This is a genomic window from Actinocatenispora comari (assembly GCF_017312725.1).
Classification (GTDB): Bacteria; Actinomycetota; Actinomycetes; order Mycobacteriales; family Micromonosporaceae; genus Actinocatenispora; species Actinocatenispora comari.
The window spans coordinates 1-55,261 of record NZ_BOPO01000037.1; the positions used below are offsets into that span (position 1 = coordinate 1).

The following is a 55,261-nucleotide window of genomic DNA, read 5'->3' on the forward strand; positions in this document are numbered from 1 at the left end:
GCCGCGCTGTGCCGCCCGGCGCCGCCGCGCTGCGCCCGCCCGGGTGCTCGGTGCTCCCGGCGTGCGGGCCGCGTCGACGCTGTGCACCCGCCCGTACCCGCGCTGTGCACCCGCCCGCGGCCGGCGGCCACCGGCTCGGCCCATAGAATCGGCGGGACTCGACGGACCCGATTCAGGTGGGACAGATCTCGTGTTGACGATGCAGGACGCCCTGTTGGCCTTGCAGCGGTACTGGACCGACCGCGGCTGCATGATCATGCAGCCGTTCAACACCGAGGTCGGTGCCGGGACGATGAACCCGGCGACGATCCTGCGGGTGCTGGGTCCCGAGCCGTGGCACGTCGCGTACGTCGAGCCGTCGGTGCGGCCGGACGACTCGCGCTACGGCGAGAACCCGAACCGGCTGCAGACGCACACCCAGTTCCAGGTGATCCTCAAGCCGGACCCGGGCGACCCGGTCGAGGTCTACCTCGGCTCGCTGGAGGCGCTGGGCATCGACATCCGGGCGCACGACGTCCGGTTCGTCGAGGACAACTGGGCCGCGCCGGCGCTCGGCGCCTGGGGCCTGGGCTGGGAGGTCTGGCTGGACGGGCTGGAGATCACCCAGTTCACCTACTTCCAGCAGGCCGGCGGCAAGCCGGTCGAGCCGGTCTCGGTCGAGATCACCTACGGCATCGAGCGCATCCTGATGGCGCTGCAGAACGTCGGCCACTTCAAGGACATCGCCTACTCCGACGGCATCTCCTACGGCGAGGTCTTCGGCCAGTCCGAGTACGAGATGTCGCGCTACTACCTGGACGACGCCGACGTGGCGACCAACCAGGAGCTGTTCGAGGCGTACGCGACCGAGGCCCGTCGGATGCTCGACGCCCGGCTGCCGGTACCGGCGCACAACTACGTGCTGAAGTGCTCGCACACGTTCAACGTGCTCGACTCGCGCGGCGCGATCTCCACCACCGAGCGGGCCCGCGCGTTCGCCCGGATGCGCGGCCTCGCCCGCGAGGTCTCGGCGCTGTGGGCGGAGCGGCGCGAGGAGCTGGGGTACCCGCTGGGTGTCGCGGCACCGCCCGCGCCGGCGGTGCGCGGCGAGCTGCCGACCGTGTCCGGGCCGGCCACCGTGCTGTTCGAGATCGGCGTCGAGGAGCTGCCGCCGCACGAGGTGACCCAGCAGGTCGCGGCGGTCCGTGCGGCGGTCGCCGACAAGCTCGCGGCGACCCGGCTGGCGCACGGCGAGATCCGGGTCGAGGGCACCCCGCGGCGGCTCGCGGTGCTGATCGACGCGGTCGCCGACACCGAGCCGGACGCGCGGCGCACCCTGCGCGGGCCGAAGGTCGCGGCGGCGTTCGACGCGGACGGCAACCCGACCAAGGCGGCGGCCGGGTTCGCCCGCGGCCGCGGCGTCGAGGTGGCCGCGCTGGAACGCATCGACGTCGACGGCGTCGAGCACGTCGGCGTCACCGTCACCGACACCGGTCGCCCCGCGGCCGAGGTGCTGTCCGACCTGTTCGCCTCGGTGGTCGCGGAGCTGCGCGCGGACAAGAACATGCGCTGGCGCGACGAGGGGCTGTCGTTCACCCGGCCGGTGCGCTGGCTGACCGCGCTGTACGGCGAGACCCCGATCCCGGTGGCCGTCTCGTCGCTGTCCGCCGGCCGCACCACCCGGATCCGCCGCACCGCGCCGACCCCGGTGATCGACGTACCGGCAGCACAGTCCTATGTGGACACGTTGGCCGGGCACGGGATCGTACTGGCCGCGGCCGACCGGTGCGCGCAGATCGTCCGGCGCGCCCAGCAGCTGGCCGCCGAGGTGGGCGGCACGATCGACGTCGAGGTTGAGGCGGCGCTGATCGACGAGGTGACCAACCTGGTCGAGGAGCCGAACCCGCTGCTCGGCAACTTCGACCCGAAATACCTCGACCTGCCCTCGGAGATCCTGACCACGGTGATGCGCAAGCACCAGCGGTACCTGCCGGTGCGCGCCGCCGACGGCACCCTGCTGCCGCACTTCGTCGCGGTCGCGAACGGACCGATCGACGCCGACGCGGTCCGCGCCGGCAACGAGGCGGTGCTGCGCGCCCGGTACGAGGACGCCGCGTTCTTCTGGCGCGCCGATCTCGCCGTCGCGCCCGGCGACATGAAGGGCGGGCTGGACAAGCTCACGTTCGCCGACAAGCTCGGCTCGATGGCCGACCGGGCCGAGCGGATCGCCGCCACCGCCACCGATCTGGCCGACCTGGTGGGTCTGACCGGTGGCACCGCGGCGACCGTGCGGCGGGCCGGCGAGCTGGCCAAGTTCGACCTGGCGTCCAGCATGGTCATCGAGCTGTCCAGCCTGGCCGGCACGATGGCCCGGGAGTACGCCCGGCGCGCCGGCGAGCCGGACACCGTCGCCACCGCCCTGTACGAGATGGAGCTGCCCCGCGGGTCCTCGGCGTTGCCGACCACCGTCGGCGGTGCGGTGCTGGCGCTGGCCGACCGGCTCGACCTGCTGACCGGGCTGTCCGCGGTGGGGGAGAAGGCCACCGGCAGCTCCGACCCGTTCGGGCTGCGCCGCGCCGCGGTCGGCGTCGTGTCGATCCTGCGGGCGTTCCCGCAGCTGTCGGCGATCACGCTGACCGCCGGGCTGCGTGCCGCGGCCGCGCACGCGCCGGTCCAGGTCACCGACGAGGTGCTGGCGGAGCTGCACGACTTCCTGGTCAAGCGGTACGCGCAGCAGCTCGCCGACGCCGGCCACGACCACCGGCACGTCGACGCGGTGCTGCCGCTCGCCGACGCGCCGGCGCAGGCCGATGCGACGCTCGCCGAGGTCGGCAAGCTCGCTGGTGACGAAGGGTTCGAGGCGCTCGCCCAGGCGCTCGGCCGGGTGCGCCGGATCGTTCCGGCCGACACCGCCGCCGGCTACGACGCCGCGGCGCTGGTCGAACCGGCCGAGATCGCGCTGGCCGAGGCGACCGCTGAGGTGACCGAGGCGCTGCCGGCCAACCCCGGGTTGGCCGGCTTCGTGCCGGTGGCGTCCGCGCTGACCGGGCCGATCAACACCTTCTTCGACGACGTACTGGTGATGGCCAAGGAACCGGAGCTGCGCGCCGCCCGGCTCGGCCTGCTCGCCACCATCCGCGACCTGGCCGCTCCGATCCTGGACTGGTCGGCCCTGTAGCCGTGGTCGTGCTCCGGCCGCCCGCCGGTGGCCGGAGCACCACCCGGCGCCGGCGACCGGACGGGTGCTCCGGCCGCGAGAACCGGGTGGCCGGTGCGGGTCAGGCGGGCAGCTCGTAGTCGAACCAGACGCGGTGGGTGCCGTCCGGGTCGACGGTGAGCCCACCGGAACCGGTGATGCCGGCCAGGTCGCCGGTGCCGCTGCCCGGCACGATGACGAAGTAGTCGCCGGCCCGGCCGCCGTCGCCGAGCGTGGTGGCCGAGTGCGCGAAGTTGACGGTGCCCGCGCGATCGCCCAGCCTGCCCTCGAACGACTCCATCGCGAGGTAGGTGCCCACGCCGCTGGCCTGGTCGAACGCGGCGGTGAACAGCGTCGCCGACCGCCCGTCGACCTCGCCGGTGAACTGCTTGGTCATGGTGGAGACGCCGACCGCGAGGCCGGTCTCGATGGCCGGCGTCGGACTCAGCTCGGTCGGGTCGAACGCGGCGACGGTGAAGGTCCCTGCTGCATGCATGCGGCGACCCTAACCGCCGGGTCCGACATCGGCGGCCGGCCACCCGGCGCCGTCGCGCGTCACCGCTCGGACAGCGCCGGTACCCGGGCGAGCACGGCGCCGCGGATGCGCAGCCAGACCCGGGTGATCAGCTCCGCGAGCGGCCGGGAGAACCGGTTCTCCACCAGTACGTGCAGTGCCCAGGCGATGCCGCACACGCCGGCGATGGTGAGCCCGAGCACCAGGTACCGGTTGAGGCCCAGGTCGTGATGCAGGAAGTCGAGCGAGATGAAGCCGACGTTCTCGTGGATGAGGTAGAGCGGGTAGGTCAGCCCGGCGAGCCAGGCGACCTTCGCCGCGCCCGGGACCCGCACACCGGACACGATCGCCGCGAAGATGGCGAAGATCGCGGTGATCACCCCGGCGACCACCCACGGGCTGAACAGCACGCCGTAGCGATCGGTCTCGATGTTGAAGTAGTGGATCGCGTAGCGACCGCACACGCCGTAGGCGACGGCCAGCGGCAGCACGTACTTCCAGCGCCAGCCGTCCCGGGCGACCAGGGCGAAGAACATCCCGGCGACGAAGTACGGCGCCCAGGCAGGCACCAGGATCAGGTTCAGCCAGTCGGGCGCGGGGTGGTGCAGCGCGAACATCGAGAGTGCGAGCCAGCCCAGCCCCAGCGCGATGACCCGGTTGGCGGTGATCCCGATCCGCACGAACGCCAGGATGACCAGGTAGAAGGCGAGCTCGATGGTGAGCGTCCAGTAGACCCCGTCGACGTAGTCCACCCCGTACGCCTCGGAGGCCATGGACAGGTTCTGGATCCACTGCTGGAACGAGACACTGAACCGGCCGGTGGGATCGACCGCCATGATCAGCGCCGTGAACGTGCAGGCGGCCCAGAACGCCGGGTAGAGCCGGCCGATCCGGGACGACAGGTACCGGATCGGGCTGCGGTTCCAGGCGCTGTTGAGGATGACGAAGCCGCTGATGACGAAGAACAGCGGGACGCCGAGGTTGCCGTAGTGGAAGATTCCGCCCGGGTCGTGGAAGCCGGTGTGCGCGAACACCGGCTCGGTGGTGCTGGCCCGGAACAGGAAGTGGAATCCGAGCACGCCCAGCGCGGCGACCAGGCGGAGCAGGTCGACCTCGTGGTAGCGGCGCCGTTGGCCGAAGCCGCCGGTCGCCCGGGCGGCGGCGGCGCCGCTCGCCCGGACCGCGGCCCCGGTGTCAGTGCCGACGGATGCGCTGTCGGTGCCGGTGCGGTCGCTGGTAGTAGTGCTGGAACTCATTGCGTAGTTGGTACCCAATCGACCTGAAAGGAAACTGAACGCGGTCCGGCCATGGTGCCGCCGACCTGCGGCGATGTGCTCGCGCCCCGGGATGACCGTGGGGTTTTTCACAGTGGTTTGTCCCAGAAAGTACCTGCTCACGCGGGCCTTGTCCGGCTCGCGCCGGCCGTTCGTTAGGCTCGCCTGGGGGCAACCGGGAACGCACCGTGTTCGCCCGGGTGCGGCGACCGCCGCGCCGTCACATCCCGTGGGGAGGATCCGTGTCCGAGCGCACGCTCGTACTCATCAAGCCGGACGCCGTCCGGCGCGGCCTGACCGGAGAGATTCTGGGCCGGCTGGAGCGCAAGGGGCTGCGGATCGACGCCGCCGAGCTGCGCACCATGGACCCGACACTGGCCGACGCGCACTACGCCGAGCACGTGGCCAAGCCGTTCTACCCGCCGCTGAAGGAGTTCATGACCTCCGGCCCGCTGCTCGCGCTGGTGGTCTCCGGCGACGAGGCGATCGCCGTGGTACGCGCCCTGTCCGGCGCCACCGACGCGCGCCAGGCGGCACCGGGCACGATCCGCGGCGACCTGGGCCTGTCCAACCGGGAGAACCTGATCCACGCCTCCGACTCGACCGCCTCGGCCGAGCGCGAGATCGCCCTCTGGTTCCCGAAGCTCTGACACCCCGGTTGCGTCCGGGATCGGCTCGGTGCGCCTGACGGCACTCGTCCTTGCGTCCGGGATCGGCCCGGCGGACCTGACAACACCTGTCAGGCCACCGGCCTAGCGTCGGTCGCATGCGATGGCAGGAATTCTCCGAACGGTGCCCGGAGCTCGCCGTGGCCGCGCGGGACCGGTTCGTCGCCGACCAGTTGGTACTGCTCGGCACGATCCGGTCCGACGGGGCGCCACGGATCAGCCCGTGTGAGGTCGACTTCGCCGCCGACGAGCTGATGCTCGGCATGATGTGGCGCTCCCGCAAGGCGCTGGACCTGCGCCGCGACCCGCGACTGGCGGTGCTCAGCCTGCCGGCGGGCAAGGACAACCCCGGTGGCGACGTCAAGCTGGACGGTCGCGCCGTCGAGGTGGCCGACCCGGACCTGCGCGAGCGGTACTGCGCCGCGATCGAGGCGCGGATCTCCTGGCACCCGACCGGCGACTACCACCTGTTCGTGCTGGACGTCGAGCGCGCCGCCACGGTGCGGTTCGATCCCGCCGACGGGATGATGACCGTCCGCCGGTGGCGCCCCGGTACCGGGGTGAGCACCGAACGCCGCCCGGGCTGACGGCCCCGCGCCGGGAGGCCGCCGTACCGCTGTGCTGCCCGGACTGGGCATGGCGGTGCGGCCCGGCTATATTGATGACTGGCTGGTCAGTCATCATGGAGGTGTCGGTGAGCCCGCGACCCATGAACAAGGACGAGAAGCGCGCCGAGATCCTCGACGCGGCGATCCGGGTGTTCGCCCGCGCCGGCTTCCACCCGACCAAGATCGAGGACGTCGCCCGCGAGGCGGGGGTCGCCAAGGGCACCATCTACCTCTACTTCACCAGCCGGGACGACATCCTCGCCGCCGCGTTCGAACGGTTCGCCGACGAGGCGTTGCGCGGCGTCCGCGCCCTGGTCGAGTCGGCCGAACCGGCGCTCGACCGGCTGCGCGCGCTGGTGCGCGCCATGGTGGCCGGGGCCACCGCCGAACCGGAGCTCGCCCGGATCGTGTTCGACTTCTGGGCCGTCCGCGGCCCCGGCGCCGCCACCGTCGACTTCGCCCGGATCTACGCGGAGTACCGCCGGCTCATCGCGCTGCTGCTCGACCGCGCCGCCGCCGAGGGTGCCCTGCCGGCCGACGTGCCCGAGCAGACCCCCGCGGTACTGGTGGGGCTGGTCGAGGGGGTCCTGCTGCAGTGGCTCGTCGACCCGGCCGGGGTGGCGCCCGGGCCGGCCGCCGACGCCGCCACCGACCTGCTGCTCGCCGGCCTCACGGCGCGCTGACCGAAGGAGCCGGAATGAACCACGACCCACGGGTGCTGGTCGCCGGGGCGACCGGGTACATCGGCCGCAACCTCGCGGTCGCGTTGCACGAGGCCGGGTTCCGGGTACGGGCGCTGGCCCGCGATCCGCGCCGCCTCGAACCGATCCGGGACGCCTGCGACGAGGTGTTCGTCGGCGCGGCGACGCGGCCGGAGACCCTGACCGGGCTCTGCGACGGCGTCGACGCGGTCGTGTCCTCGATCGGGCTGCGGACGTTGCGCGCCAGGCCGACGCCCGAGCAGGTCGACCTCGGCGCGAACCTCAACATCCTCGACCGGGCGCGGCAGGCCGGGGTGGGCCGGTTCTTCTTCGTCAGCGTGCTGCACGCCGCGGAACTGGCCCAGCGGGTACCGATCCTGCGGCCGCGGGAGGAGTTCACCCGCCGGCTCGTCGACAGCGGCACCGGCTGGACGGTGTTGCGCCCGACCGGCGCCTTCAACGATATGGGCGAGATCTTCCGGCTCGCCGGCCGCGGTGCCGGCATGGTGTTCGGCGACGGCCGTCACCGGATCAATCCGGTGCACCCGCGCGACCTCGGTGACCTCGTCGCCGCGTCGATCCGGGACGACACCCGGCGCGACACCGAGTTCGGCTTCGGCGGCCCGGACACCTACACGGCCGCCGAGATCGTCGAGCTCGCCCAGCAGGTGCTCGGGCGTCGCCGCCGTGTCCTGCACGTACCGTTTTGGCCGGTGCGGGCGCTGGCCGCGGCGCTGCGGCCGGTCAACCGCAACGCCGCGGGATTCCTCACGTTCTTCGGCGAATCGCTCGGCCGGGACATGGTCGGTGCCCCGATCGGTCACCGCCGCCTCGCCGACTACTTCGCCGCGCTGGCCGCCGGCACCGACACCGAGAGCCGCTGACCGGCACCCGCACCGGCAGCACGTCCCGGCGCGCTAGAGTTGCCGCGGTTTCGGGGTAGGGGAGGCGCGGTGCCCGAGGGACACACGATTCATCGGCTGGCGCGCGAGCATCGGCGGCTGCTGCGCGGGGTGCCGCTTGCGGTGTCCAGCCCGCAGGGCAGGTTCGCGGCCGGGGCGGCCCGGCTCGACGGGGCCACGCTGACCGGCACCGACGCGTACGGGAAGCATCTGTACCACCGGTACCGCACCGACGGCGGCGAGTTGCTGCGGCTGCACGTGCACCTGGGGCTGGCCGGCAAGTTCTTCACCGGCAGCGGGCTCGCGCCGGCGCCGACCGGGGCGGTCCGGCTGCGGGTGCAGGCCAGCGCCGGGTGGCTGGATCTGCGCGGCCCCAACGCCTGCGAGCTGCACACCCCGGCCGACCAGAAGGCGCTGTACGCGCGGCTCGGCGCCGATCCGCTGCGGCCGGACGCCGACCCGGAGACGGCGTACCGGCGGATCTCCCGGTCCCGGGTGCCGGTCGGCCAGCTGCTGATGGACCAGTCGGTCGTCGCCGGGGTCGGCAACATCTACCGGGCGGAGATCCTGTTCCGGCACGCCATCTCGCCGTACCGGCCGGGCCACGACCTGCCCGCCGACGCCTGGGCGCGGCTGTGGCCGGACCTGGTGACGCTGATGCGCGCCGGGGTGCGTACCGGTCGGATCGACACGGTGCGCCCGGAGCACGAACCGCGCGCGATGGGCCGGCCGCCGCGGGTCGACGCGCACGGTGGCGAGGTCTACGTGTACCGCCGGGCCGGGCAACCGTGCCACGTCTGCCGCACCGAGGTGCGGGTCGCCGAGATGGCCGCCCGCAACCTGTTCTGGTGCCCCACCTGCCAGCCCGCCTGACCGTTCGCGGCGCGGCCGAGGCGGGGCGGGCGGTGGCGCAGCGGGTCCGGCGGCGCTGAGGTCGCGTTCGGCCGGTCGTCGCCGCCGGGGGCGGGGGCGCGGGAGCGGGCCACTGCGGCCCGGGGTGGTGGTGAGGTCGGGCACAGCGGGTTCCGCCGCGGCCCGGTCGGCGGCACGATCCTTGTCGTGACAGTGGTTGCCGCCGTGGCCTCGTTCGCGCTCGTGGCCGGTCTGTTGACGATCACGCCGGGACTGGACACCGCGCTGGTGCTTCGGTCGGCCCTCGCCCGGGGCCGCCGGTACGCGGCCGCCACCGCGGTGGGGATCTCCACCGGCGCACTGATCTGGGGTGCCGGCGCCGCCGCCGGGGTGTCCGCCCTGATCGCCGCCTCACACCTGGCCTACCTGGTGCTGCGCATCGCCGGTGCGATCTACCTGGCGCAGTGGGGGATCCGGATGATCTGGTCGTCGTTCCGGCGCCGTGGCACGGTCGTGGCGCCGGCGACGCCGGTGCCGGAGTCGGCCCGGCTGGCCTGGCTGAAGGGGCTCACGACCAACCTGCTGAACCCGAAGATCGGTGCCTTCTACGTCGCGGTACTGCCGCAGTTCCTGCCGCCGAACGTGTCGCACCTGGCGATGGGCGTACTGCTCGCGGTCGTGCACGACGCCGAGGGGCTGCTGTGGTTCGCCGCCCTGATCGCGGCGGCCTCGGCGTTCCGCCGGGTACTCGGCCGGCCGGCCGTGCACCGCTGGACCGACCGGATCACCGGCGGCGTGCTGATCGGCTTCGCCGCGAAGCTCGCCACCTCGCCGCGCTGAGGGCGTCACGGATGCAGCGAGAGGCCCTTGAGCGCCTTGTCCACGTCGGCTCGGGGCCCGTACACGGCGATGCCGACCAGCCCGAGCTTCTCGGTCGGTACCGCCGCGACCGCGGCCCGGTTGTCGGCGTCGTTGTCGGTGCCGAACAGCTCCTCGGTGTACACGCCGACCCGCAGCCCGCGGCCGATCGCGCGGCCGTGCGCGCGGTTCAGCCCGGCGGCGTCGGCGGTGAACACGAGTACCGGCTGGCGGAACATCGGCAGGTAGTCGACCCCGGAGCCGTCCCGGTACGGCAGGCCGACGGTCTCGCCGACCGCGCCGGCGACACCGCTGGCCAAGAACGCGGTCACGTTGAGCCGCTGCCAGCTCGCCAGGTCGTCCCGGACCACGACGCCGATCTTGGTGGAGAATCGCATGCCGCCAGCCTCCCGCCGACCCGGCCGGGCCGTCTTGAACGCTGGTGCGTCGGCGCCGCCGGGCGAGGCAGGATGGTCGGGTGACGCACGACTGGTCCCGGTACTGGCGGTCCGACACCGGGCGCATCGAGGCGATGCACGCGCATTTCGAACGGCACGTGTACCACCGGCACAGCCACGACACCTACTCGTTCGGGGTGACCGAGACCGGCGCGCAGGCGTTCGCCTGTCGCGGCGAGTCGCGGGTGAGCGCCGCCGGCATGGTGATGGCGTTCAATCCGGACGACCCGCACGACGGGCACGCCACCGACGCGCTCGGCTTCACCTACCGGATCGTGCATCTGGTCCCGGAGGAGATCGACGCGTCGCTCGCGGACCTCGCCGGTCGTCCGGTCGGCTCGCCGCTGTTCGTCGACCCGGTGCTGGACGACCCGGTACTGGCGGCCACGCTGCGCCGGCTGCACCAGGCGCTGCTGCCCGACGACGGGGTCCACACCGCCACACCACTGCGGCGCGCCGAGTTCGTCGACACCGCGGTACGCCTGCTCGTGTCGCGCGGCGCGACCGGCCAGCCGGGGCCGGCGACGGTGCCCGCGGCCCGGTCGATCGCCGCGGCGGCCCGCCGGTACCTGGACGACACGTACCTCACCGGGCTGGACACCGCGGAGCTGGCCGCGGCCGCCGGGGCCAGCCGGTTCGCGGTGTACCGGGCGTTTCGCGCCACGTTCGGCCTGTCGCCGAGCGACTACCAGCGCCAGTTGCGGCTGCGGTACGCGCGGCGGCTGCTCGCCGCGGGCACCCCGGTGGCGCTCGCGGCCGGTACCGCCGGGTTCGCCGATCAGGCACACCTGACCCGCTGGTTCCGCCGCTGCTACGCGATCACCCCGGCCGCCTACGTGGCCGCCACCGGCTGACCCACCGCGATCGAGTCAGGTCGCCGCGTCCCGGGTGCGCGCGTAGTGGCGGGCGGCGCGTACCCGGTCGCCGCAGCGGGTGGAGCACCACTGCCGCCGGCCGTGCGTGCGGACCAGGAGCCGGACGCAGCCCGGCGCGCCGCACTCGGCGAGCCGGTCGGCGTCCGGGCCGACCAGCAGTGCCACCGCATCGGCGGCGAACGCGCCGAGCAGGTCGGCGAGCGGCGAGCCGGCCGCGGACTGGTGCCGGCTGCGCGGGCCGTCGGCGTCCCACACCAGCAGGTCGGCGCCGGGCGCGGCGCGTACGGCCTCGTTGACCAGCGTCACCGCGGCGGGAGCCGGCGCGGTGCCGGTGCCGGCCGCGAGCAGCACGTCGCGGACCGCGCCGCGCAGGGCCACCAGCCGGGCCAGCGCAGCCTCGTCCAGGCGTACCGGGTGGCCGCGCCGGCGCAGCCAGCCGGCCGCGGCGTCGGTGTCGGCGAGTTCGTCGCCGGTGCGGTGCCGGGTGTTGGCCAGGGCCACCGCCGGATGGTCGGCTTCGCCGGGTGCGTCCTCGATCACGCTCTCACGTTACTACGTTGACTTATCCGTGAGAAGGGATCTAGCGTCGGCATCACGGAAAAGCGGCCACGAAAACGTGAGGTGGATGATGAGTGCGACCGGCCGGCAGTTGATCGGGGCCACCAGTCACCGTCACGGCCCGGAGTCGCGCAACCGGCTCGCCGAGACCGGAAACGCCGGCGCGGACGGTGCTCGCGCCGCCCTGGAGACGTTTTACTACGCGCTCAACCACCGCGATGCCGACGCGTTGCGGGCCGACTGGTCGGACGACCCGCTCGCCCAGCTGAACAATCCGCTCGGCGGCATCCTGCGCGGCGGCGAGTCGATCGCCGCGCTCTACGACCGGATCTTCACCGGCCCGGTCCGGGTGACGGTCACCTTCCGCGACATCGTCGAGTACCTGGGAGAGGACCACGCCGTGTTCGCCGGCCGCGAGGTGGGCAGCTGGGCCGGGCCGGACGGCGTCGAGGTGCCGCTCACCATCCGTACCACCCGCTACTTCCGTTACCGGGACGGGCAATGGCGGCAGTTCCACCACCACGGCAGCATCGACGACCCGGCCGCCCTCGCCGCCTACCGGCGCGCCGTCGCGGGGTGACGAACCCGGTCAGACCCGGTCCAGCGGGCGGTGCGGGCCGGCGGGCAGCTGGACGGTGACCGCATCGCCCGGGCGTACCTGGCCACCGACCCGGACGATGCTCATCACGCCGGCCCTGCGCACGATGTTGCCGGCCGGGTCGCACCCGACGACCTGCCGCAGCAGCCCGTGCTGGAAGTCGTCGATCTGCCGGCACGGGTTGCGCAGCCCGGTCACCTCCAGGACGGCCGCCGGGCCGAGCCGCAACACCGCCCCGACCGGCAGGCCGAGCAGGTCGACGCCGCGGGTGGTGACGTTCTCGCCGAGCTGGCCCGGCGCCACCGCGAAGCCGGCCGCGCCCAGCTCGGCGAACAGCTCCTCGCCGATCAGATGGACCTGGCGCAGGTTGGGCTGGCTGGGGTCGCGGGCGACCCGGGAGCGGTGCTGGACGGTGACGCCCGCGTGCGCGTCGCCCTCGACACCGAGGCCGGCCAGCAGCGTGATCCGGTCCCGGTTGGGCTTGCTGAACGCGTGGCCGGGGTCGCTGCTGACCGCTGTCACGGTGCCGTTCACGTGTGTCGCTCCCGCCGTCGTGCCGGCCCGGTGGGGTCCGGGCCGCGCGGTGGAATCCCTTGCCGCGGCCGGGGAATCACCTCGCCCGGCCGGGTCTCGAACGATGCCTACAGGTCGCGGAACGTCTCGATCTCGGCGCCGAGCAGGTTGAGCCGGTCGGCGAGCTGCTCGTACCCGCGGTTGATCACGTAGACGTTGCGCAGCACCGAGGTGCCCTTCGCGGCGAGCATCGCGATCAGCACGACGACCGCGGGGCGCAGCGCCGGCGGGCAGATCACCTCGGTGCCGGACCACCGGGTCGGGCCCTCCACGTACACCCGGTGCGGGTCGAGGAGGGTCACCCGGGCGCCGAGCTTGGTCAGCTCGGTGAGGTAGACGGCGCGGTTCTCGTACACCCAGTCGTGGATCAGCGTCTGGCCCTGCGCGGTGGCGGCGATCAGCGCGAAGAACGGCAGGTTGTCGATGTTGAGGCCAGGGAAGGGCATCGGGTGGATCTTGTCCAGCGGCGCGTGCAGTGTGGACGGGCGGATCGTCAGGTCGACCAGCCGGGTGTGCCCGTTCGCGGCGTGATACTCCGCGGACCGGTCGTAGTCCAGGCCCATCTCCTCCAGCAGCGCCAGCTCGATCTCCAGGAACTCCACCGGTACCCGCTTGACGGTGATCTCCGACTCGGTGACCAGCGCGGCGGCGATCAGGCTCATCGCCTCGATCGGGTCCTCGCTCGGCGCGTAGTCGATGTCGCGCTCGATGTTCGGCACCCCGTGCACGGTCAGCGTGGTGGTGCCGATGCCGTCGATCCGCACGCCCAGCGCGGTCAGGTAGAAGCAGACGTCCTGCACCATGTAGTTCGGGCTGGCGTTGCGGATGATCGTCACGCCGTCCCGGCGGGCGGCGGCCATCAGCGCGTTCTCGGTCACCGTGTCGCCGCGCTCGGTCAACACCACCGGTCGGTCCGGCACGGCGTCGCCGTCCACCTCGGCGTGGTAGGAGCCGCCGGTCGCCTTGACCTCCAGGCCGAACGGCCGCAGCGCGGTCATGTGCGGCTCGACCGTGCGGGTGCCCAGGTCGCAGCCGCCCGCGTAGGGCAGCTCGAACCGCTCGTGGTCGTGCATCAGGGGGGCCAGGAACATGATGATGCTGCGGGTGCGGCGGGCCGCCTCGGCGTCCATCGCGGCCAGGTCGAGCTGCGCCGGCCGGACGATCTCCAGATCGTTGGCCTCGTTGAGCCAGCGGGTCTTCACCCCGATCGAGTTGAGCACCTCGAGGATGCGGTTGACCTCCTCGATCCGGGCGACCCGGCGCAGCGTGGTGCGACCCTTGTTCAACAGCGCCGCGCACAGCAGGCCGACCCCGGCGTTCTTGCTGGTCTTGACGTCGATGCTGCCGGACAGCTTGGCGCCGCCGCGCACCCGCAGGTGCATCGGGCCGGAGTGACCGAGCGACACGATCTCCGAGTCCAGCGCGTCGGAGATGCGGGTCAGCATCTCCAGGCTCAGGTTCTGGCCGCCCTGCTCGATGCGGTGCACGGCACTTTGGCTGGTGCCGAGCGCGGTGGCAAGCTGGGTCTGGGTCCAGCCGCGATGCTTGCGCGAGTCACGGATGAGCCGGCCGATGCGCTGCAGGTACTGGTCGTCGGGCATGCCCGGCACCATATCTCATGACTGAGGTACGACGCGCGGCGGATCGCCGAGAAATATCGCTGTGATGGTGGTCAAACCGGCAGATACGATCCGTGTCATGACGTTTACCGGAGTCTTACCGTGAGTTGGCCGCGCGCTCGGCGACTCGATGGACCGGACCTGGTGGCGCGCGTCTCCGCCGCCACCGGCGTACCGCTGGACTTCCGCGGGCGCTGCCCCGGCGGCGAGGTCGGCGCGGCGTACGTGACCTGGCCGGACGGCCGCCCCGGCGTGCTGACCTGGCAGCCCGGGCCGCTGCTCGACCGGCAGCGCCGGATCGCCGCCCTGCTCGCGCTGGCCCGCTCGCGCGGCGTGCCGGTCCCGGCGTACGAGCTGGTGGTGCCGTTGACGGTGGACGGCGAGCCGGCGGTGGCCGTGGTGCAGGAGCGGCTGCCCGGCACCACCCCGGACCGGTACGACGAGACGCTGGTCACCGGGATGCTCGCCGCGCACGAACGGTTCGCCGGCGTGCTCGCCGACCGGGCCGACGTGCCGCCCGCCCCGCTGTACCTGACCGGCGACGGCCCCGGGTTCTGCCTGCACGGCCCGCTGGCCGGCTACGACCGGCGCGCCGCCCGGCTGCTGTCCTGGATCGAGGCGGTCGGTGCGGCCAGCCCGCCGGTGCTGGCCGGCGACGACCTGGTGCACCTGGACTTCCACCCCGGCAACGTGCTGGTCGACGCGTCCGGCACGGTGACCGGCATCATCGACTGGGACGGCGCGGCCCGCGGCGACCGGCGGTTCGACCTGGTCACGCTGCGCTTCGCGATCCCGCCGGACCAGCCGGCGCTCGCCGCCCGACTGGACGCCGAGCTCGCCGAGCGGCTGACCGCCGACGAGCTCCGGCCGTACTGGGCGTCGATGGCGCTGCGGCAGGTCGACTGGACCATCCGGCACCACGACGCGCGCACCGTCGAGCGCTACCTGACCATCGCCGAGACCCGGATGGACTGAACGCCCACTTCGCGTTGCTGGCGCTCGTATCCCCGCGCTCCTGGCGGCCGGGACCGACGCCCGGGCCGTCCAGCGCCGCTGGCCGGACGTGCCCCGAGCCTCGCCTCGTCGACGGCCGGGTGGACGCCCCAGCGCCGGCGGTGTGGCGGTGGGAAAGCGTTCGTCAGCCGGGACCGCGGAGGTTTAGCGTGGCCGACGCCGACCACGACGACGGGACGAGGATGAACGAGCCGAACACCGTCGCCGTCGCCCACCGCGGCGACACCGGCCGGGGCGGGCCGGTGCTGATCGGCGCGCTGGTCGTCGATGCGCTGGGCAACGGGCTGTTCCTGCCGCTGTCGCTGGTCTACTTCACCCGGCTGACCGACATCCCGCTGGCGCTGCTGGGCGTGCTGATCAGCGTCGGCAACGTGCTGACGCTGCCGATCCCGGTGTTCGCCGGCGCGCTGGTGGACCGGTTCGGCGCGGTACCGCTGGTGGTCGGCGCGCAGCTGCTGCAGGCCGGCGGCTTCCTCGCCTACGCGTACGTGCGTACCCCGGTGCCGGTGTTCCTGGCGATGACCGCCGCGGCGATCGGGGTGCGGTTCTTCTGGTCGGCGATCTTCACCGCGATCGCCGACTACGCCGACGGGCGGCCGGGCGGCCGGCTGACCAAGGACGACTGGTTCGCCTGGGCGAACATGACCCGTACCGCCGGCCTCGGCGTCGGCGGTCTGGTCACCGGGTTGGTGGTCGGCGCCGACCGGACCGGCGCGTACCACCTGGTCGCGTACGCGACGGCCGGGTGCTTCTTCGTCGCGGCCGCCGCGATCGGGCTGTGCGTCCGGGCGCCACGGCTGCGGGTGCACAGCGAGACCGGCGGCGGCTACCGTGCGTTGTTGCGCGACCGCCCGTTCCTCGGGCTGACCGGCCTCAACACCATCTGTGCGATGACCTCGATGATGCTCGGGCTGGCGCTGCCCACGTTCGTGGCGAGCGGGCTGCACGGCCCCGGCTGGCTGACCGCGGCGCTGCTGTCCGGCAACACCGTGCTGGTGTCGCTCGCCACCGCGCCGCTGGTACGCCGGGTCGCCGGCGCCCGCCGCACCCGGGTACTGGTCGGCGCGCTGCTGGTGTGGGCGGCCTGGGCGCTGCTGCTCGCCGTGCTGCGCCCCGGCAGCCTGCTGGTACTGGTACCGCTGCTCGCGGTCGGCACGCTGCTGTTCACCGTGGCCGAGTCGCTGCACGCGCCGACCTCGATGGCGCTCGCCGCGGCGGTCGCCCCGGCGGCCACCCGCGGCCGCTACCTGGCCAGCTTCCAGTACTCGTTCACGCTCGCCGGGATCGTGGCGCCGACGTTCTTCGCGACCCTGTTCGGAGTGCACCGGGCGCTGCCCTGGCTCGCCCTCGCAGTACTGGACGTCGCCACCGCGGCCGCCTTCACCCGGCTGGAACGCGCCCTGCCGCGCACCGCCCTCCGCAGCTGACCGGCGGCTGCCGGTCAGCGCCGACGACGCCGACCCGCGGGGCGGGTGGTGGTCAGAAGACCTCGATGGCGGCCGGCTCGCGGTGCCACCCGAACGCGGCGGACAGCGGTGCCAGCGCGCCCTCGTTCAGCTCGGTGACCCGGCCGGCGACCGCGAGCGTGGCGAGCGACGTACCGCCGAGGTACGCGGCGCCGAGCTCGGCGATCGACAGCGCCACGTCGGCCGGCCGGTCGGTACGTTCGCAGGTCAGCTCGTCGCCGGCGACGCGCAGGTGCCAGCGGCCGGCGTTGCCGGGCAGCAGGTCGTCGGTGACGTCCAGCACCGCGTCCACGTCGACCGGATAGCTGCGGGCGGCCAGCGCCACCGGCAGGTCCAGGATGCGCAGCCAGATCCCGTCGGTGAGCCGGGAGCCGAGCCGGCGCGGGTCGGTGACCAGGTAGCGCAGCGGCTCGTCCAGGACCCCGTAGTCGTAGTGCACCTGCCGGGTCAGATCGACGTCGAGCAGGAACCGCCACAGCTCCCGGTACGCGTCGAGGTCGGTTGCGACCGCCTCCTCGACGTGCACCACCGCCTGCGGGCCGGTGGCGTCGCGGGCCCGCTCCAGCCGGAACATCGCGTACCCGTCCGGCCCGTCCGGGCCCTCGTGCACGATCGTGCGCAGCGCCGTGCGGCCGCCGCGCTGGTGCTCCAGGTCCGCGGTGACCGCGCGCCAGCCGGCCGGGGTACGGCCGGACATGCCCGGCCGGTCCGCCCGCGCCGCGTCGAAGACCTCCGCCAGCACCTTCTGCGCGTCCGGCAGCTCCACCTCGCGCAGGACGCCGTACGGCTCGGCGGCGGCCGGCAGCGCCAGCTCCCGGTTGTCGGCGTGGAACTCCAACGTGTACGTGGCGGGGCCGTACCCGAACCGTCCGTAGATGGCGGGCTCGCTCGGCCACAGGACGGCGACCGGCTCGTCGGTGCCCGCCAGGTCGGTCAACTGGCGGGTCATCAACCGGCGCAGCAGCCCGCGCCGCCGGTGCGTACCGGCCACCGAGACCAGCGTGACGTGCGCGGCCGGTACCGTTCCGCCGGGAATGCCCAGCTCGCGGCGCATCGACACCGCGGTACCGACCACGCCGTCACGTTCGTGCACCACCGCGAGCGTGCGCCCCAGTTCGTACAGGTCGCGTTCGAGTTTCGCCTCGTCGTCGTGATGGTCGTGCCCGAACGCCTTCCCGAAGCACCGCTGGAACGAGTACACCTCGTCCTCGGTGATGGGGCGCAGATCGTAGTTGTCCATGGCGCCTGTCTATCCCAGCCCGACCCCGATCGGCCCCCCATTTCCCGCATGGGGCGGGTGCCGCGTGGTCGGCCCTCGCTACCCTCGATAGACCGGCATCGCCGAGGGGGCCCGCGTGCGGGCGGGTCCGGGTCGGGCGAGGGCAGGGTGTCGAGGGGGTTGTGCGGGTGGCCGAGTTGCTCGATCTGGTCTGCGGCCCGGCGAGCCCGCTCCCCGAGACCCACCAGCGCTACCGGTTGGTGGCGCACATCGCCTCCGGCGGCCAGGCCGAGGTCTACCGTGCGGTCCGACTGTCCAACGGGGTCAGCTCGGCGCCGCTGACCGTCAAGGTGTTCCGGCTGGACGACTCCCGGCCCCGCGCCGAGCAGCTGATGTCCTGGGACAAGGGCGACGCGGTCCTGATGGACCTCAACAGCCGCGGCGTGGCCGGCATCTGCCGCCGCGCGGACGGCTTCTACGGGCCGCCGCCGCACCCGCCGGGCAGCTCACCGCACGGCGAACCCGAGCCGTACCAGGTGCTCGACTACCTGCCCGGGGTCAACCTCCGCGAGTACGTGCGGCAGCGCGCCGCGGGCGGGCCCGGCGCCGGCTCGGCGGGCGGCGCCGAGGCCGGTGCGGTCGCCCGGCTCGACGCGGTCGGCACCCTGGACACGCTGGTCCGGGTGCTGCTCGCGCTGCACCACCCGAGCGAGCCCGGTGCCTCGCCGGTGGTGCACATGGACATCAAGCCGTCGAACGTGATCGTGCTGCCCTCCGGCGAGGTGCGGCTGATCGACTTCACCGGCGCCCGCTACCACCGCAGCGGCCACATCACCACGATCGCCTACACCCGGGAGGCGGGCGGGCCGGAGGCGTTCAGCGGCACCGTCGGCCCGGCGTACGACGTGCACGGCTTCGGCGCCGTCGCGTACTACATGATCACCGGTACCTTCCCGCGCACCGAGTCGCCGCAGCAGGCGATGGCCGGCGCCGAACCGCTGCCGCCGTGGGCGGTGCTGCGCCGCCACCCGCTGCTCGAGGCGCACCCGACGCTGCGCGACCACCTGCTCGCGCCGCTCGCCGACGAGCCCGCCGACCGCCCCGGTACCGAGGAGCTGACCGCCTGGACCGCCCGGCTGGCCGACCTGGTCGACCGCGCCGGCACCCCGGACGTCGGGATGTACTGGGGCGTGTCGCGCTCCGCCCGGGTGGTGGGGCGGGCCGGGGTGAAGCCCGGCCCGGTCACCGCGACCGACGACTGGTCCCGGGTGGAGCGGCTCGAACAGGAGGTCGTCGAGCTGCGCGCCGCGCTGGGCGACTCCCGGAACGGCCGCGGCGGTGCCGCCCTCGGCGGCGCGGCGGCCGGCCTCGCGGCAGGCGCCGCGCTGGGTGCGGCCGTGGCGTCCGGTCCGGCGTCGGCGGCCGCCGCCGGCGCGGCGCCCGGTCCGGTGGCCGCCGCCGGCGCGGCGCCCAGTTCGGCCGGCGCGCAGCAGGCCACGATGCGGGCCGACGCCGGTGCCGGCGCGACCGCGCCGCTCGGCGACAGCCCGCTGTGGCCGGCCCGGTCCACGGTGCGCCAGCAGCGCGCCGGCGAGCCCGCCGGCGCCGACCCGACGGTACGCAGTGCGCCCGTCCCGGCCGGCGGCGCGAACGGCACCCGGGTGATGGCCGGCGACGGGTACCGGCAGGGCGCCGCGACCCGGGCGTACCCGGGCGGGACGGCGCCGTACCAGGGTGGTCGGCAGCCGGGGGAGCAGCCCCGGGCCGAGCCGCAGCAGCGCGGGGTGGCGTCGGTCCCGCAGCCGGCGCACCGACCGTACGGGGAGGAGCCGGAGCAGCCGCCGGCCGAGCCGGACCGCGACCGGCTGCGCCCGCTGCCCGGTGCCCGGCTGCACACGCTGCGCCGCGGCATCGGCCTGTCGATCACCGGCGCGCTGTTCGCGTTCGTGTGCTGGGGTGTCTTCGCGATCGCCAACCGGGACGCCAAGCTGGTCAACAACTTCATGATGTTCGTGCTGGTCCTGGTGATCGCGGTCGGCCTGTTCGCGCTGTGCCGGCTGATCGGCCGGCTGGTGATCGAGGGGATGATGCACCGGTCCCGGGCCAGTGCCCGGCTGTCGCACCTCGCGGTCGCCGCCTACCTGGTGGCCGCCGGCTGCAGCTTCGCCGCCCGGGTCGACTGGGTCAGCCAGGCCTACCACTGGGTGGCCGGCCAGCTGTGACCGCGTGCTGCCGGGCGGGCTGCGCCGGCACGACCGGGTCGCGGTCCGTACCAGGCCGTATCCTCCAGCCGTGACGAACAACGATCTCGCCGCGCGGGTGTACCGCACCGCGCACCTGACCGGGACGTTCCTGCTGCGCTCCGGCGCGACCAGCGACGAATACTTCGACAAGTACCTGTTCGAGTCCGATCCGGCGCTGCTCGCGGAGATCGGCGCCGAGGTGGCGGCGCTGCTGCCGGCCGGCGTCGACGGGCTGGCCGGGCTGGAGCTCGGCGGCGTGCCGGTGGCGGTCGCCGCCAGCCAGGCGAGCGGACTGCCGGCGCTGTTCGTCCGCAAGCAGGCGAAGCCGTACGGGACGGCCCGGCTCGCCGAGGGCGGTGAGGTCGCCGGGCGGCGGCTGGTGGTGATCGAGGACGTGGTCACCTCGGGTGGCCAGATCCTCGCCTCCACCGCGGAACTGCGCGCGCTCGGCGCCGAGGTCGACACCGTGGTCTGCGTCATCGACCGGGAGTCCGGCGGCGCCGGCAACCTGGCCGCGGCCGGTCTCGACCTGCGCCCGGTGTTCACCATGTCCCAGCTGGTCGCCGCCGCGCCTGACCCCGCCGCCCGCGCGGCCCGCCGCCGCTGTCCGCGACCCGCCGCCGCGGCCTGACGAGCCGCCCGGGACCCGCCCCGCGGTCTGCCGACCCGTCCGCGACCCGCCGCTGCGGCCTGACCCCCACGTCCGCGACCCGCCGCTGCGGCCTGACCGCGCGCCCGTGACCCGCCCTGCGGCTGGCCACCCGCCCGCGAGCCGCCGTCGATGCCGCTCAGCCGTGCGCGGCCTGGGGTGGCGGATCGAGCTGGAGCAGTCCGGCGGCGGTGGGGCGGAACCCGCAACCCGCGTAGAAGCCGGTCAGGTGCGGTTCGTAGTCCACGTGCAGCCACTCCGCGCCGGCCGCGCGCGCCTGCTCGGTCGCCGCCCGTACCAGCCGGGTGCCGAGACCACCGTGCTGCTCGTCCGGATGCACGGTGGTGTCCAGCAGGAACGCGTGGCTGCCGCCGTCGGTGGCCACGTTGACGAAGCCGACCAGCGTCCCGTCCCGCCGGGCGGTGATCCAGGCCAGGCTGCGGGCGAGGATCGGCGACCAGGTCGTGTCGGCGTCGCCACCCCAGGCCGCTGCGAACAGCGTGCGCATCTCGTCGTCGGTCACCGTGCCGCGCACGGCCAGGTCCGGATCCGTTGCCATGGCCCGCATCATGCCGACGACCGGGGACCGCCCGCATCCCGGTTTCGGACGCGGGGTGCGCCGGGCGCCCGAGGCGCGGCGCGGCCCTACAGTCCCGGGCATGGAGATGATCGATTGTGCGGCCGGGGTGGCCCGGCAGATCGCGCCGGGCTTCACCGGCGCCGGCGTGGTCGGCGGCGCGGACGTGCACCTGGGCGTGTTGCGGGTCGAGGCCGGCGCCGAGATCCCGCGGCATCCGGCCGGGCCCGACCAGGCGCTGCTCGTCGTCGGCGGCCGCGGCGAGGTGTCCGGGGGCGATGGCGCCTGGCGGCCGATCGAGACGGGCCAGGCCGCGATCTGGCGGTCCGGCAAGCAGCACACCACTCGCGCGATCGAGGACCTGACCCTGGTCGTACTCGAACTGCCCGACCTCACGGTGCACCCCCGCGCCGTCCGCCTGCCCTGACCGGTGCCGGGTGTGGGGCCGCACGCGGTGCTGTGCGGTGCGCCACCCGCCCCCGCCGAGGCGTGGGCTATGGTTGTCGGCGCGAAGGGGAGTAGCCCCCAATGTCGCGGTCGACAGACTGGCCGCCGGTGTCGCACCGGCAGCCCGGCCGCGCGGCCCGATCCGTCGGGCGGGCGAGACCTTCGATCTGGCAGCTGTGCCGGATCGTGGTCTCGCATGCCTCGGTCCGGTGTGACCGAGAGGACGACATGACCGCAGTCTGGAGCGCGTTGGCGCTCAGCTTCGCGGTGATCTTCGTCGCCGAGCTGGGCGACAAGTCGCAGTTGATGGCGTTGACGTTCGCCACCAGGTACCGGGCGTTGCCGGTACTGATCGGCATCTCGGCGGCCACCGCCGTGGTGCACGCGGTGTCGGTGGGCATCGGGTACGGGCTGGGTGCGGCCCTGCCGACGGACTGGATCTCGCTCGTCGCCGGGGTGGCGTTCCTCGCGTTCGGCGCCTGGACGTTGCGCGGCGACAAGCTCACCGATTCCGAACGGGAGAAGGCACAGAAGTCGACCCGCTCGGCCGTGGTGGCCGCCTCGGTGGCGTTCTTCCTGGCCGAGCTGGGCGACAAGACGATGCTCGCGACGATCACGTTGGCCACCAACCACGGCTGGCTCGGTACCTGGATCGGGTCGACGCTGGGCATGGTCGCCGCGGACGCGCTGGCGATCGCGGTCGGGCGGCTGCTCGGCAAGGCGCTACCGGAACGTTTCATCCGGTACGGCGCCGCGGTGCTGTTCGCGGTGTTCGGCGTGTGGTTGCTGGTCGAGGCGATCCGGTCCCTGGTCTGACGACCCGGGACGGCGACCCGACGCGCCGGGCCGGGTCGCGGTCGGGGAGCTGGGCGCGCCCCGGCCGCAGCGCCGGCACCGCGGCCGGGTCCGCTGCCGGTACCAGACGGTGCCGGCGGCGAGCCCGAGCCCCCACAGCACGTACGCCGGGATCGCGACCCAGAAGAACCCGAGCGGAAGGTCATAACCGGCGGTCCAGCCCGAGGGGTCGACGACCAGCTGCGCCAGGCTGATCCCGAAGTAGACGAGCAGGCCGGCCGCCAGCACGCTGGCCGGGCCGAGCACCAGCCAGCGCGGTACCCGGTGGCCCCGCAGGCCGGGCAGCCAGCGCGGCCACACCCGGCCCCAGCGGTGCACGGTCGCGAGCGGCAGCAGGGTGCCGGCGAGCAGGAAACCGGCCTCGAAGGCGACCTCGGCCGGTCCCGCCCGCATCGGTCCGGCGCCGATGCCGACCGCCAGCTGGGCGGCGAGCCGGGCCAGGCAGCCCGCGACCGCCAGGTACCCGCCGAGCCAGGCCCAGGCGGGCACCCGGCCGGCGGGCCGGCTCCGGTCGGTACGGCCGCAGCGCGGGCAGGCGCCGCGCAGCAGGCGGGTCCGGCGGACCGCGGCGACGGTGAGCAGCACCGCGCCGAGCAGGTACCCGGCGCGGCTGAGGATCGAGACCGGGTCGTACGGCAGGCCGAGGCCGGGCAGCACGGTGGCGACCAGGTCGAGCAGGACCAGCGGGCAGGAGACCACGATCGTCGCGGCGAGCACCGCGCAGCCGACCGGTGGCGCCCAGCGGCGCGGCGCGGCCCGCATCGCCACCGCGGCCAGCAGCGCCAGTGCGCACACCAGTACCGGCTGCCAGGGGGAGACCAGGAGCAGGTCCCAGCCGAGCGGGCCGAAGGCGGGCCGGTGCCCGGTCGCCCACCAGACCCGCAGCCCGCCGTACCCGAGTGCCCAGGCGCCGGTGGCGACGGCCCACCGCGGCTCGAATCGGTTCCTCATGCGCTCAGGGTCGGCTCACCCGGCCGCGATCGCCTCGCTCGGCGGAGGGGACGAACTCCCTCCAGCGAGGGAGCGCACCCGCTCTTGACAAGGAAGTAAGTACTCACTCACTATAGCGGTTAGTGCTTACTCACCTTGTGAACGGAGGACACCATGAGCGTCGAACCGACGACAGCGGTGCGCAGGCTGTACGACGAGGTCTTCAACGCCGGCGAGCTCGCCGTGGCGGACGAGCTGGTCTCGCCGACGTTCGTCGGCCACGGTGGGCCCGGCGGTGACCGGACCGGCCCGGACTTCCTCAAGCAGAGCGCGGCGGTGCTGCGGGGCGCGATCAGCGACCTGCACTTCGACCTGCACGACGTGTTCGCCGGTGGCGACCGGGTGGTGGCGCGGTGGACCAGCACCGGCCGGCACACCGGCGAGGGATTGGGGCAGCCGCCCTCCGGCGAGCCGATCCGCAGCGACGGCATCGTGATCTTCCGGGTCGACGACACCGGCCTCGCCGAACAGTGGTCGGCCGTCCAGTTCGGACGGTGAGCCGAAGCCCCAGCGAGGAAGCCCCAGCGAGGAAGCCCTAGCGAGGAAGCCCTAGCGAGGAAGCCCTAGCGAGGCGGCCCCGGCGGGCCGTTCCGTTTGGCGCCGGAGTTCTTGCGGGTCACCAGGACCACGATCAGCACCACGGCGGCGGCGACCACGACGAGACAGCACAACCCGGCGAGCACGTCGACCGGCCTGACGGCAACCATGGGACGCACCGTAACCGGTGTCGGCAACCGGTCGGTGGCTCACCGTCGTACCCGGCGGTTAGCCTGCACGCCATGTGTGGCCGCTACGACTCGCACCGCTCCACCGACGACCTGTCCGCCTACTTCGACGCCGACGACGACACCGGCGGTGGCGTCCCGGGTCGCTACAACACGGCGCCCACCCAGTCGGTCCGCATCGTGGTGTACGACCCGGAGCGCGAGCGGCGCGCGATCCAGGCGGCGCGCTGGGGGCTGGTGCCGTTCTGGGCCAAGGATCCGTCGATCGGCTCGCGCATGATCAACGCGCGGGCGGAGACCGTGGCGGACAAACCCGCGTACCGGTCGGCGGTGCGGTCCATGCGGGCGCTGGTGCCGATGGACGGCTGGTTCGAGTGGCGGGTCGACGAGACCGGCAAGCAGCCCTGCTACCTGGTGCCGCGCGACGCCGGGCTGCTCACCGCGGCCGGCCTGTTCTCCTGGTGGGACGGGCCGGACGGCCGGCTGTTGAGCTGCACGATCATCACCACCGCGGCGGTCGGCGAGCTGCGCACCGTGCACCAGCGGATGCCGCTGTTGCTGGCCGGCGACGACCGTGCGGCCTGGCTCGCGCCCGGTGCCGACGCGGCCGAGCTGCTGTCCGTGCCGCCGTCCGACGAGCTGGTGGCGAGTCTCGCGATCCGGCCGGTCGGCGCCGCGGTCGGCTCGGTGCGCAACGACGGTCCGCACCTGCTCGACCCGGTCCCGGAGTCGGCGCCCGCCACCCTGTTCTGAGTGCCCTGTGACCCAGGAGTCAGGTTCGCCGGGCCGATCCCCGTTCGGGCGCACCGCGGCCATCATGGGCGAATGAGCTCACGGGGGACGGCACTGGTCGTCGGCGGGGGGATGGGCGGCCTGGCCGCGGCGCTCGGGCTGCGTCGGGTCGGCTGGCAGGTCACCGTGCTGGAGCGGGCGGCCGAGTTCGCCGAGGTGGGCGCCGGTCTGTCGCTGTGGCCGAACGCGCTGCGCGCGCTGGACGAGCTGGGCGTCGGCCCGCAGGTCCGCGCGGCGGGCGTCTCGGCGGTCTCCCGCGGCGGGCTGCGCCTGCCGTCCGGCCGCTGGCTGCGACACGCCCGCGCCGACGACGTGCACGTGCTGATGGTGCACCGGGCCGCGCTGCACGCGGCGATGCGCGCCCCGCTGCCGGCCGACGCGTTGATACCGGGTGCCACCGTGACGTCGGTCGATCCGGCCGCCGGCACCGTGGAGTACCGGCAGGGTGGCGAGACGCGGCGGCGCGGCGCCGACCTGATCGTCGGCGCGGACGGGCTGCATTCGGTGCTGCGGCAGGCGATGTGGCCGGGGCACGAGCCGCGGTTCGACGGCCGCAGGGTCTGGCGAGCGGTGGTCGGTGCGGGCGCGCCGCGCATCGAGGCGAGCCTCACGCTCGGCGCGGACCGCCAGTTCGGCATCCTGCCGCTGCCCGGCGACGCGGTGTACTGGTTCCTCACCGCGCCGGCCGCCCGCCCCGACGAGCGGTTCGTCGACGAACTGGCCGCGGTGGCCGACCGGGTCGCCGGCTGGCACCCACCGATCGGCGAGCTGCTGGCGGCGACGACGCCGGGCAGCGTGCTGCACCACGACCTGTACGCGCTGGATCCGGTGCCCGGCTTCGCCCGCGGCCGGGCGGTGCTGCTCGGCGACGCGGCGCACGCGCAGACCCCGGACCTGGGGCAGGGCGCCTGCCAGGCGATCGAGGACGGGGTGGTGCTCGCGGCCGCGGTGGCCGCGCACGGCGACCTCGCCACCGCGATCGGCTCGTACGACCGGCAGCGGCGCCCGCGCACCCAGCTCGTCGCGCGGGCCGCGGCGCAGCAGGCGGAGCTGAACGCGAGGCACTACCGGGCGGTGACCCGGCTCGCCCGGATCATCCCGCCGCCGCTGTGGCGTCGCCAGGCGGCCCGCTTCACCGACTGGATCCCGCCGACCCTGCCCCGGGACCGTACGTCCACTGTGGACAGTTGATACGGTCCCCGGATGGAGATCGAGCAGCTGCGCGAGATGGCGGTCCGGGTGCACGACCTGTACGACGAGCTCAACGCCCGCCGCGGCCGCCTCTGGACCCGCGAGGAGTTCATGCTGGGCATGGTTGGTGACGTCGGGGACCTGGCGAAGCTGGTGATGGCCGCCGAGGGGGCGCGGGAGATGCCGGGCGGGCGGGCCGCGCTGGAGCACGAGCTGGCCGACTGCCTGTGGTCGGTGCTGATCCTGGCGCACCGGTACGAGGTGGATCTGCCGGCGGCGTTCACCCGCACCATGCACGAGCTCACCGACTCCATCACCGCCCAGCTCGCCGAACGGGACTGAGCCGGATACTGGGGCGGTGGAACAGGGGAGCAGGGCCGAGGCGGAGGCGTTTCTCGCCGACCAGCCGGGGGCGGCGGACACGCTGGAACCGCTGACCGGGGGCGCCTGGTCGGCGGCGTGGGCGTACCGGTCCGGCGGCGAGGAGCTGGTGGTCCGGTTCGGCCGGGAGCTCTCCTGGTACCAGGCGGACCGCGCGGCGGGCCGGTTCGCCGGCCCGGACCTGCCGGTACCGGCGGTGCGCCAGGTCGGTACCACCGGGGCGGGGCGGGCGTTCGCGGTGTCGGAGCGCCGGTACGGGCGGTTCCTGGAGGACACCCCGGTCGAGCGGGCCGCCGCGCTCGGGCCGACGCTGACCCGGCTGCTGGTCGCGTTGTACCGGGCGCCGGCCGATCCGGGCGCGCCGGTGGGCTGGCACCAACCGGAGGCGTCCCCGACCGGCTGGCGCGACCACCTGCGTGCCGGTCTGGTCGACGATCCGGCGCATCTCGTGCACGGCTGGAGCACCGCGCTCGCCGCCGATCCCGAGCTGGCCGCGCTGTCGACCGCGGTGGCCGACCGGGTGCTCGCGCTGACCGGGGCGTGCCCGGAGCGGCGCGACCTGGTACACGGGGATCTGTTGCACGGCAACGTGTTGCTGGCGCCGGACGCGAGCCGGGTGACGGCGGTGCTGTCCTGGAAGTGCTCGGTACGCGGCGACTTCCTCTACGACGCCGCGTGGTGCAGTTTCTGGGCGCCGTTCCATCCCGGTATCGCCGCGGTGGATCCGTTGCCCGGCCTGCTCTCCGACCCGGCCGTGACCGCCGATCGCGACGCGCTGGTCGACGCCGCGCAACGGCACCACTGCTACGAGTTGCACATTGGGTTCACCCACCTCGGCTGGCACGTGTGGACCGGCGACCGGGCCAACCTGGCTGCGACCGCGCGACGCCTCGCGGAGGTGCTCGACCGCGGCCCGCTCCGGTTGCCGTAGCGCGCCGACCGGTCGCGCTGCGTGCCGTTACCGGCGAGGTCGGTGAGGACCGGTGGCGGCCGGCAGCCATGGCTGGTAATCGCCAACCCTCGCGCGGTCCGGCGCCGACCCGGCTCGACTAAGAAAAGGAGGACACCCCCTCTGACCACTGGGAGTCCAGGAAAATGCCACTCTCGATCCCACAGCGGGTGGGCGCCACGGCGGTCACCTCGCTCGCCGTCGTGGCCGGCCTGCTCACCGCCGTACCGTCCGTGGCCAGTGCGCAGACCCCCGCGCCCGGCATCGCCCCGGCCGCCGCGGACCGGGTCGTGTCGGTGGGCGGCACCCGGGTCGCGCTGACGCCGTTGGGTGACTCCGGTGCCACCGCGCTCGCGCCGCTGCCCGCCGCCGACGGCGCGACCCCCGGCCTCGTCGTGGCGACCAGCAAGACCGGTACGACCGTGCAGACCACCGGCGCCGACGGTGCGCCCACCGTGCTCGACGGCCACGCCGCCCGGGCCGGTGCCGCCGCCTCCGACGCGGTACCGCTGCACTTCTCCGCGCTCGGCCGGGACGGCCGGGCCGCCGAGGCCTACATCACCGTGTTCGACCTCGACCACGGGAACGCGTGGACCCGGCAGCTGGCCGTCGATCCCGCCCCCGGCGACGAGTGCTCCGCGGCCACCTTCGCCCGCACCACCTGCGCGCTGGTGCCGCCCGGCCGGTACTCGGTGATGGCGTTCGTGTCCACGCTGCCGGCGCAGAAGCCGAGCATCGGCAGCAGCCGTACCTACCAGAACATCTCGCTGGTGGGCCAGCCGGAGACGGCGGTGACCGGGGAACGCACCTTCGCCTTCGACGCCCGCGACGCGAGGCAGCTCGCCATCCGGACCCCGGGCCACCACGCCAAGGTGCCGCCGCAGGGCGCGATGCTGATCGGGTACGACCGGACCGCCGCCGACGGGTCCGCGCTGCACCTGGACATGCACCCGTCGTACCTGCTCGACCAGCACTTCTACCTGCAGCCGACGGACACCGTGTCGGTCGGTACGTTCCAGGCGCGCACCCGGGTCCGGCTGCAGGCACCCGACATCACGCTGTCCGCGCCGACCGCGCCGACGCTGCACCCGGAGTACGTCGACCGGACCTGGTTCTCCGACGTCGCGTCGGACTTCCCGGTGGTCGACGGCACCTCGCGGCTGCGGGTGGTGGACGTCGGGCACGCCACCGCGGCCGAGCTCGCCGGCCGGCGACTGCACGGCGCGCTCGCGCTGGTCACGCACGACGCCGACGTGTCGATCGCCGAGCAGTCCAACAACGCCGCCGAGCACGGTGCGGCCGTGGTCGTGGTCCGCAACGACGGCCCCGGCGACATCAGCGACCCGGGCGGCACCGGCGTCAAGCTGCGGGTACCGACCATCCGGCTGAACCGGGCCGAGGGGCTCGCGCTCGCCCACCTGCCGCGCGGCGCCCGGGTGCGGATCGGCGGCGAGCCGGCCAGCCCGTACGTCTACGACCTGTACCTGCGGGAGAAGCAGCGGATCCCGGCCCACCCGAGCTACGTCGCCACCCGCGGCCACCTCGCCGCGCAGACCAACCGGGTGTACGGCCAGCCGACGCGGCCCTCGACGTTCTCCGAGGCGGCGTACCCCTGGCAGAACGGCGAGTCGTTCGTCGTCTCCACGGTGTTCCCGTTCCAGGGCGGCCCGCGTACCCGCACCGAGTACCGCGTCGCCGATCCCGACACCGCCTGGGCGTACGCCGTGTTCGCCCCGGGAAGCCGGTACAACACGATGTTCCCGGCGGCGCCCGTGCAGTCGATGACGCTGTCCCGGCCCGGCCGCGAGTCCTACGCCGACCACGACCGGGACCTGCTCGCCTTCGGCCGCGCGCCGATCGCGGCGGCGCCCAACCCGGCCCGGCCGGTACAGCGTTCCAGTGACCTGATGCGGGTGGCCGTCGACGGCTTCACCGACGCGGACGGCAACCACGGCACCGAGTACACCGACGCCAGCGGGGTGCAGACCCACCTGGAGATCCGGGCCGACGGCACCCTGGTCGGGGCGACCGACAACCTGCCCTCCGGTACGGTCCAGCTTCCCGGCGGGGCGTCACGGGTGTCGATCTCGTTCACGGCGGACAACCCGCAGAGCTGGAACGAGCTGTCGACGCACACCGACACCGCATGGAGCTTCCCGTCCACGACCACCGACGCGGTGCGGACCGCGCCGGTGTTGCTGCCCGGCTACGACGTCGGCGTCGACCTGCACAACCGGGTCCGGACCGACCGGCACGGCCGGGTGGCGTTCGGCCTGCGGCTGCGGCACCCGGACGGCACGTCGCCGGCGCTGAGCGGCACACCGAGCATCGACGCCTCGTACGACGACGGTACGAGCTGGCGGGCGGCGCGGATCACCCGCGACGCCGACGGCTGGCGGGTCGAGTTGCCGGCCGGCAGCGGCCCGGTGTCGCTGCGGCTGCACGCGCGAGACACCGGCGGCTCAGCGGTCGACCAGACGCTCGTCCGGGCCTTCGACGTCGTGCGCTGAGGGTTCCAGCCAACCGAGCCGGACCGCCTGCACGCCCGCCTGGAACCGGGTACGGACGTGCAGGTGGTCCATCAGCTCGGCGATCCGCCGGCTGAGCGTGCGGGTACTGGTGCCCAGCCGGCGGGCGACCACGTCGTCCTTCGCGCCGGAGGCCAGCAGCGCGGCGAGCTGCCGATCGTCGGTGGCGTCTGCTGGTGCCGGCAGCGCGATCGGCGTCGCCTGCTCCCAGAGCAGTTCGAACAGCTGGATCAGCGCGTCGAGCAGCGCGGACGGGCGGATGCAGACCGCCGCATCGACGCCCGGCCCGCCGAGCGGCAGGATGGCCAGCCGGCGGTCGCCGATGGCGAGCTTCATCGGCAGCCCGGCGTGCACCCGGGACTGCTCGCCCGCGCCAGCGGCGTCCTCGACCTCCGCCAGCGCGCCCGGCAGCTCCAGCGCCTCCGGGGCGTAGAGGCCGCGCACCCGGACGTTCGCGCGCAGCAGCTTGCGTACCGAGGTGTCCGAGCGCCCCGGATCGGCCACGTACGGCGGGCGGTCGATGACCATCAGCTCGTGCCGGGTGCTGCCGAGCAACTGGTCGAACCGGGCCGCGGTCTCCGCCCAGCCGACGAGCACCTCGACGATCTCCTCCGGCCGGTACCGTTCCTCCGCCGGCATCTCGGTGAGCAGGGCCCGCGCGGCGAGCTGGGTACGGGCGAGTTCCTCGCGGCGTCGCTCGGCCAGCGCGTCGATCGCCACGTCCGGCCGGGCCGCGCGCATCCGGGCCGGCTCGCCGGGCAGCTCGTGCACCAGGCCCAGCTCGGCCAGCCTGGCCAGCGAGGCGCCGATGTCGGTCACGGCACGATCCAGCGCCCCGGCGAGGTCGTGCGGGGAGGCGTCCGGGCAGGACAACAGCCGCCGGTAGACCGCCTCGTCCTCGGGGCGGACACCGATCGGCTCGAGCATCCACCCATCTTGCCCGGTCCCGAGCCGGGGTCACCAGGCATCGTGCGGTAGCTCGCCGTCAGGCGCGGTACCAGCGGGTCGGCGCCCCGGCGCGGTCGGTGACGACGCCGGCGGTGCGCAGCTGGTACAGGTGGGCGACGGTCTCGGCGAGCGCCAGCCGGCGCGGCACCCCGACGAGCCGCTCCCAGCCCCGCGACCAGGTGATCCGCTCCGCCAGCTGCCACGTCGTCGGCGCCGGTACCGCGTCGAGCACGGCGAGGATCTCCGCCGCCCGGTGGTCGTGGTGCGCGACGAGCTGCCGGGCCCGGTCCGGCACCCCGCGGAACCGGTACTCGTGTGCCGGCAGCGCCTCGACCTCGCCGTAGCCGTCCATCCGGCCCAGCGCGGCCAGGTAGTCGGTGAGCGGATCGCCGTCCCGGTCGGTGTGCACCCCGATCGTCGGGCTGATCCGCGGCAGCAGGTGGTCACCGGTGAGCAGCACGCCGGCGTCGGCGTCGTGCAGGCACAGGTGCCCCGGCGTGTGGCCGGGCGTGAGCACCGCCCGTACCTGGCGGTCCGGGATCGGCGCGAACTCGCCGTCGGTCAGGTACCGGTCCGGTTCGGCCATCGCGAGCAGCGCGGCGACCTGCCCCGGGTCGACCGCGATCGTGTCGACCTCGCCGGCCGGCACCCCGTGGGTACGCAGGAAGGCCCTGTCGTCGTCGAGGGTGAGTCCCTGCCACAGCCGGGACGGCATGCTCGCCGCCTCGTCCGGATGCATCGCGACCCACGCGCCCGCGGTCTCGCGCAGCCAGCCGCTCAGGCCGTGGTGGTCGGGGTGGGTGTGGGTGATCACGACGCCGGCCACCTCGTGCGGGGCGGCACCGGCGGCGGCCAGCCCGGCGGTGAGCGCGGTGCGGCCGTCCGGGCTGTCCCAGCCGGGATCGACGAGCACCACCCCGTCGGCGCCGGGGAACAGGTAACACAGCGTGTACCGCAGCGGGTTGTGCGGGATCGGCACCGGCACCGACCACAACCCCGGCCGTACCTGCTCCACCGGGGGCAGCACGCGGCGCTGCCACGCCGCGTGCTGCGCGGTACCGGTGACGGTGACGGTCGGCGCGACCGTGTCGGACGGGCTCGGTGAGGTGCTCACCGCCGCTACGTTACCCGCCGGTAATGGCGCTGCCGGTCGCGCCGCCGGTGAGATCCACGACCCGACGCCGCCCGGCCCGCCCGACGGCCCTGGACCGGTCCGACGGTGACCGGCCCGACCCGCGACGGTCGGTCACCGCCGCGTGCCGGAGCGCGTCCTCCCGGCGCCGCGGCCAGCTCTGCCGAGCCCGCCACGACGCCGCCGCCGCTTCACCGTCCGGTGCGACGGAGCCGCGCCGTTACCGGCCGGTGCGACGGCGTGGGCCCGCACGCGGTTAGCGGCCGGTGCGGCGGCGGCGGGCCAGCACCAGCAGGGCGCCGCCGGCTGCCAGCAGGACCGCCGCGAGCACCCCGAAGATGGTCAGCGAGGTACCGGTCACCGGCAGGCCACCGCCGTCCGACGACGGGCTCGGCGACGGCGGCGCCGACCCGGTCGACGACGCGCTCGCCGACTCCGACGGCGTCGCGCTGGCGGAGTCGCTGGGTTGCGTGCTCGGCGACTGGCTGGGCGAGTCGCTCGGGGACGCGCTCGGGCTGCTCGACGCGGACGGCGACGGGCTCGTCGCGGCGTCCACCGCCAGTTCCGACCGGGCCCGGCCGGTGTCACCGGTACCGGCCTTCGCGGTGACCGCGGCGACGACCTTCCGCGACTCGGCGGTCTTCACCACGAACCGGAACGGCGCCTTCTCGTACGAGCTGCTGGTGCAGGTGACGGTGTTCGCGACGGCGTCGGTGTCGCAGTCGGTGCCGTCGGCCGGCTTCAGCGCGTCCGCCGGCACCGTCGCGGTGATCCTGATCGACGGCGCCGGGACCGACGGCTGCTTCGCCCGGGCCGTCAACACCACCGTGTCGCCCTGGTACGCGAGCTGTTGCGACCAGGTCGCGGACACGGTCACCGGGTGGTGGGCGCCGGGATCGCCGGGGCCACCGGGACCGCCGGGGTCAGCCGCGGCGGCGGTCGCACCGGTCAGTACGAGGACACCGCCGGCGAACCCGGCGGCGAGCAGGGTGAGCTTCACGGAAACCCTTCCGGGTGGGGGATCGTCGTGCGACTCGCGCGCACGGGGCACGGAACGCGAGGTGTCGTCAGTCTTGCGTACCGGTCAATACCGGGATCTGCCGCAAGGCCGGACAGTGCGGACAGAACGCCGCCGGAAATCAGCCGAACGGCCGAAGATCGCACCGTGCCGACCTCACCGGGCGGACCCGTCCCGTTCCGGTCGGTGCCGGCCGATCGCCGCGCCCCGTCAGCGATGCTCGGCGAGGACCGCGAGGATGCCCTCGCCGTACTTGGCGAGCTTGTTCTCGCCGACGCCGGAGACGGTGCCGAGCTCGGCCAGGTCGGTCGGCCGGCGGGTGGCGATCTCGCGCAGCGTCGCGTCGTGGAACACCACGTACGCCGGGACGCCCTGCTCCTTGGCGGTGGCGCCGCGCCAGCTGCGCAGCGCCTCGAACACCGGCTGCGCCTCCGGTGCCAGCTCCGCGGATGCGGTGGCGCGCTTGGTCTTCGCCGCCTTGCGCCGCTCCGGCTCGGTGCGCAGCCGGACCGTGTGCTGGCCGCGCAACACGTCCGCACTGCGCCCGGTCAGCGCCAGCGTGCCGTAGTCGCCCTCCACGTTCAGCAGCCCCTGCGCGAGCAGCTGGCGGGTCACCGTGCGCCACTGCGCCTCGGTCAGGTCCGTACCGATGCCGAACACCGACAGCTGGTCGTGCCGGTGCTGGGTGACCTTCGGGGTCTGCTTGCCGAGCAGGATGTCGATCGCCTGCCCGACGCCGAACCGCTGGCCGCGCTCGCGATCCAACCGCAGCACGGTGGACAGCAGCATCTGCGCCGGCACCGTGCCGTCCCAGGAGGCCGGCGGGTCCAGGCAGGTGTCGCAGTTGCCGCACGGCTCGGCCTGCTCGCCGAAGTAGTCGAGCAGCCGGACCCGCCGGCACTGCACCGTCTCGCACAGCGCGAGCATCGCGTCCAGGTGCGCGGTCAGCTGCCGGCGGTGCGCGTCGTCACCGTCCGAGTCGTCGATCATCTTGCGCTGCTGCACCACGTCGGCCAGCCCGTACGCCAGCCAGGCGGTGGACGGCAGCCCGTCCCGGCCGGCCCGGCCGGTCTCCTGGTAGTACCCCTCCACCGACTTGGGCAGGTCGAGGTGCGCGACGAACCGCACGTCGGGCTTGTCGATGCCCATCCCGAACGCGATCGTCGCCACCATCACGATGCCGTCCTCGCGCAGGAACCGGGACTGGTTGGTGGCGCGGGTGCGCGCGTCCAACCCCGCGTGGTACGGCAGCGCCTCGATGCCCTGGTCGGTCAGGAACGCGGCGGTCTTCTCCACCGAGTTGCGGGACAGGCAGTAGACGATGCCCGCGTCGCCGGCGTGCTCGCTGCGCAGCAACTGCAGCAGCTGCTTGCGCGGCTCGCCCTTCGGCACGATCCGGTACTGGATGTTCGGCCGGTCGAAGCTCGCCACGAAGTGCCGGGCGCCGGTCAGGTTGAGCCGCTGCGCGATCTCGGTGTGGGTGGCGGGGGTGGCGGTCGCGGTCAGCGCGATCCGCGGCACGTCCGGCCACCGCTCGTGCAGCATCGACAGCCCGAGGTAGTCGGGCCGGAAGTCGTGCCCCCACTGGGACACGCAGTGCGCCTCGTCGATCGCGAACAGGCTGATCGTGCCGCGCTCCAGCAGCCGCTGGGTGGCCGGCACCCCGAGCCGCTCCGGCGCCAGGTAGAGCAGGTCGAGCTCGCCGGCCAGGAACTCCTGCTCCACCAGCCGGCGCTCGTCGAAGTCCTGCGTCGAGTTGAGGAAGCCGGCCCGCACGCCGAGCGCGGTCAGCGCGTCGACCTGGTCGGCCATCAACGCGATCAGCGGCGACACGACCACCCCGACGCCGTCGCGCACCAGCGCGGGAATCTGGTAGCACAGCGACTTTCCGCCGCCGGTCGGCATCAGCACCAGCGCGTCGCCGCCGCCGACCACGTGCTCGATGATGTCCTGCTGCTCACCGCGGAACTCGTCGTAGCCGAACACCTTGCGCAGCACGTCGATGGCGTCGAGCCCCCGGAAAGACATCACCCGATCGTACGCAGCGCGGCACGGCCCGCCCACCGCCCCGGCGCGTCGCGGCATCGCCACGTCCGGGTGCCCGCCGCGTCGCGTGGCGACCGGCGTCGCCGTTCCGGTGAGGGGCTGCGTGTCCGTGGCGCCGTGGTGTGCCGATGGCGGTTCTCCGGCCGGGCGCGGTGTCCGAGTGGCCGCGCACGCCGGGGGACCCCGCGGTACCACCGGCCCCCGTCTCGTCGCCGCCGGCGCCGCGCGGTCGGCCCCGGCGTACGGGCGACCCGCGGTTCGAGTCTGTGCCCGCCGAGTCGGAATCACGACAACCTTCAGCCCAGGCTGAAGGTGGACATTTCGCGGGATGATCGAAGGCGGCATCGCTCATCACGTTCGGGGGGTTTCGTGTACCGGATCCACTTCACCGCGCACGACCTCGCCCGGACCCGGGTGTCCCCGGAACCGTTGCCGCTGCTGGAACTGCAGCTCGCGGTCCGGGCCGTGCAGGACCGCGGCGGCCCCGCACGGCTGGCGGCGTGGCGCCGCCGCTCCGCCGTGGAGCTGACCTCGCCGGCCCGGATGGCCCTGTCCCTGAGCGGGCCGAACGACGTCGCGCCGACGTTCTGCTGGCCCGGCCTGCCCGGCACCCCGGCCGACCTGCTGGAGTACGCGCGGGCCACCTCCGACACCGTGGTCGCCGAGCAACTCGCCGAGATCGCGTGCCGGGACCGCCTGCCGTCCTGGGCCGTCGCGCTGGGACACGACGCCGAACTGCGGGCCCACCTGCACACCGGGGTCGAGCAACTGTTCGCCCGCCTGCTCCAGCCGTACTGGCCGCGGCTGACCGAGGTGTACGCGGCCGACCGTGCCCTCCGCCTGCGCCGCTTCCAGGACGGCGGCGTGGCGGGGCTGCTGTCGACCGCCAGCCCCGAGTGGCTGCGCTGGCGCCCACCGGTACTGGAGATCCGGATGCCCACCGGCATCGAGCACGACCTGTACCTCGACGGCCGGGGCATCGTGCTGGCCCCGTCGGTGTTCGCCCCCCGCGCGTACGTCAACGACGACGCCCCGCAGCAGCCGATCCTCGCCTACCCCGCCGACTGCGGTCGCTCCCTGGCCTGGCTCACCGCGATGACACCCCGGCAACCGGCCGGACCCGCGGTCGCGGCGCTGCTCGGCCAGACCCGCGCGGCGATCCTCACCACGATCGCCGCGCACCCCTCCTGCACCACCACCGAACTGGCCCGGCTCGCCGACGTCTCGCCCGCCGGCGCGAGCCAGCACGCCACGGTGCTGCGGGCGGCCGGCCTGGTGCACACCGTCCGGTACCGCAACTCCGCCCTGCACACCCCGACCCAGCTGGGCCTCGACCTCCTCGACACCCCCACCTGACCCGCGGGCCGGCGGCCGGACCCGACCGACGCGCGGGGCCGGCAGGCAGCGGAGGGTTACTTCGAGGGTTGCGGGACGTGGCAGCTGATCTTCGGGTTGACGCCGAGATAGTTGAGCGGGCCGGCGATGATCGTCACGACGGTGCTGCCGACCGTGCCGCAGTGTGCCTTCGAACTGCCGAAGTAGCCCCGCTGGGCCGCGGCGATCGCGCCGATGATGAGCCAGACGAGTACCACGACGATGCCGATGCGTCCGATGCGCACGTCGCCTCCAACGTCCTGGGCCGACGACCTCGCGTCGCCGACGCGTGACCGCTGCCTCGCCGTTTGGTCGACGGTGCAGCGATCTGCACGGTTTCTACCCGCAAGCGAACCCCCCGAAACGACGACCGCCGCGGGCACGGGAGGTACGCGGGTCGGTCAGGACGACAGCGCGGCGTCGACCGCGACGAGGTTGACGTAGTCGCGCAGGTGCGTGATCCGGCCGTACCGTGCGGTCAGCACGATGATGTTCGGCAGTGCGAACTCGTGGCCGGTCGCGAGGTTGCGCCCGAGCGCCTGCTGCTCGACGACGATCGTCGCGGGATCCCCGGTGTCGTGGACGGCCAGGGTGCGGTAACGGTCGTACGCGATGCGCCGCGTCCGCCAGCCCGCGGTGGTCCACGCGACGATCTCGTCGCGACCGGTGAGCCGCGCCGGCACGCCCGGCCGGTGGAACGGGAACTCGTGCACCGCGTCCGGTGCGTACAGCCGTCGCATGTCGTCGACGGACTGGTCGATCGCCGCGGTACGAAAGCGCGTCAGGACCTCGCGCGGGCTCGCCGTCGGTACGAGCGGTTCCATCGGGCCTCCCGGTCGTCGTGGGGTGGCCCCACTCCACCAGCCGCGGGCGGTTCGTGTCCAAGGCCCGTTGCGCCTCGGCCGATACCCTCCGGGCATGGGCGAAACCCTGGAGACCCGGGAGCTGGCGCACTTCCTCGTGGTGGCCGACGAACTCCACTTCGGCCGCGCCGCCACCCGGCTCGGCATCGCGCAACCGGCCCTGTCCCGGACGATCCAGAAGCTCGAACGTCGCCTCGGCGTCGTCCTGTTCGACCGCGGCAGCCGGGGTGTCACGTTGACCCCGCCCGGCCGGGTACTGGCCGGCGAGGCGCGGCACGCGCTTGCCGCCGTGCAGGCGGCCGCCCGGCGGACCCGGCGCGCCGCGACCGCCACCCCACACCTGGTACTGGCCATGAAGGCCGGCGGCGACTTCGGCCTGCTGCCGCCGATCCTCGCCGCCTACGCGCACGAGCCGGAGTCGCTGCCGGTACGGGTGGTCTTCGCCGCCGAGCGGGCGCAACTGCTGCGCGACGGGCGGGCCGACGCCGCGCTGCTGTTCGACCCGGCCGACGACCTGCACGGCTTCCGCACCGAGACGCTGCGCAGGGACGGCCGGATGGCGGTACTGCCCGCGTCCCATCCGCTCGCGCACCGCGCGAGCCTGCGCCTCGCGGACCTGCCCGCCGGGTACCTACCCGGGCCGGGGGACGAGCCGTCGCGCCGGCCAGCGGAGGACGCCGCGGGCCGCCGTCCCGCGCCGGCGACCGTCGCCGAGCTGCTGCAGCTCGTCGCGCTGGGGCAGACGATCGCGCTGGTACCGCGTTCGCTGCCGGCGGCGATGCCCCTCCGACCCGATCTGACCGGCGTACCGGTGCTCGACGCCGCACCGGTCACCCTGGTACTCGCCTGGCCCGCGCACACCACGTCCCCGGCCCGGGCGGCCCTCGCCCGCCCCGTCGCGACCGTCCGTACCGGCGGCGAGGCGGCCGGCTGCCCCGCAACAGCGTGAGCGCGCCGGCGCCCCGGCGCTGCCGCTCCGATCCCGGTCAGAGTCCGGTGTGGCCGCCCCGGGCCGTGGTCGGAGCACGGCACGGCCGGTCTTTCTCGTCCGAGTCCGGCGCCGGGCGTCGGTCCTCGTCGGAGTGCGACGCCGGGCGTCGGTCCGCGTCCGAGTCCGGCGCCGGGCGTCGGTCCGCGTCGGAGTGCGACGCCGGGCGTCGGTCCTCGTCGGAGGTTAGAGGGGGCCGAGGACGTCGTGCGGGTCGGCGTCCAGCGCGAGCGAGTCGAGGACCGTGAGTAGTTGGCGCTCCTCGTACCGGAAGTGCGACTCCATGATGGCGGCGATCCCCTCGAGGTGCCGTTCGAGATCGCCTGGCGAAGCCCGTCGCTCGGCCGCCGCCCGCAGGCCGTCCATCAGCTGGCCGATCATCGCGTGATCGTCGGTCAGCTTCCGGAGCACCTCGCGAAGTTCCGGATGGGCCGCGGCGACGGCGGGGAACAGCTCGCGGTCCTCGCCCTGATGGTGCCCGGTCAGCGCGGTGCAGAAGCCGTGACAGAACAGCAGCAGGTCCGGTGCGATCGAATGGTTCGCGGCGCCGGCATCCAGCGCCGCCCTGGTGACTCGCAGCGCTTCGCGCAGCCGCTGGTGCACCGCTCGCAGTTCGCTGCTCCAGGCGATCAGCCTGGCCTTCTCGCCCTCAGCCACGTGAGGGCGAAGGGAACGACGTGGTCATCGTCGTACTCCTTCGGATCCGACGCCTCCATGCCTGGCACGGCCTGCCACCGACACGCGACGCTCGCCCCACCCTAGCGGAACGAAATCCGACGACCGCCCTGACCTGGGCGGGAGCTCTGGAGCGGGTGACGGGAATCGAACCCGCATGACCAGCTTGGAAGGCGCTCCCGACCCGATGATCATGGGCGCTGACCTGCGACGCGACCTGGCCGCTCGTGGCCTGGAGCACCCCTCATGGGCCGTTGCTAATGGCACGTTAATGGCACGAGTTTGGCCCGTCGTGCTGGCCCTGGCAGAGGCTCTACTGAGCGTTTCCGACTCTGGGCATTTTTTGCGAGAGGCTCGGAACCAGTTCAGCAAAAGCGCAGGTCAACGCGGTGGTTGCTATCAGGAGGTACTGAACGAGGCTGAACCGGCCGACGAGGCCGGCCAAGATCGCGGCCGTGGCGCTCACGCCGAGTAGGAGGGCTCGCAACCGGTCGCCCACGCGATGAGTGCTGTTGATGTCTGGTCGGCCCATCCACCGAGTGTGGCATGTTGCCTTGGCGGCATGAATGGCCGGCATCGACACTGGCGAGATGCAGGAAGAGGAAGGCGAGTACGAACAGCGAGACGAAGCTCAGGAACTTGTGCGGGCGTCCGACGCTGCACGACTGCTCGGCATCGAGGCTCGCTGGATCTACGACTGGTACCGATCAAAGCAACTTCCCAGCGCTAAGAAGCTGAACGGCAGGATGCTCGTGTCGGTGGACGAAGTGGCGGCACTTGATCGGCAACTCCGGGATCGCCGTATAGGCCGACCTCGAAAGCCACGCTGACCTCGTCTTGACTGTCTATCCCGTCTGCCGTCGGCGGGCGGGATGGACAGCCTTCGGCAACCAGCCACCGACCCGCACCCGCCCGGCTGTCCTCGTCCATCCCGGAGCCTGAGCGCCCCCGCCCGAGGCATGCCCTGGATCTGCGCGCGCTCGGGCCGCGGTGCTCGGTCACGGCCAGGCGGTGAAGGCCGGAGCGCTGCGCTGTAGCTCGTCGCGTCCGGCGGACCGTGATCGGCGAATCCTCGGGGGCAAGATGGCCCCGATGTTGGGCCATCGCGGCAGCGCTCGCCCGTAAGCACGGCGAAACGGTGGCCACGCAGAGGCGAGCGTAAGGCCGTGCCCGGCAGCTCGTCCTGGTCCTGGTGCTGCTCGTCGTCGGCGGCGCCGGGTGCGGGCCGGCCTTCCGCCCGCCGAGGCCGCCAGGCCGTAGGCGGGCGGGCCTTCCCGGACCGTGCCCGGCGCCTGCGCCGCGTCAGCGGCGCCTTGATCCAGTAGAGACCAATTCGGCAGTGACTCTACGGGTCTTGGCTCAGATCGTGCTCGGGCAATGGCGGTCGACTAGATTAGGTCTTTCGTACACCAGGGAGGCGAGTTGGCCCATGGGCGAGGATGGATCCGGAACTTCAGAACCCGGTAAGAAGCCAATAAGAGATATTGGCGCGTTTCGTAAGGATGCATGGGCTGCAGTTCCGGAGATTGGCACTTCGCACCGTTGGTACGACTTAGCTTACTCTGTCACGGAAAATGTGCTAAGGTCTAAGCTTGGAAAGAAATTGCCTCGGTCCGCCAGGCACGGGCTGACGACTATTTGCAACGAGCTACTTCGATATTGGGAACATGATGTCGACGTTGCATGGAGCTTGGATGACCCCATGCATAACATCAGTATCGGTGCCGGAGAGGAAGTGCGAACTCCGGCGATTTGGCTGATCGAATTGTTTCCCCCTAGTCAAGTTTCGAAGCTGTTTGCGGCGATAGATAAGTACGCGTGGGATCGTCAGCGAGCGAAGTACTCATTCGGTCAGACTAACGAGGTTGCACTGAGTTCTGCGCGTGCGAGCAGGTACGAGCGATGGTGGCATCTGGGAACTGTCCAGTCATTCCAATCGCGGTGGATGTTTCCGGAAGCGCAGCGACGTAAGCTCCCAGCATTCTTTGACTCTATAGAGCTTAAGGCGATTCAGGTCCTCCCCAGCCTGACGGCCGTATGTGCGCGGTTTTATACTAGTGAATATGGGCGGGGCTTCGTCGATACGGCATGGAAGCGGAGATATGAGCCAGAACTCGTAAAAGTGAATGGAGCACGTCGGTCTGAAGATCGCAAGTGGACAACCTGGAGGAGGACTCAAGAAGCTAGGAACCTCATGCACGACTCTGCGAGGAGCTGGCTTGCAAGGCATTGCCCGGGGTTCTTCGCCGAGAGCGGGGAGAATCAGTTACTCATAGAACTAATGGTTTTCGAGAAGGCAAATTCTGAGATTCTAGGCGCTCGTAATTTGGTGGCTCATGACGCACTCCGTGCGCTGGGTGTTGGTACTGACATCCTCAAACGCACGACGAAGTTGCTACCTGAATTCAGTCTGGAAAGTGTCGATAGAACGCTTTGTCGGTCATTTAAGAGCGATGGCGTGTGGAACTTCTGGGGCAACTCTGATGCCGCTAGGCGAGCCTTTGAGTCTCGAAATACTGCACCAAAGATCTCACCCGACGATCGCCTAGCGCACGAGGTCGACAACTTCATTACGGATATAGCTGTAGAACTTACAATCGCGCGATATCTTGGCGTAATGAGACAACGATACGCGGAACTTCGTGACTTTTCACGTGAGCGCCATGGAAAATTCAACGCCCGACAAATAGCGCGCCTGCGGAAGGACGTCCTTACTTTAAGTCTAGATCTCGGCAGTGTCAGCCGAGATGTCGAACGGGTCGGCTCCTCTGCTCTGCGCGATGAAGATGGAGCATATTTCCAGATCCGATATGCGTTCGATTCACCGCGCATCTTTGAACCGACCAAGTCGCTGATTCGTGAGGTTCGAACCGGTCAGTTAGTGAGCGCACGAGAACTGGCGGCTGCTGATCGCGAGTACCGTGAGATACTCGGTGCAGTCGTTTCGCTCGGTAGTTCCATAGACGCTATGAGGACTGGTCGATTAGCTCTCTTGGTAGCGGCGGTTTCTTTGGTTGTCGCATTCTTGACATTCTTGATTACCGGCCCGGGCGACAACGCGCCAGCGGAAACATTGTGGAGACTACTTGCATCGTGGGCATTCAACGGCTCCGGGTGACGGCGCTGGTGCCTGGTACATGCAGACGCCGGAGGTACGCGCGGCGGATCGCGACGGCAGGTGTGTCGGATCTGGACCGGGCGTTGGAGCATCGGCGGACACGTCGGGCGACGGACTGTTCGGGTCAGACACCGTGTCTGCTTTGTAGCGGCGGTCCGGTGTCGGCGGATGCGGTGCCGGGCGCGTATCTCGGTGGTGGACAACCCAACGTGGCGAAGTGAGCGACCCGGGTAGCGATAGAGCATCGTGCATATCTACGATGTTGTTATGACTCGGGGACGTGCTGGGCGGGTGCTGCTGCGTCGGGTGTGCTGTGCGCTGGTTGCGCTGCGGGCTCGGCTGTCCGACGGCACGGGTTCCGAGTCGGTGAACGGCGCTGGGGCGGGTGCTGGCCCTGCCCGGCTGAGTGGTCGGGTGCCCCCTTGCCCGCCCGCCCCGGCGCCTTCCACACAGGCTCCCGAGGACGAGTCGATCGCCGAGGGCGTGGCTGCGGCGTTCCTGGTTCTGGCTCGGCATGTGCCCTACTGCTCGGCGCTCGGCGTGCGATGCCGGATCTGCGTATGGCCGTACCCGTGTGCCGCGGTTCGGTTGGCGAACGACGTGCTGGTTCGTACGGGCCATCTGGACCGTGCCGTCACGCTGCCTCCGATCGATCCGTACTGCTGAGTCCGAGATCCGACGGCGTCTCGCGTGGTCGCCGGCAGGCCGGTACGGTGTGCATATCTACGGATGGCCGCGCTGGCTGGTGAACGTGCCGTGACTCGCCTCGGGCTAACGACGAGGAGGTGGCTGGATGCCCGCCAACCCGACGCAGGTTGCCGCGCGTCGACAGCTCGGCGAGGAGTTGCGGCGGCTGCGAACGGCCGTCCCACTCACCGGCCAGCAGGTCGCGCAAGCCCTCGGGTGGCACCAATCGAAGGTCAGCCGGATCGAGGCTGGCAAGAACCTGATTCGGGCTGAGGACGTCGAAGCGCTGCTGCCGGTGCTGCGGGCCGACCCAGACGAGGCACGGCGGCTGCTGGGCCTGGCGGCGGTCAACGTCGGCGAACCGGGGAGCTGGCGCAACTCGTCTCGCTCCGGGTTGACGCGTCGGCAGCGCGACTTCATCGCGTTGGAAGCGTCCGCGGTGCAGATCGCGCACTACCAACCAGTCCTGCTGCCCGGCTACCTCCAGAGTCCCGCGTACGCGAAGCGGGTCGCGGCGATGGCGGGCGCCACCGACACCGAACGGGCGGTGGAGCAACGTCTGGCACGCCGGGCAACGCTGATGTCCACGTCCGGCCCGCAGTACCGCATCGTGCTGATGGAGGCGGTGCTTCGCTGGCGGCCGTTCGGGGTCGCGAAGATGGCCGAACAGCTCGACCTGGTCGCGGAGCTGGCCGACCGGCCGAACGTGGATCTGCGCATCGTCTCGCTCGACGCGGAACAGGTCGCCTACGTGCAGCACCCGTTCATGGTGTTCGACTTTGACGACGAGATACAGGCTGAGGCGCTGGTGGAGACGACCACGCAGGACGTGCATGTCAAGGATCCGAACGCGCTGGGTTCACTTCGTCACTACTTCGGGCAACTGTCTTCCTCTGCGCTGACTCCCGCTGGTTCACTCGCGCTTGTCCGATCGGTTGCGGCCTCGTACCGAGACCGCGCATGAGTCCCTGGAGGCACATCGTGCACAGCTCACCCGATTTCAGCTCGGCGACCTGGCGCAAGGGCAACGGCAGCGGCGACGGCAACTGCGTCGAGGTCGCTGCCGTACCGGAGGCCGTCGGCGTGCGGGACAGCAAGGATCGCCGTGGCCCGGTGCTGGCCTTCGATCCGGCAGCGTGGAACAGCTTCGTCGGCGACGTGCAGCGCGGGGCGTTCGACCTGTAGTACCAACGGGGTCGGTCTCGGCCGGCCCCGCACCAAGTGAGGGAGCATGACGGTCGCCGGACAGACGCAACAGCGGACCCGTACCCGGCTGGGACGCGGGTTCCGGCTGGTGTGGTGGTCGGCGTCGGTGTCCAGCGTCGGCGACGGTGCGTTCACCGTGGCGGTCCCGTTGCTGGCGGCGTACCTGACCCGGAATCCGATCGCGGTCTCGATCGTCAGCGCGGCTGCTGCGGCGCCGTGGTTTCTGGTGGGCTTCTGGTCCGGCGCGATCGTCGACCGGCTCCCGCGTCGGGCTGTGATGATCACGGCAGATCTGCTGCGCGCCGTGTCCCTCGTTGCGCTCGTCGGTCTGGTCCTGCTGCGCGTCGCCTCTCCGGCCGCGCTGGCGGTCGTGGCGTTCCTGGTGGTGTCCGGGCAGTGCTTCTTCGACGCGGCGGCGCAGGCGTTGTTGCCGCAGGTGGTCGGGCGCGAGGGCGACACGCTGACGAAGGCGAACGGTCAGCTCTTCGCCGGCGAGACGGTGGGCAGCACGCTCGTCGGTCCGCCGCTGGGCGGGTACACGTTCGCGCTGGCTCCGTGGGCTCCGTTCGCGGTCGACGCGGTCTCGTTCGTCGCCTCGGCCAGCTTCCTCGGCGGTGTGCGGAAGGCTCCGGCGCCGGAGGTACCGGAACGGCAGAGCCTACGCAGCGCGGTGCGGGAGGGTTTCGCGTACCTGTTGCGCAGCCGCGAGCTGATGCTGTTGGCGCTGTGCCTGACCGCCTACAACGTCGGCTACAACCTCGCGTACGCAACGCTGGTGCTGTTCGCGAAGGACAGCCTCGGCGTCAGCGACTTCGGCTTCGGCCTCCTCATCGCCGCGTCCGCCGTCGGTGCCGTGATCGCCGGCTGGGTCGCCACCCCGCTCGTTCGGCGGGTCGGTATCCGCGGTGCCGTCATCGGCGCCGGTGTGGTGCAGGCTGCGGCGTGGGTGGTCATCGCACTGACCGGGACACCGTGGATCGCCTGGGCCGGCTTCGTCCTGCTCGGCGCGGCCTCGACGCTGGTCACCGTCGCGGTCGTCTCGGCCCGGCAACAGGCCGTGCCGAACCACCTGCTCGGACGCGTCGTCTCGGCGTTCCGGCTGATCGGCAACGGTGTCGCCCCGCTCGGCTCGGTAGCCGGCGGGCTGATCGCGAGTGCCGCCGGGTTCCAAGCTCCGCTGCTCGCTGCGCCGGTACTGCTGGTCGTGGCCATGGCGGTACTGGGCATTCTGCTCGCGCGCGCTCCCCGGTAGCGATTCCCGAAATTCCCCGAAGTTACTCCTGAGTAGCGTTGCACCGTGCATATCTACGTCGCTAGAGTCGTGCATATCTACAGAACAAGTAGATCGGACACGGCGAACGAGCCGTAGAAGCCCGATGCAGGGCACGAGTAGAGGAGTGGTTGCAGTGCTGGAGCGCGGTACGCGGTTCCCGACTCCGTTCGAGATCGCCTTCCCGAAGGGCCTGCTGCAGAACGGTTCGGTGGTGCCGGACTACGAGTACAACCCGAACAAGAACGCGCCGAAGGTGCAGAAGCGCGACGAGGCGACGGGGCTTTTGCAGTGGAAGGCGAACGTGACCGACCCGTCGGAGACCAACGCCAAGCGGGCGTCGTTCGCACTGCTGTTCACCGCGGCGGTGCAGCCGGTGCCGGAGTCGCCGGAGCTGGCGGCGGGCACCGACATCCGGTTCATCGAGCTGGAGGGTCTGACGGCGGAGCCGCGGGTGATGGGGCAGGGCGAGTTCAAATACCTGGGCTACATCTTCCGCGCCGAGGGCTACCGCGCGGCGGTGGCGGGCGGCAAGTCGGCATCTCGTTCGGACAAGGCGGCCTGACACAGCCGTGGGCCGGGTTGCGTGATGCGGCCCGGCCCGGGTTGGTCGGCACGGATGCGGAGGTGTGGCGGTGACCAAGAGGCAGGCGGCAGCGCAGTTGGCGGCGCCGGGGATCGACGCGGTCCGGGAGGCGTACCTGACGGGTGGGTCGGATGCGCAGCGCGTGGCGGCCCTGATCGAGATCGCTGGTGCTGCGGCGGCGCTGGCTCGCACGCTGGCGCGGTATCGCCACGTGGACCGGGTGGAGCTGTTCGAGCTGGTGTCGCGTAGGTCGGACGTGCTGCCGGTGCTGGGTCGCGGGCAGTGGCTCCCCACGATGACCTACCACGTGCCGGCCCCGGGCAAGCGACGCAATCGGCGGCGTGGCAACGGTTCTGCGGCTCGTCCGGTGCCGGCGGTGGTGCAGCCGGAGCTGTTCGCCTCGGCTGTGGGCGGGCGGTGAGTGCGGTGGACGACAGGGACTGGTTGGACGAGCTGGATCACCTTGCGTGGCTGGCGTGTGTGGCGTGGGACAAACTGCCGCGCTGCGCGAAGGCGGGCCGATGGGATGCGGCACGGTCGCATCTTGCGGAGGTGGTCGAGCGGGCGGAGTCGGCGGCGTACGCGCTGCGCTGCCTGGAACGTCGGGGCAGCGAGTCGTGACCGGCGGGCAGGCTGCGCAGGTGTCGCGGCGGGGTTCGGCGGAGGCTGCCGACGAGTTGGTGGCTGGCTGGGCGAGCGCGTGCGACGAGGTGCAGGTGGCGTTGGCGCGACTGTCGCGGTCGTTGGGCGGGCTGGCGGACGACCGGCTGTCGCGGTGGGTGGTCGAGGCGCAGCGGCCGATGGAGGAGATGTCGGCGTGGTTGGCGCAGGTGCGGCGGCATCTGAACGCGAACCGGTGAAGGGCGGCGGCGATGCATGTCTCTCGGCGGCTTCGGCAGGCAGCGGCGATGTCTCGCCGGGTGCGGTGGCAGGTGCGGGACTCGGTGATGGGTTCGGTGCCGGTGCGGGCGTGGATGCGGGCGACCTACCGGACCGGCAGGACGGTGGCGTCGATGCGGTACGGGCTGCCACATCGGGGCGTGGTGGCGGTGCGGCGCTCGGGTGGCCGGACGGGGTTCGCTCGTCGGCCGGCGGGTCGGTCGGGGATGGCTCGTCCGGCGGTGGGTCGGCCGGCTGGTCCGGTCGGTCGTGGTGGCCGGTCGGCTCGTCCGGCGGGTCAGCGGAGTGTTCGTCAACAGGTGAGGAGATCAGTAATGGCAGACGACGCGTTGCGGCAGGTCCGGACGGCGTTGCAGGGCAAGGTGGGTAACGGTGAGGGCCTGGCGCTGGTGCGCTCGTGGATGGCGTCGGTGCAGTCGGCGCGGGACGAGGTCGCCTCGCTGGGCCGGAAGTTGTCGGTGGCGGAAGACGACTTCCTGGACCGTCCGGCCGATCAGTCCCGGGCGTGGCTGGATCGGCTGAACGACAACCTGGATCACCTGGCGCGGAAGTTGTCCGCCGGCCAGTAGGCGCCAGCACAAGTCACGGAAGGTAGGGCGAGGGCCGCCCGTCACGCACCACGCATGCGGGCGGCCTTCTTCATGCCCAAACACAGTCACGCACGGTTAGCGGAGGGGTTGGGTCAATGGCTACGCGGTTGGTGATGTCGAGCCGTCGCCGGACGGTGGAGGTACGCCGTTCGCTGGTGGAGGCGCTGCCGTTTTGGGTGCGGCTGCCGGTGTGGTGCGGTGTCGGCGGCTACCGGCTGGTGAAGGCCGCGATCCAGCACCCTCGTACGACTGCGGTGACGGCGACGCTGGGTACGGCGGGGGTGCTGGGTGGCCGGTGGGCGCTGGCCGGCGTGGTCTTGGCCCCGGTTGCGGCCGCGGTGGTATGGCGCATCGCGTGGCCTGCCTCGTTCGCACAGCGGGTGACGCCTCGTCTGCTGCGGTGGCAGCGCCGGTGGATCCGGTACGGGCGGCGCTGGAACGGCTGGATGATGCGGTGCCGGCTCGGTGTGTCCGACCCGGGCGGCGATGTGGTGGTGATCCCGCAGATCCGTCGGGTGGAGGTCACCCCGGCGGCAGACCGGCTGCTGATCGACGTACCGGCCGGGTTGACGGTGGACACGATCCGGCAGCGGTCCGCCGAGCTGGCCAACGCGGCGCGGGCGCTGGACTGCCGGGTGCGGTCGACGGGTTCGCCGGGCCTGGCGTGGGTGGAGTTCCAGCGCAAGGACGTGCTGGTGGCCACCATTCCGGCGCTGCCGATCCCTCGTGCCGCGGAGGGTGAGGACCTGGTGCCGCTGGATCTGGCGGCGGTGCCGGTCGGTACCCGCGAGGACGGGACGCCGTGGACGCTGCCGGTGCTGGGGCGGCATGTGCTGGTGGCGGGCCGGTCCCGGGCGGGGAAGGGCTCGGTGCTGTGGTCGGTGCTGCGCTACCTGGCGCCGGCGATCCGGTGCGGGCTGGTGAAGGTGTCGGGCATCGACCCGAAGGGCGGCATGGAACTGTCCATCGGCCGGCCCCTGTTCACCCGGTACGAGGCGGACCAGCTGGAAGCCATGGTGGCGCTGTTAGAGGCGGAAGCCGACCACATGGACTGCGTCGCCTCGGAACTGGCAGGCAACGTCCGCAAGTTCACGCCCTCGATGGAACACCCGCTGCACCTGGTAGTCGTCGACGAGCTGGCGACGCTGACCGCGTACGCGCCGATGGAGGTCCGGCGCCGGGCCGAAACCGCACTCGGCAGGCTGCTGACGAAGGGTGCGGCAGTCGGCTGGGCCGTGCTGGGCCTGGTGCAGGAGCCGTCGAAGGACATCATCCCGATGCGCGGCCTGTTCACCTACCGACTCGCGCTCTGCCTGGACACCCCCTCGCAGGTCGACATGGTCTTGGGCGACGGAATGCGCGACCTCGGCGCGCTGGCCGATCAGATCTCGCTGTCGACGCCAGGCATGGGCTACGCGCTGAGCGAGTTCGAGAAGGAACCCTTCCGCGTCCGGGCGGCCTACGTCGCCGATGACGAGATCCGGGCCATGGCCGGCGAGTACGCGCCGATCACCACCGACTCCAACGACATCGAAGACATCCCCGCAGCTCCCGTCGTCGGCGACGGCAACGAGGGCCAGGCGGACGAGACCGAACCTGCCGACGCCCGGCCGGTCGAGCCGGTGGAGGTGGTCGAGCTGGAGGAGTGCCCGCCGGCTGATGTGACGCCGGTGGTGCCGGACTCGCTACTGGCGAAGCTGCGTGGCCTGTCGGCTGCGGGCGGTTCGGACGGGACGGAGGCGGCGTGATGAGTGCGGTACCGGCAGACAACGACGGGGCGCGGCTGTTTCGCATCCGGGTCCCCGGCTCGGAGAAGTCCACGGCAGTCACGGTCCGGATGACTGATGACTCGGCGTGGATCGCGATCGGGGCACGGCACCGGCGGCTTCCGCTGACCGTGCCTGAGGCGTGGGCGCTGTTCAAAGCACTGGCCGACGCCCTCGATACCGCGGGGGAGCCGCCCGCGTTCCTGTCCCGTCCCGTCAAGCGCGACACGAAGTAGAGGGGGTGTGATGGCTGAGGCAAGCAAGACGCAGCGGGTGGAGGACGTCGCCCGGCTCGGGATCATGGCCGCGATCGGCGTCATGGCCGGTGCCGCGTCGTTCACGCACATGCATGACTGGACGATGCAGGCGCTCCCGCACGGGACGGCCGACTGGTTTGGCTGGGCGAACGCAGTGGCCTCGGAGCTAATGCCCACGTGTGCGCTGTTGGAGATCCGCCGCAAGCGTCGTGCCGGCGGCTCGATCACCTACCCGGTGCTCCTGCTGGTCGCCTCCGGGCTGCTGTCGCTGGGTGCTCAGGTCTCGCAGGCAGGGGACACTCTGACCTCGAAGGGTCTGGCGGCGCTGCCGGCGGTGGCGTTCATGCTGCTGGTCAAGCTCGTGTTCTCCGGGCTCCCGAAGACCTCCGGCACGACGGAACCTGTTGCCCCGCAACAGGAACAGGCCACTGTCCCGGCCCCTGCGAAGGTGGAGCCTCCCGCTGCGCCTGCCGCTCCGGTGCCTGCCGCTCCGGCGGTGACTCGTCCGGTGCCCACGGTCCCGGCTGCTCCGGTGGCCCCGTCGGGTCCGGTCGTCCCAGGGCGCGCGAACGGCCGTCCGGTGGTGATCGGCCGATGAACACCACGGACACCATGACGCTGCCCGGTCTCGGGCAAGACGACCAACCGCGTCCCGGCTCGCGGGCGGCTCGGTTGCTGCAGCCGGTCGCGAAGGACGTCGCGGTTGAGCTGGCGAAGAAGTTCGGGGTGTGCGTCAAGCCGGTGTGGCTGCGCCGGACCAACACCGCGACCGGGGAAACCGAGCTGGTGCCGGTCCCGTGCGGCGCGACCTCGGCGGCGAAGTGTGAACCGTGCGCGGAGGCGAACCGCCGGCTGCGGATGCAGCAGATCCGGGAGGGCTGGCACCTGACCGACGAGCCGGTCACCACGCCGGACGCTCCGACCGACGAACAGCGGGAGCTGGTCGAGTACCGGGCTGTCCTGGAGTTCGCCCGGACCTCGGTGGTGATGGCCGCCGAGTGGGACCAGGTGCGCGAGCTGGACGCGGAGATCGACCAGGTAGACGAGCAGATCACCGCCGCTGGTGTCCGAGGCTCGGTGCTGCCCGGCGGTCGGAAGGACGGCACCGATCCCGACGAGTCGGCCCCTGCCCGGAAGCGGTCCACGAGGAGGCGTCAGGACGCGCCGGATCTGCCTCGGCTGCCGGTGGCGAACCGGACGATCCCGCATCCGCACATCGGGTCGGATGGGCGGGAGCACCGGGACTCGATGTTCCTGACGCTCACCCTCGGCTCGTACGGGCCGATCCACTCCGCCTACCGCCGTCGCGGTGCGGTGCAGGTGTGCGAGTGCGGACAGCTGCACAGCCCCCACGACCCTCGCGTCGGGATCCCGGTCGACCCGGACAGCTACGACTACCGGGCCGCGGCGCTGGACTGCATCCACTTCGCCAAGGTGCTCGATCGGTTCTGGCAGAACCTCCGGCGTGCGGTCGGCTGGAACGTGCAGTACGCGGGGTCGGTGGAGATGCAGAAGCGGCTGGCCCCACACGGGCACTTCGCCGTCCGGGGCGCACTGGCCCGCAAGCTGGTCAAGCAGGTGGCCGCGGCGACCTACCACCAGGTCTGGTGGCCCGCCCATGACCAGCTGGTGTACGACCCGGACGGGGCAGTGCCGGTGTGGGACCCGGATGCCAAGACCTACCGGGACCCCGAAACTGGCGCGGCGCTGCCGACCTGGGACGAGGCGCTGGACGCTCTCGACGAGGACCCCGACGCGGAGCCTGCGCACGTGGTGCGGCTCGGCACCCTCGACGTCAAGGGCGTCCGGGGTGGCTCCGAGAGCGCCGAGAAGACGATCCGCTACATCACGAAGTACATCACCAAGGACATCACCGACGCGGTAGCGCCGGGCTCGCGGGCGCAGGAAGACCACCTCGCCCGCCTGGCGGCCGAGCTGCAAACCCTGCCCTGCTCGCCCACCTGCGCGAACTGGCTGCTCTACGGGGTGCAGCCCAAAAACGCCAAAGCCACGGCCCGGCCGGGACGGTGCAAGGGCAAGGTGCACCAGCGGCGCACCCTCGGCTTCACCGGACGGCGGGTCCTGGTCTCCCGGCAGTGGTCGAACAAGACCCTGTCCGACCACCGGGCCGACCGGAAGGCATGGGTCAAGGCGCTACTGGCGCTTTCGGCAACCGGCGAGGCCACAGCCGGCGAGCACGACCAGGCGCCCGGCGACCCTCCGCCGTTCGAGTACGAGTTGGCCTCCCGGGACGATCCGGACGTGCCACCACCGCACGTGCACTTCCTCCGCAAGATCGCCGAACGGCAAGCCTGGCGGGCACAACTCGACGCGGCCAAACAGCAAGTCCAGCAACAGCTTTCGGCAACGCAAACCGTTGCAGCGTAAGCGATCTGGGGAGGATCGAATGTCCATGAAGGACGATGAGCGAGTGCTGACCGTGGAGGAAGCGGCGGCGATGATGGCGATGAGTACCCGTTACGTGCGGCGACTCGTCGCTGAGCGGCGGATCCCGTTCCACAAGGTCGGCCGGAGCGTTCGGTTACTGGCATCGGACGTGTGGGCGCACGTGCAGGCCGGGCGCGTGGAAGCCATGACGGTCTCTGACGTGTGGCGCGGGATGCGGGAGGTCGCCTGATGCCCAACAAGGAAGGCCACCGGCATTTCGGCAACGTGCGCAAGCTGCCGTCAGGGCGGTTCCAGATCCGCTACCCGGGTCCGGACGGTCGGATGCGGAACGGCGCCGAGACCTATCCGACGCGGCCCGTCGCGCTACGGGCTCTGTCGATCATTGAAGGGCAGATCACACGCGGCGAGTGGGTGGATCCGGAGCGGGGGAAGGTGCTGCTGCGGGACTACGCGGACCGGTGGGTGACGCAGCGGCCGAATCTGCGGCCCCGGACGGTCGAGCTGTACCGGATGCTGCTGCGCAACCACATCACGCCGTACCTGGGTGGCGTTCCGCTCGGCAAGCTGTCGACGGCGATGGTGCGGGAATGGCGCGCCGAACTGCTCGGCAAAGGGCGCTCGGTCAGCACCCTGGCGAAGGCGTACCGGCTGCTGCGGGCGGTGCTGATGACCGCCGTGAACGAAGACAACATCCTGCCGCGCAACCCGTGCCGCATCCCGGGCGCGGGTACCGAGTCCCCGGCGGAGCGGCCGACCCTGACCGTGCGGCAGATGTACGACCTGGCGGGGGAAATGCCGGACCGGCTGTTCGCGTTCGTGCTGCTGACGGCGTTCGCGAGTCTCCGGTACGGGGAGGTCACCGCGTTGCAGCGGATGGACCTGGACCTGGTCGCCTGCACGGTGCGCGTCCGGCACGCGTTCGTTCGTCGTCCGTCCGGCGAGCTGGTCTACGGTCCGCCCAAGTCGAAGGCTGGGTTACGCACCGTGTCCATCCCGTCCGGTCTGGTGCCTGTGCTGCGGCGGCACCTGGACGAGTTCGTGGACGCGGAGGCGACGGCGCTGGTGTTCACCGGTCCGAAGGGTGCGCCGTTGAAGCGGACGAACTTCAACGAGCTGTCCGGATGGAAGGAGGCCGTGGCTCGGATCGGGAAGCCCGATCTGCACTTCCACGATCTGCGGCACTCCGGCAACACGTGGGCGGCGGCGGCCGGGGTCAGTACCCGTGACCTGATGGCGCGGATGGGTCACGACAGCATGAACGCGGCGCTGATCTACCAGCACGCGAGTACCGAGGCTGACCAGGCGATCGCCTCGGCGCTGGACGCTCGGTTGGCGGAGGTTCAGGACGGCGATGACCAGGCTGGGGACGACCCGGAGGACGGTCCGGCTGGTGCCCGGGTGCCCGTGGCGTAATGGCACGCTAATGGCACGCGGCGCCGATCAGCGGTGCGGAGATGATCAACCCCAGGTCGGGGGAGTGGCCCTGACCTGGGGTTTTGGTGTGGAGCGGGTGACGGGAATCGAACCCGCATGACCAGCTTGGAAGGCTGGGGCTCTGCCATTGAGCTACACCCGCGGCGCTGGCGCGACGATGCCGAGCCTGCCGCATCAGGGTACATACGGAGCGCCCGGACGGTGTGCGCGGCACCAGGAGGGACGGCCTACACTGTCGCAGGCACCCGGGGTGTGGCGCAGTTTGGTAGCGCACTCGCTTTGGGAGCGAGGGGCCGTGGGTTCAAATCCCGCCACCCCGACCCGGTGTGACCGTGACCCCGGACCGCGACCGTGGCGGCCGGGGTCGCGTCGTGTCCGGCCAGGCTGCCGCGGACCGGAAGCCTGCGGATCGGCACACGCCGCATTCCGGTACTGCCGCACCCGCGGGTACGGTCCGCGCCCGGATCGGCGGTGCGGTCCGGCCGGGCGGCGTCGGATCGGTGGTTCGGACCGGTGGGGGTGGCCCAACGGCGCGCCGAGGTGGGACTCCTGGCCGGTGTTCGGGTCTCGGTGGGCGCGCCACGATGGGTACACGATGAACGGTGCAGGAGTGTCCGAGGTCGTCGCCTGGCGGGCCGCGCGGGAGTACGCGAGCCGGCTGCGGGACCCGATGTTTCGGTGTTTTGCCCGGTCGGTCGCGTTCCGCGCCGGCAGTCACCTGGTGCTCGCGCTGGCCGACGAGCCGCTGTCGTCGATCCTGGACCGGGTCGGCCCGGTGCGGCCCGAGTCGCCGGTGACGGTGGTGGTCTACCGGCCGGGTGCGGAGCCGCCGTTCAGCTTCGTCGACCTGCACGCGACCCCGGCCGCGTGAGCAGGCGTGAGGCGGCGCCGGGGTGACGGCGGGTCCGGCGTACGCTGGTTGTCGTCGTGCCATCCGGCCGGTCGGGCGCCCGAGTCGTTGCGTTCCGTGGCGCTCGCCTAGACTCGGTCGGTCAGCGGCGGGTCTGCCCGCGTGGGCGCACGTCCAGAACATCAGACCGCCGTGGTTAAGCACCCGATCACCTGCCGAGGAGTACCCCTGTGAAGAGCGCCGTCGAGACGTTGAGCCCTACCCGGGTGAAGGTGTCGGTCGAGGTGCCCTTCTCCGAGCTCGAACCGAGCGTGAAGAAGGCGTATCGGACCATCGCCCAGCAGGTGAGCATTCCGGGCTTCCGGCCCGGCAAGGTGCCGACCCGGCTGATCGACCAGCGGGTCGGTCGTGGCGCCGTGTTGCAGGAGGCGGTGCAGGAGGCGCTGCCGGAGCAGTACATGGCGGCGATCAAGGAGCACGACGTCAAGGCGATCGGCCGCCCCGAGGTCGAGGTGACCGAGCTGAACGACGGTGACAAGGTCACCTTCACCGCCGAGGTCGACGTCCGGCCGGAGATCAGCCTGCCCGACCTGTCCACCATCACCGCCACGGTCGACGAGTTCTCGGTGACCGACGAGGACGTGGACGCCCAGATCGCGCAGCTGCGCGACCGGTTCGCCACCCTCAAGGGCGTCGAGCGGCCGGCGCAGACCGGCGACTTCGTCTCGATCGACCTGGCCGCGACCGTGGACGGCAAGGAGGTCGAGGGCGGCACCGCCAGCGGCATGTCGTACGAGATCGGCTCCGGTCAGCTGCTCGACGGCATCGACGACGCGATCGTCGGCCTCAGCAAGGACGAGACGGCGACGTTCACCAGCAAGCTGG

58 protein-coding genes and 2 tRNA genes (1 of these 60 cut by a window edge) are annotated in these 55,261 nt (G+C 72.3%); 42 read left to right on the plus strand and 18 right to left on the minus strand.

Translation table 11 applies throughout. From position 1 onward, the window contains the following. Positions 1 to 199: 199 nt before the first annotated feature. A complete protein-coding gene (locus NUM_RS11415) occupies positions 200 to 3,157 on the plus strand; it encodes a glycine--tRNA ligase (RefSeq protein ID WP_225918503.1) in 2,958 nt (985 codons plus the stop codon). 100 nt (positions 3,158 to 3,257) lie between these two features. On the opposite strand, the gene NUM_RS11420 is transcribed toward NUM_RS11415, so the two are convergent. Both NUM_RS11420 and NUM_RS11425 read right to left on the minus strand, forming a co-directional pair. Beyond that, positions 3,258 to 3,671, minus strand: a complete 414-nt coding sequence (locus tag NUM_RS11420; protein ID WP_207124779.1) for a DUF3224 domain-containing protein — start codon at positions 3,669 to 3,671, stop codon at positions 3,258 to 3,260. 59 nt (positions 3,672 to 3,730) lie between these two features. Further along, positions 3,731 to 4,945 carry an acyltransferase family protein gene (locus NUM_RS11425; RefSeq protein WP_207124780.1) on the minus strand — a complete coding sequence of 405 codons (1,215 nt, stop codon included), beginning with the start codon at positions 4,943 to 4,945 and terminating at the stop codon, positions 3,731 to 3,733. 242 nt (positions 4,946 to 5,187) lie between these two features. Here NUM_RS11425 and ndk point away from each other — a divergent pair, with 242 nt between their 5' ends. From ndk to NUM_RS11455, 6 genes are all read left to right on the plus strand, one after another. After that, a complete protein-coding gene (gene ndk / locus NUM_RS11430; RefSeq protein WP_370466960.1) occupies positions 5,188 to 5,613 on the plus strand; it encodes a nucleoside-diphosphate kinase in 426 nt (141 codons plus the stop codon). 116 nt (positions 5,614 to 5,729) lie between these two features. Next, complete coding sequence (locus NUM_RS11435; RefSeq protein ID WP_207124782.1) at positions 5,730 to 6,218, plus strand: pyridoxamine 5'-phosphate oxidase family protein; 489 nt, start codon at positions 5,730 to 5,732, stop codon at positions 6,216 to 6,218. Positions 6,219 to 6,325: 107 nt separating this feature from the next. Then, positions 6,326 to 6,922: a TetR/AcrR family transcriptional regulator gene (locus NUM_RS11440; protein WP_207124783.1), complete on the plus strand. Its 597-nt coding sequence runs from the start codon at positions 6,326 to 6,328 to the stop codon at positions 6,920 to 6,922. 14 nt (positions 6,923 to 6,936) lie between these two features. Beyond that, complete coding sequence (locus NUM_RS11445; protein ID WP_207124784.1) at positions 6,937 to 7,824, plus strand: SDR family oxidoreductase; 888 nt, start codon at positions 6,937 to 6,939, stop codon at positions 7,822 to 7,824. Between the two features lie 69 nt (positions 7,825 to 7,893). Then, complete coding sequence (locus NUM_RS11450; RefSeq protein WP_207124785.1) at positions 7,894 to 8,715, plus strand: Fpg/Nei family DNA glycosylase; 822 nt, start codon at positions 7,894 to 7,896, stop codon at positions 8,713 to 8,715. 186 nt (positions 8,716 to 8,901) lie between these two features. Next, complete coding sequence (locus NUM_RS11455; protein ID WP_207124786.1) at positions 8,902 to 9,534, plus strand: LysE family translocator; 633 nt, start codon at positions 8,902 to 8,904, stop codon at positions 9,532 to 9,534. A gap of 5 nt (positions 9,535 to 9,539) precedes the next feature. On the opposite strand, the gene NUM_RS11460 is transcribed toward NUM_RS11455, so the two are convergent. Beyond that, positions 9,540 to 9,950, minus strand: a complete 411-nt coding sequence (locus NUM_RS11460; protein WP_030447068.1) for a DUF2000 domain-containing protein — start codon at positions 9,948 to 9,950, stop codon at positions 9,540 to 9,542. Between the two features lie 80 nt (positions 9,951 to 10,030). Here NUM_RS11460 and NUM_RS11465 point away from each other — a divergent pair, with 80 nt between their 5' ends. After that, positions 10,031 to 10,864 (plus strand): AraC family transcriptional regulator, encoded by an 834-nt coding sequence (locus NUM_RS11465; RefSeq protein WP_207124787.1) that lies wholly within the window; start codon positions 10,031 to 10,033, stop codon positions 10,862 to 10,864. A gap of 15 nt (positions 10,865 to 10,879) precedes the next feature. On the opposite strand, the gene NUM_RS11470 is transcribed toward NUM_RS11465, so the two are convergent. Next, positions 10,880 to 11,425 (minus strand): CGNR zinc finger domain-containing protein, encoded by a 546-nt coding sequence (locus NUM_RS11470; RefSeq protein WP_207124788.1) that lies wholly within the window; start codon positions 11,423 to 11,425, stop codon positions 10,880 to 10,882. An 85-nt stretch (positions 11,426 to 11,510) separates the two neighbouring features. Here NUM_RS11470 and NUM_RS11475 point away from each other — a divergent pair, with 85 nt between their 5' ends. Next, positions 11,511 to 12,023 carry a YybH family protein gene (locus NUM_RS11475; RefSeq protein ID WP_207124789.1) on the plus strand — a complete coding sequence of 171 codons (513 nt, stop codon included), beginning with the start codon at positions 11,511 to 11,513 and terminating at the stop codon, positions 12,021 to 12,023. Positions 12,024 to 12,032: 9 nt separating this feature from the next. Here the strand turns inward: NUM_RS11475 and NUM_RS11480 are convergent, their stop codons facing one another. Both NUM_RS11480 and NUM_RS11485 read right to left on the minus strand, forming a co-directional pair. Beyond that, positions 12,033 to 12,575, minus strand: a complete 543-nt coding sequence (locus NUM_RS11480) for an MOSC domain-containing protein (protein WP_207124790.1) — start codon at positions 12,573 to 12,575, stop codon at positions 12,033 to 12,035. Positions 12,576 to 12,682: 107 nt separating this feature from the next. Beyond that, positions 12,683 to 14,215, minus strand: coding sequence for a helix-turn-helix domain-containing protein (locus tag NUM_RS11485; RefSeq protein WP_207124791.1), 1,533 nt, complete (start codon positions 14,213 to 14,215; stop codon positions 12,683 to 12,685). 162 nt (positions 14,216 to 14,377) lie between these two features. Between NUM_RS11485 and NUM_RS11490 the strand changes: the two genes are divergently transcribed. Together NUM_RS11490 and NUM_RS11495 are read left to right on the plus strand one after the other, a co-directional pair. Continuing rightward, positions 14,378 to 15,208, plus strand: coding sequence for an aminoglycoside phosphotransferase family protein (locus NUM_RS11490; protein ID WP_207124792.1), 831 nt, complete (start codon positions 14,378 to 14,380; stop codon positions 15,206 to 15,208). Between the two features lie 188 nt (positions 15,209 to 15,396). Further along, on the plus strand, positions 15,397 to 16,674 hold the full coding sequence (locus tag NUM_RS11495; protein WP_207124793.1) for an MFS transporter: 1,278 nt from the start codon (positions 15,397 to 15,399) through the stop codon (positions 16,672 to 16,674). A gap of 52 nt (positions 16,675 to 16,726) precedes the next feature. Here the strand turns inward: NUM_RS11495 and NUM_RS11500 are convergent, their stop codons facing one another. Next, positions 16,727 to 17,953 (minus strand): GNAT family N-acetyltransferase, encoded by a 1,227-nt coding sequence (locus NUM_RS11500; RefSeq protein WP_207124794.1) that lies wholly within the window; start codon positions 17,951 to 17,953, stop codon positions 16,727 to 16,729. A 167-nt stretch (positions 17,954 to 18,120) separates the two neighbouring features. On the opposite strand from NUM_RS11500, the gene NUM_RS11505 reads away from it, so the two are divergent. Both NUM_RS11505 and pyrE read left to right on the plus strand, forming a co-directional pair. Beyond that, on the plus strand, positions 18,121 to 20,154 hold the full coding sequence (locus NUM_RS11505; protein WP_207124795.1) for a protein kinase domain-containing protein: 2,034 nt from the start codon (positions 18,121 to 18,123) through the stop codon (positions 20,152 to 20,154). A gap of 70 nt (positions 20,155 to 20,224) precedes the next feature. Continuing rightward, the gene (gene pyrE / locus NUM_RS11510) at positions 20,225 to 20,806 is read left to right on the plus strand and encodes an orotate phosphoribosyltransferase (protein ID WP_207124796.1); all 582 of its coding nucleotides are present in this window, start codon (positions 20,225 to 20,227) and stop codon (positions 20,804 to 20,806) included. 157 nt (positions 20,807 to 20,963) lie between these two features. On the opposite strand, the gene NUM_RS11515 is transcribed toward pyrE, so the two are convergent. Continuing rightward, positions 20,964 to 21,383 carry a GNAT family N-acetyltransferase gene (locus NUM_RS11515; RefSeq protein WP_207124797.1) on the minus strand — a complete coding sequence of 140 codons (420 nt, stop codon included), beginning with the start codon at positions 21,381 to 21,383 and terminating at the stop codon, positions 20,964 to 20,966. A 100-nt stretch (positions 21,384 to 21,483) separates the two neighbouring features. Here NUM_RS11515 and NUM_RS11520 point away from each other — a divergent pair, with 100 nt between their 5' ends. Next, entirely contained in the window at positions 21,484 to 21,828 is a 345-nt protein-coding gene (locus NUM_RS11520; RefSeq protein WP_207124798.1) for a cupin domain-containing protein, read from the plus strand. A 248-nt stretch (positions 21,829 to 22,076) separates the two neighbouring features. After that, complete coding sequence (locus NUM_RS11525) at positions 22,077 to 22,664, plus strand: TMEM165/GDT1 family protein (protein ID WP_207124799.1); 588 nt, start codon at positions 22,077 to 22,079, stop codon at positions 22,662 to 22,664. Here NUM_RS11525 and NUM_RS11530 read toward each other — a convergent pair. After that, complete coding sequence (locus NUM_RS11530; RefSeq protein WP_207124800.1) at positions 22,572 to 23,654, minus strand: hypothetical protein; 1,083 nt, start codon at positions 23,652 to 23,654, stop codon at positions 22,572 to 22,574. The two genes, NUM_RS11525 and NUM_RS11530, sit on opposite strands and share 93 nt — an antisense overlap. A 153-nt stretch (positions 23,655 to 23,807) precedes the next feature. Here NUM_RS11530 and NUM_RS11535 point away from each other — a divergent pair, with 153 nt between their 5' ends. Further along, positions 23,808 to 24,191: an ester cyclase gene (locus tag NUM_RS11535; protein WP_207124801.1), complete on the plus strand. Its 384-nt coding sequence runs from the start codon at positions 23,808 to 23,810 to the stop codon at positions 24,189 to 24,191. Between the two features lie 65 nt (positions 24,192 to 24,256). On the opposite strand, the gene NUM_RS11540 is transcribed toward NUM_RS11535, so the two are convergent. Then, on the minus strand, positions 24,257 to 24,400 hold the full coding sequence (locus NUM_RS11540; RefSeq protein ID WP_207124802.1) for a hypothetical protein: 144 nt from the start codon (positions 24,398 to 24,400) through the stop codon (positions 24,257 to 24,259). Between the two features lie 72 nt (positions 24,401 to 24,472). On the opposite strand from NUM_RS11540, the gene NUM_RS11545 reads away from it, so the two are divergent. The 5 genes from NUM_RS11545 (at position 24,473) to NUM_RS11565 (ending at position 30,241) form a co-directional block, all read left to right on the plus strand. Continuing rightward, positions 24,473 to 25,171, plus strand: a complete 699-nt coding sequence (locus tag NUM_RS11545; RefSeq protein ID WP_207124803.1) for an SOS response-associated peptidase — start codon at positions 24,473 to 24,475, stop codon at positions 25,169 to 25,171. Between the two features lie 72 nt (positions 25,172 to 25,243). Further along, positions 25,244 to 26,401 carry an FAD-dependent monooxygenase gene (locus NUM_RS11550; RefSeq protein ID WP_207124804.1) on the plus strand — a complete coding sequence of 386 codons (1,158 nt, stop codon included), beginning with the start codon at positions 25,244 to 25,246 and terminating at the stop codon, positions 26,399 to 26,401. A gap of 12 nt (positions 26,402 to 26,413) precedes the next feature. Beyond that, on the plus strand, positions 26,414 to 26,743 hold the full coding sequence (locus NUM_RS11555) for a nucleoside triphosphate pyrophosphohydrolase family protein (RefSeq protein ID WP_207124805.1): 330 nt from the start codon (positions 26,414 to 26,416) through the stop codon (positions 26,741 to 26,743). Between the two features lie 16 nt (positions 26,744 to 26,759). Next, on the plus strand, positions 26,760 to 27,713 hold the full coding sequence (locus NUM_RS11560; RefSeq protein ID WP_207124806.1) for a phosphotransferase family protein: 954 nt from the start codon (positions 26,760 to 26,762) through the stop codon (positions 27,711 to 27,713). Between the two features lie 164 nt (positions 27,714 to 27,877). Further along, positions 27,878 to 30,241, plus strand: coding sequence for a PA domain-containing protein (locus tag NUM_RS11565; RefSeq protein ID WP_207124807.1), 2,364 nt, complete (start codon positions 27,878 to 27,880; stop codon positions 30,239 to 30,241). Here NUM_RS11565 and NUM_RS11570 read toward each other — a convergent pair. From NUM_RS11570 to recQ, 4 genes are all read right to left on the minus strand, one after another. Beyond that, positions 30,194 to 31,186 carry a hypothetical protein gene (locus NUM_RS11570; protein ID WP_207124808.1) on the minus strand — a complete coding sequence of 331 codons (993 nt, stop codon included), beginning with the start codon at positions 31,184 to 31,186 and terminating at the stop codon, positions 30,194 to 30,196. The two genes, NUM_RS11565 and NUM_RS11570, sit on opposite strands and share 48 nt — an antisense overlap. 58 nt (positions 31,187 to 31,244) lie before the next feature. Next, complete coding sequence (locus NUM_RS11575) at positions 31,245 to 32,321, minus strand: MBL fold metallo-hydrolase (protein ID WP_207124809.1); 1,077 nt, start codon at positions 32,319 to 32,321, stop codon at positions 31,245 to 31,247. 274 nt (positions 32,322 to 32,595) lie between these two features. Further along, positions 32,596 to 33,339 carry an LPXTG cell wall anchor domain-containing protein gene (locus NUM_RS11580; protein WP_207124810.1) on the minus strand — a complete coding sequence of 248 codons (744 nt, stop codon included), beginning with the start codon at positions 33,337 to 33,339 and terminating at the stop codon, positions 32,596 to 32,598. 228 nt (positions 33,340 to 33,567) lie between these two features. Then, positions 33,568 to 35,385 (minus strand): DNA helicase RecQ, encoded by a 1,818-nt coding sequence (gene recQ / locus NUM_RS11585; RefSeq protein ID WP_207124811.1) that lies wholly within the window; start codon positions 35,383 to 35,385, stop codon positions 33,568 to 33,570. Positions 35,386 to 35,772: 387 nt separating this feature from the next. Between recQ and NUM_RS11590 the strand changes: the two genes are divergently transcribed. After that, positions 35,773 to 36,759 (plus strand): ArsR/SmtB family transcription factor, encoded by a 987-nt coding sequence (locus NUM_RS11590; RefSeq protein WP_207124812.1) that lies wholly within the window; start codon positions 35,773 to 35,775, stop codon positions 36,757 to 36,759. A gap of 56 nt (positions 36,760 to 36,815) precedes the next feature. Here the strand turns inward: NUM_RS11590 and NUM_RS11595 are convergent, their stop codons facing one another. Further along, entirely contained in the window at positions 36,816 to 37,022 is a 207-nt protein-coding gene (locus NUM_RS11595; protein WP_207124813.1) for a hypothetical protein, read from the minus strand. Positions 37,023 to 37,178: 156 nt separating this feature from the next. Beyond that, on the minus strand, positions 37,179 to 37,601 hold the full coding sequence (locus tag NUM_RS11600) for a nuclear transport factor 2 family protein (RefSeq protein WP_207124814.1): 423 nt from the start codon (positions 37,599 to 37,601) through the stop codon (positions 37,179 to 37,181). 94 nt (positions 37,602 to 37,695) lie between these two features. Between NUM_RS11600 and NUM_RS11605 the strand changes: the two genes are divergently transcribed. Next, positions 37,696 to 38,589, plus strand: a complete 894-nt coding sequence (locus NUM_RS11605; protein WP_225918504.1) for a LysR family transcriptional regulator — start codon at positions 37,696 to 37,698, stop codon at positions 38,587 to 38,589. 225 nt (positions 38,590 to 38,814) lie between these two features. Here the strand turns inward: NUM_RS11605 and NUM_RS11610 are convergent, their stop codons facing one another. After that, positions 38,815 to 39,285, minus strand: coding sequence for a hemerythrin domain-containing protein (locus NUM_RS11610; RefSeq protein WP_207124815.1), 471 nt, complete (start codon positions 39,283 to 39,285; stop codon positions 38,815 to 38,817). A gap of 608 nt (positions 39,286 to 39,893) precedes the next feature. Here NUM_RS11610 and NUM_RS11615 point away from each other — a divergent pair. The 16 genes from NUM_RS11615 to NUM_RS11690 all read left to right on the plus strand — a co-directional run bounded on the left by NUM_RS11615 (position 39,894) and on the right by NUM_RS11690 (position 53,505). Further along, positions 39,894 to 40,133, plus strand: coding sequence for a helix-turn-helix domain-containing protein (locus tag NUM_RS11615; RefSeq protein WP_207124816.1), 240 nt, complete (start codon positions 39,894 to 39,896; stop codon positions 40,131 to 40,133). A gap of 1,364 nt (positions 40,134 to 41,497) precedes the next feature. Beyond that, a complete protein-coding gene (locus NUM_RS11620; protein WP_207124817.1) occupies positions 41,498 to 42,421 on the plus strand; it encodes a hypothetical protein in 924 nt (307 codons plus the stop codon). Positions 42,422 to 43,214: 793 nt separating this feature from the next. Further along, positions 43,215 to 44,072 carry a helix-turn-helix domain-containing protein gene (locus NUM_RS11625; RefSeq protein WP_207124818.1) on the plus strand — a complete coding sequence of 286 codons (858 nt, stop codon included), beginning with the start codon at positions 43,215 to 43,217 and terminating at the stop codon, positions 44,070 to 44,072. Further along, positions 44,069 to 44,293 carry a DUF397 domain-containing protein gene (locus NUM_RS11630; protein ID WP_207124819.1) on the plus strand — a complete coding sequence of 75 codons (225 nt, stop codon included), beginning with the start codon at positions 44,069 to 44,071 and terminating at the stop codon, positions 44,291 to 44,293. The genes NUM_RS11625 and NUM_RS11630 overlap by 4 nt, the downstream gene beginning before the upstream one ends. 46 nt (positions 44,294 to 44,339) lie before the next feature. Beyond that, positions 44,340 to 45,566 (plus strand): MFS transporter, encoded by a 1,227-nt coding sequence (locus tag NUM_RS11635; RefSeq protein ID WP_207124820.1) that lies wholly within the window; start codon positions 44,340 to 44,342, stop codon positions 45,564 to 45,566. A 154-nt stretch (positions 45,567 to 45,720) separates the two neighbouring features. Beyond that, a complete protein-coding gene (locus tag NUM_RS11640; RefSeq protein ID WP_225918505.1) occupies positions 45,721 to 46,149 on the plus strand; it encodes a hypothetical protein in 429 nt (142 codons plus the stop codon). A 70-nt stretch (positions 46,150 to 46,219) separates the two neighbouring features. Next, positions 46,220 to 46,591, plus strand: a complete 372-nt coding sequence (locus tag NUM_RS11645) for a hypothetical protein (RefSeq protein ID WP_207124869.1) — start codon at positions 46,220 to 46,222, stop codon at positions 46,589 to 46,591. Between the two features lie 5 nt (positions 46,592 to 46,596). After that, positions 46,597 to 46,791, plus strand: coding sequence for a hypothetical protein (locus NUM_RS11650; RefSeq protein ID WP_207124870.1), 195 nt, complete (start codon positions 46,597 to 46,599; stop codon positions 46,789 to 46,791). Between the two features lie 20 nt (positions 46,792 to 46,811). Then, positions 46,812 to 47,030 (plus strand): hypothetical protein, encoded by a 219-nt coding sequence (locus NUM_RS11655; protein WP_207124871.1) that lies wholly within the window; start codon positions 46,812 to 46,814, stop codon positions 47,028 to 47,030. A gap of 354 nt (positions 47,031 to 47,384) precedes the next feature. Beyond that, on the plus strand, positions 47,385 to 47,639 hold the full coding sequence (locus tag NUM_RS11660; protein ID WP_207124822.1) for a hypothetical protein: 255 nt from the start codon (positions 47,385 to 47,387) through the stop codon (positions 47,637 to 47,639). Positions 47,640 to 47,755: 116 nt separating this feature from the next. Beyond that, entirely contained in the window at positions 47,756 to 49,408 is a 1,653-nt protein-coding gene (locus NUM_RS11665; RefSeq protein ID WP_207124823.1) for a cell division protein FtsK, read from the plus strand. Further along, on the plus strand, positions 49,408 to 49,662 hold the full coding sequence (locus tag NUM_RS11670; protein WP_051802590.1) for a hypothetical protein: 255 nt from the start codon (positions 49,408 to 49,410) through the stop codon (positions 49,660 to 49,662). The genes NUM_RS11665 and NUM_RS11670 overlap by 1 nt, the downstream gene beginning before the upstream one ends. A 10-nt stretch (positions 49,663 to 49,672) precedes the next feature. After that, positions 49,673 to 50,281 carry a hypothetical protein gene (locus tag NUM_RS11675; protein ID WP_207124824.1) on the plus strand — a complete coding sequence of 203 codons (609 nt, stop codon included), beginning with the start codon at positions 49,673 to 49,675 and terminating at the stop codon, positions 50,279 to 50,281. After that, positions 50,278 to 52,071 (plus strand): replication initiator, encoded by a 1,794-nt coding sequence (locus NUM_RS11680; protein ID WP_207124825.1) that lies wholly within the window; start codon positions 50,278 to 50,280, stop codon positions 52,069 to 52,071. Before NUM_RS11675 ends, NUM_RS11680 begins: the two co-directional genes overlap by 4 nt. Before the next feature lie 19 nt (positions 52,072 to 52,090). Further along, a complete protein-coding gene (locus NUM_RS11685; protein WP_207124826.1) occupies positions 52,091 to 52,321 on the plus strand; it encodes an excisionase family DNA-binding protein in 231 nt (76 codons plus the stop codon). Further along, complete coding sequence (locus NUM_RS11690; protein ID WP_207124827.1) at positions 52,321 to 53,505, plus strand: tyrosine-type recombinase/integrase; 1,185 nt, start codon at positions 52,321 to 52,323, stop codon at positions 53,503 to 53,505. The genes NUM_RS11685 and NUM_RS11690 overlap by 1 nt, the downstream gene beginning before the upstream one ends. An 89-nt stretch (positions 53,506 to 53,594) precedes the next feature. Here the strand turns inward: NUM_RS11690 and NUM_RS11695 are convergent. Then, positions 53,595 to 53,668 (minus strand) — tRNA-Gly (locus NUM_RS11695). A 104-nt stretch (positions 53,669 to 53,772) separates the two neighbouring features. On the opposite strand from NUM_RS11695, the gene NUM_RS11700 reads away from it, so the two are divergent. The 3 genes from NUM_RS11700 to tig form a co-directional block, all read left to right on the plus strand. Beyond that, positions 53,773 to 53,846: transfer RNA gene (locus NUM_RS11700), tRNA-Pro, on the plus strand. Positions 53,847 to 54,121: 275 nt separating this feature from the next. Further along, entirely contained in the window at positions 54,122 to 54,397 is a 276-nt protein-coding gene (locus tag NUM_RS11705; protein ID WP_207124828.1) for a hypothetical protein, read from the plus strand. Between the two features lie 209 nt (positions 54,398 to 54,606). After that, positions 54,607 to 55,261, plus strand: partial view of a trigger factor gene (gene tig / locus NUM_RS11710; RefSeq protein ID WP_207124829.1) — the start only. 776 nt of this gene lie beyond the right edge of the window; only the first 655 of its 1,431 coding nucleotides appear in the window; its start codon is at positions 54,607 to 54,609; its stop codon lies off the right edge, out of view.

What these genes read in the sequence shown, in the direction of transcription:
- NUM_RS11555 (WP_207124805.1), top strand. Translation starts at nt 26,414, where the DNA reads ATGGAGATCGAGCAGCTGCGCGAGATGGCGGTCCGGGTGCACGACCTG.
- NUM_RS11680 (WP_207124825.1), top strand. Translation starts at nt 50,278, where the DNA reads ATGAACACCACGGACACCATGACGCTGCCCGGTCTCGGGCAAGACGAC.
- NUM_RS11425 (WP_207124780.1), bottom strand. Translation starts at nt 4,945, where the DNA reads ATGAGTTCCAGCACTACTACCAGCGACCGCACCGGCACCGACAGCGCA.
- NUM_RS11530 (WP_207124800.1), bottom strand. Translation starts at nt 23,654, where the DNA reads ATGAGGAACCGATTCGAGCCGCGGTGGGCCGTCGCCACCGGCGCCTGG.
- NUM_RS11600 (WP_207124814.1), bottom strand. Translation starts at nt 37,601, where the DNA reads ATGGAACCGCTCGTACCGACGGCGAGCCCGCGCGAGGTCCTGACGCGC.
- NUM_RS11415 (WP_225918503.1), top strand. Translation starts at nt 200, where the DNA reads ATGCAGGACGCCCTGTTGGCCTTGCAGCGGTACTGGACCGACCGCGGC.
- NUM_RS11690 (WP_207124827.1), top strand. Translation starts at nt 52,321, where the DNA reads ATGCCCAACAAGGAAGGCCACCGGCATTTCGGCAACGTGCGCAAGCTG.
- NUM_RS11605 (WP_225918504.1), top strand. Translation starts at nt 37,696, where the DNA reads ATGGGCGAAACCCTGGAGACCCGGGAGCTGGCGCACTTCCTCGTGGTG.
- NUM_RS11635 (WP_207124820.1), top strand. Translation starts at nt 44,340, where the DNA reads ATGACGGTCGCCGGACAGACGCAACAGCGGACCCGTACCCGGCTGGGA.
- NUM_RS11460 (WP_030447068.1), bottom strand. Translation starts at nt 9,950, where the DNA reads ATGCGATTCTCCACCAAGATCGGCGTCGTGGTCCGGGACGACCTGGCG.
- NUM_RS11550 (WP_207124804.1), top strand. Translation starts at nt 25,244, where the DNA reads ATGAGCTCACGGGGGACGGCACTGGTCGTCGGCGGGGGGATGGGCGGC.
- NUM_RS11515 (WP_207124797.1), bottom strand. Translation starts at nt 21,383, where the DNA reads ATGGCAACGGATCCGGACCTGGCCGTGCGCGGCACGGTGACCGACGAC.
- NUM_RS11630 (WP_207124819.1), top strand. Translation starts at nt 44,069, where the DNA reads ATGAGTCCCTGGAGGCACATCGTGCACAGCTCACCCGATTTCAGCTCG.
- NUM_RS11485 (WP_207124791.1), bottom strand. Translation starts at nt 14,215, where the DNA reads ATGCCCGACGACCAGTACCTGCAGCGCATCGGCCGGCTCATCCGTGAC.
- NUM_RS11565 (WP_207124807.1), top strand. Translation starts at nt 27,878, where the DNA reads ATGCCACTCTCGATCCCACAGCGGGTGGGCGCCACGGCGGTCACCTCG.
- NUM_RS11520 (WP_207124798.1), top strand. Translation starts at nt 21,484, where the DNA reads ATGGAGATGATCGATTGTGCGGCCGGGGTGGCCCGGCAGATCGCGCCG.
- NUM_RS11705 (WP_207124828.1), top strand. Translation starts at nt 54,122, where the DNA reads ATGAACGGTGCAGGAGTGTCCGAGGTCGTCGCCTGGCGGGCCGCGCGG.
- NUM_RS11535 (WP_207124801.1), top strand. Translation starts at nt 23,808, where the DNA reads ATGAGCGTCGAACCGACGACAGCGGTGCGCAGGCTGTACGACGAGGTC.
- NUM_RS11620 (WP_207124817.1), top strand. Translation starts at nt 41,498, where the DNA reads ATGCACGACTCTGCGAGGAGCTGGCTTGCAAGGCATTGCCCGGGGTTC.
- NUM_RS11670 (WP_051802590.1), top strand. Translation starts at nt 49,408, where the DNA reads ATGAGTGCGGTACCGGCAGACAACGACGGGGCGCGGCTGTTTCGCATC.
- NUM_RS11615 (WP_207124816.1), top strand. Translation starts at nt 39,894, where the DNA reads ATGCAGGAAGAGGAAGGCGAGTACGAACAGCGAGACGAAGCTCAGGAA.
- NUM_RS11675 (WP_207124824.1), top strand. Translation starts at nt 49,673, where the DNA reads ATGGCTGAGGCAAGCAAGACGCAGCGGGTGGAGGACGTCGCCCGGCTC.
- NUM_RS11500 (WP_207124794.1), bottom strand. Translation starts at nt 17,953, where the DNA reads ATGGACAACTACGATCTGCGCCCCATCACCGAGGACGAGGTGTACTCG.
- NUM_RS11525 (WP_207124799.1), top strand. Translation starts at nt 22,077, where the DNA reads ATGACCGCAGTCTGGAGCGCGTTGGCGCTCAGCTTCGCGGTGATCTTC.
- NUM_RS11445 (WP_207124784.1), top strand. Translation starts at nt 6,937, where the DNA reads ATGAACCACGACCCACGGGTGCTGGTCGCCGGGGCGACCGGGTACATC.
- NUM_RS11420 (WP_207124779.1), bottom strand. Translation starts at nt 3,671, where the DNA reads ATGCATGCAGCAGGGACCTTCACCGTCGCCGCGTTCGACCCGACCGAG.
- NUM_RS11625 (WP_207124818.1), top strand. Translation starts at nt 43,215, where the DNA reads ATGCCCGCCAACCCGACGCAGGTTGCCGCGCGTCGACAGCTCGGCGAG.
- NUM_RS11665 (WP_207124823.1), top strand. Translation starts at nt 47,756, where the DNA reads ATGGCTACGCGGTTGGTGATGTCGAGCCGTCGCCGGACGGTGGAGGTA.
- NUM_RS11540 (WP_207124802.1), bottom strand. Translation starts at nt 24,400, where the DNA reads ATGGTTGCCGTCAGGCCGGTCGACGTGCTCGCCGGGTTGTGCTGTCTC.
- NUM_RS11545 (WP_207124803.1), top strand. Translation starts at nt 24,473, where the DNA reads ATGTGTGGCCGCTACGACTCGCACCGCTCCACCGACGACCTGTCCGCC.
- recQ (WP_207124811.1), bottom strand. Translation starts at nt 35,385, where the DNA reads ATGTCTTTCCGGGGGCTCGACGCCATCGACGTGCTGCGCAAGGTGTTC.
- NUM_RS11660 (WP_207124822.1), top strand. Translation starts at nt 47,385, where the DNA reads ATGGCAGACGACGCGTTGCGGCAGGTCCGGACGGCGTTGCAGGGCAAG.
- NUM_RS11475 (WP_207124789.1), top strand. Translation starts at nt 11,511, where the DNA reads ATGATGAGTGCGACCGGCCGGCAGTTGATCGGGGCCACCAGTCACCGT.
- NUM_RS11685 (WP_207124826.1), top strand. Translation starts at nt 52,091, where the DNA reads ATGTCCATGAAGGACGATGAGCGAGTGCTGACCGTGGAGGAAGCGGCG.
- NUM_RS11435 (WP_207124782.1), top strand. Translation starts at nt 5,730, where the DNA reads ATGCGATGGCAGGAATTCTCCGAACGGTGCCCGGAGCTCGCCGTGGCC.
- NUM_RS11570 (WP_207124808.1), bottom strand. Translation starts at nt 31,186, where the DNA reads ATGCTCGAGCCGATCGGTGTCCGCCCCGAGGACGAGGCGGTCTACCGG.